The sequence below is a fragment of the Ruegeria sp. CK2 genome (assembly GCF_056536585.1).
The window spans coordinates 57393-115063 of record NZ_JBQFPW010000013.1 but is presented as its reverse complement, the minus strand read 5'-3'; the positions used below and the strand labels follow the sequence as shown (position 1 = coordinate 115063).

At 51.2% G+C, this 57671-nt stretch carries 54 protein-coding genes and 7 pseudogenes (1 of these 61 only partly in view); 39 read left to right on the top strand and 22 right to left on the bottom strand.

Features of this window, described 5'->3' with window-relative positions:
- The first annotated feature begins 796 nt into the window (after positions 1 to 796).
- The 6 genes from ACR0BU_RS18390 to ACR0BU_RS18365 all read left to right on the top strand — a co-directional run bounded on the left by ACR0BU_RS18390 (position 797) and on the right by ACR0BU_RS18365 (position 7280).
- Positions 797 to 1258: a helix-turn-helix domain-containing protein gene (locus ACR0BU_RS18390; protein ID WP_480738307.1), complete on the top strand. Its 462-nt coding sequence runs from the start codon at positions 797 to 799 to the stop codon at positions 1256 to 1258.
- Complete coding sequence (locus tag ACR0BU_RS18385) at positions 1255 to 1860, top strand: mobile mystery protein B (protein WP_299085934.1); 606 nt, start codon at positions 1255 to 1257, stop codon at positions 1858 to 1860. The genes ACR0BU_RS18390 and ACR0BU_RS18385 overlap by 4 nt, the downstream gene beginning before the upstream one ends.
- A 788-nt stretch (positions 1861 to 2648) precedes the next feature.
- A complete protein-coding gene (locus tag ACR0BU_RS18380; protein ID WP_480738308.1) occupies positions 2649 to 3779 on the top strand; it encodes a DUF262 domain-containing protein in 1131 nt (376 codons plus the stop codon).
- A gap of 17 nt (positions 3780 to 3796) precedes the next feature.
- Entirely contained in the window at positions 3797 to 4492 is a 696-nt protein-coding gene (locus ACR0BU_RS18375) for an MAE_28990/MAE_18760 family HEPN-like nuclease (protein ID WP_480738309.1), read from the top strand.
- A complete protein-coding gene (locus ACR0BU_RS18370) occupies positions 4489 to 5544 on the top strand; it encodes a DNA cytosine methyltransferase (protein WP_480738310.1) in 1056 nt (351 codons plus the stop codon). Before ACR0BU_RS18375 ends, ACR0BU_RS18370 begins: the two co-directional genes overlap by 4 nt.
- A 56-nt stretch (positions 5545 to 5600) precedes the next feature.
- On the top strand, positions 5601 to 7280 hold the full coding sequence (locus ACR0BU_RS18365; RefSeq protein ID WP_480738311.1) for an ATP-binding protein: 1680 nt from the start codon (positions 5601 to 5603) through the stop codon (positions 7278 to 7280).
- A gap of 84 nt (positions 7281 to 7364) precedes the next feature.
- On the opposite strand, the gene ACR0BU_RS18360 is transcribed toward ACR0BU_RS18365, so the two are convergent.
- On the bottom strand, positions 7365 to 7922 hold the full coding sequence (locus ACR0BU_RS18360; protein WP_480738312.1) for a hypothetical protein: 558 nt from the start codon (positions 7920 to 7922) through the stop codon (positions 7365 to 7367).
- Positions 7923 to 8337: 415 nt separating this feature from the next.
- On the opposite strand from ACR0BU_RS18360, the gene ACR0BU_RS18355 reads away from it, so the two are divergent.
- The 4 genes from ACR0BU_RS18355 to ACR0BU_RS18340 all read left to right on the top strand — a co-directional run bounded on the left by ACR0BU_RS18355 (position 8338) and on the right by ACR0BU_RS18340 (position 11692).
- Positions 8338 to 8847 carry a GrpB family protein gene (locus ACR0BU_RS18355; protein WP_480738313.1) on the top strand — a complete coding sequence of 170 codons (510 nt, stop codon included), beginning with the start codon at positions 8338 to 8340 and terminating at the stop codon, positions 8845 to 8847.
- Positions 8848 to 9281: 434 nt separating this feature from the next.
- Positions 9282 to 9977, top strand: coding sequence for a hypothetical protein (locus ACR0BU_RS18350; protein ID WP_480738314.1), 696 nt, complete (start codon positions 9282 to 9284; stop codon positions 9975 to 9977).
- A 374-nt stretch (positions 9978 to 10351) separates the two neighbouring features.
- On the top strand, positions 10352 to 10822 hold the full coding sequence (locus ACR0BU_RS18345) for a GNAT family N-acetyltransferase (RefSeq protein ID WP_480738315.1): 471 nt from the start codon (positions 10352 to 10354) through the stop codon (positions 10820 to 10822).
- Between the two features lie 291 nt (positions 10823 to 11113).
- A complete protein-coding gene (locus ACR0BU_RS18340) occupies positions 11114 to 11692 on the top strand; it encodes a 2OG-Fe(II) oxygenase (RefSeq protein ID WP_480738316.1) in 579 nt (192 codons plus the stop codon).
- A 286-nt stretch (positions 11693 to 11978) separates the two neighbouring features.
- Here the strand turns inward: ACR0BU_RS18340 and ACR0BU_RS18335 are convergent, their stop codons facing one another.
- Complete coding sequence (locus ACR0BU_RS18335; RefSeq protein ID WP_480738317.1) at positions 11979 to 12452, bottom strand: AAA family ATPase; 474 nt, start codon at positions 12450 to 12452, stop codon at positions 11979 to 11981.
- 218 nt (positions 12453 to 12670) lie between these two features.
- On the opposite strand from ACR0BU_RS18335, the gene ACR0BU_RS18330 reads away from it, so the two are divergent.
- The 4 genes from ACR0BU_RS18330 (at position 12671) to ACR0BU_RS18315 (ending at position 16724) form a co-directional block, all read left to right on the top strand.
- Positions 12671 to 13165: a hypothetical protein gene (locus tag ACR0BU_RS18330; RefSeq protein WP_480738318.1), complete on the top strand. Its 495-nt coding sequence runs from the start codon at positions 12671 to 12673 to the stop codon at positions 13163 to 13165.
- 1160 nt (positions 13166 to 14325) lie between these two features.
- Complete coding sequence (locus tag ACR0BU_RS18325) at positions 14326 to 15027, top strand: hypothetical protein (RefSeq protein WP_480738319.1); 702 nt, start codon at positions 14326 to 14328, stop codon at positions 15025 to 15027.
- Between the two features lie 797 nt (positions 15028 to 15824).
- Positions 15825 to 16355, top strand: coding sequence for a porin family protein (locus ACR0BU_RS18320; protein ID WP_480738320.1), 531 nt, complete (start codon positions 15825 to 15827; stop codon positions 16353 to 16355).
- Between the two features lie 120 nt (positions 16356 to 16475).
- Positions 16476 to 16724: a hypothetical protein gene (locus tag ACR0BU_RS18315; protein WP_480738321.1), complete on the top strand. Its 249-nt coding sequence runs from the start codon at positions 16476 to 16478 to the stop codon at positions 16722 to 16724.
- A gap of 593 nt (positions 16725 to 17317) precedes the next feature.
- Here ACR0BU_RS18315 and ACR0BU_RS18310 read toward each other — a convergent pair.
- The 3 genes from ACR0BU_RS18310 to ACR0BU_RS18300 all read right to left on the bottom strand — a co-directional run bounded on the left by ACR0BU_RS18310 (position 17318) and on the right by ACR0BU_RS18300 (position 18471).
- Positions 17318 to 17521, bottom strand: a complete 204-nt coding sequence (locus ACR0BU_RS18310) for a hypothetical protein (RefSeq protein WP_480738322.1) — start codon at positions 17519 to 17521, stop codon at positions 17318 to 17320.
- 44 nt (positions 17522 to 17565) lie between these two features.
- The gene (locus tag ACR0BU_RS18305) at positions 17566 to 17934 is read right to left on the bottom strand and encodes a VOC family protein (RefSeq protein ID WP_480738323.1); all 369 of its coding nucleotides are present in this window, start codon (positions 17932 to 17934) and stop codon (positions 17566 to 17568) included.
- 90 nt (positions 17935 to 18024) lie between these two features.
- Positions 18025 to 18471 carry an Lrp/AsnC family transcriptional regulator gene (locus ACR0BU_RS18300; protein WP_480738324.1) on the bottom strand — a complete coding sequence of 149 codons (447 nt, stop codon included), beginning with the start codon at positions 18469 to 18471 and terminating at the stop codon, positions 18025 to 18027.
- Positions 18472 to 18610: 139 nt separating this feature from the next.
- Here ACR0BU_RS18300 and ACR0BU_RS18295 point away from each other — a divergent pair, with 139 nt between their 5' ends.
- The 4 genes and pseudogenes from ACR0BU_RS18295 to ACR0BU_RS18280 all read left to right on the top strand — a co-directional run.
- Complete coding sequence (locus tag ACR0BU_RS18295; protein WP_480738325.1) at positions 18611 to 19231, top strand: LysE family translocator; 621 nt, start codon at positions 18611 to 18613, stop codon at positions 19229 to 19231.
- A gap of 13 nt (positions 19232 to 19244) precedes the next feature.
- On the top strand, positions 19245 to 20132 hold the full coding sequence (locus ACR0BU_RS18290) for an EamA family transporter (RefSeq protein WP_480738326.1): 888 nt from the start codon (positions 19245 to 19247) through the stop codon (positions 20130 to 20132).
- A gap of 355 nt (positions 20133 to 20487) precedes the next feature.
- Complete coding sequence (locus ACR0BU_RS18285; RefSeq protein ID WP_298937661.1) at positions 20488 to 20943, top strand: VOC family protein; 456 nt, start codon at positions 20488 to 20490, stop codon at positions 20941 to 20943.
- Positions 20944 to 21150: 207 nt separating this feature from the next.
- Positions 21151 to 21339, top strand: a pseudogene (locus ACR0BU_RS18280) (transposase); the annotation flags it as partial.
- Positions 21340 to 21608: 269 nt separating this feature from the next.
- On the opposite strand, the gene ACR0BU_RS18275 reads toward ACR0BU_RS18280, so the two are convergent.
- Positions 21609 to 22274, bottom strand: coding sequence for a hypothetical protein (locus ACR0BU_RS18275; protein ID WP_480738327.1), 666 nt, complete (start codon positions 22272 to 22274; stop codon positions 21609 to 21611).
- Between the two features lie 471 nt (positions 22275 to 22745).
- On the opposite strand from ACR0BU_RS18275, the gene ACR0BU_RS18270 reads away from it, so the two are divergent.
- From ACR0BU_RS18270 to ACR0BU_RS18260, 3 genes and pseudogenes are all read left to right on the top strand, one after another.
- Positions 22746 to 22883: a hypothetical protein gene (locus ACR0BU_RS18270; protein ID WP_298937663.1), complete on the top strand. Its 138-nt coding sequence runs from the start codon at positions 22746 to 22748 to the stop codon at positions 22881 to 22883.
- A 171-nt stretch (positions 22884 to 23054) separates the two neighbouring features.
- Positions 23055 to 23377 (top strand): annotated as a pseudogene (locus ACR0BU_RS18265) (transposase); the annotation flags it as partial.
- A gap of 121 nt (positions 23378 to 23498) precedes the next feature.
- Positions 23499 to 23636, top strand: a pseudogene (locus ACR0BU_RS18260) (transposase); the annotation flags it as partial.
- 2 nt (positions 23637 to 23638) lie between these two features.
- On the opposite strand, the pseudogene ACR0BU_RS18255 reads toward ACR0BU_RS18260, so the two are convergent.
- A pseudogene (locus ACR0BU_RS18255) lies at positions 23639 to 23776 on the bottom strand (tyrosine-type recombinase/integrase); the annotation flags it as partial.
- Between the two features lie 26 nt (positions 23777 to 23802).
- Here ACR0BU_RS18255 and ACR0BU_RS18250 point away from each other — a divergent pair.
- Entirely contained in the window at positions 23803 to 24159 is a 357-nt protein-coding gene (locus ACR0BU_RS18250) for a hypothetical protein (RefSeq protein WP_480738328.1), read from the top strand.
- A 148-nt stretch (positions 24160 to 24307) separates the two neighbouring features.
- On the opposite strand, the gene ACR0BU_RS18245 is transcribed toward ACR0BU_RS18250, so the two are convergent.
- Together ACR0BU_RS18245 and ACR0BU_RS18240 are read right to left on the bottom strand one after the other, a co-directional pair.
- A complete protein-coding gene (locus tag ACR0BU_RS18245) occupies positions 24308 to 25177 on the bottom strand; it encodes a LysR family transcriptional regulator (protein WP_480738329.1) in 870 nt (289 codons plus the stop codon).
- Positions 25178 to 25629: 452 nt separating this feature from the next.
- Positions 25630 to 26172: pseudogene (locus ACR0BU_RS18240) on the bottom strand (transposase); the annotation flags it as partial.
- A gap of 783 nt (positions 26173 to 26955) precedes the next feature.
- On the opposite strand from ACR0BU_RS18240, the gene ACR0BU_RS18235 reads away from it, so the two are divergent.
- The 15 genes from ACR0BU_RS18235 (at position 26956) to ACR0BU_RS18165 (ending at position 41448) form a co-directional block, all read left to right on the top strand.
- Complete coding sequence (locus tag ACR0BU_RS18235) at positions 26956 to 27846, top strand: LysR family transcriptional regulator (RefSeq protein ID WP_480738330.1); 891 nt, start codon at positions 26956 to 26958, stop codon at positions 27844 to 27846.
- Between the two features lie 233 nt (positions 27847 to 28079).
- Complete coding sequence (locus ACR0BU_RS18230) at positions 28080 to 28880, top strand: hypothetical protein (protein WP_480738331.1); 801 nt, start codon at positions 28080 to 28082, stop codon at positions 28878 to 28880.
- A gap of 487 nt (positions 28881 to 29367) precedes the next feature.
- Positions 29368 to 29883, top strand: a complete 516-nt coding sequence (locus tag ACR0BU_RS18225; RefSeq protein WP_480738332.1) for a DUF3015 family protein — start codon at positions 29368 to 29370, stop codon at positions 29881 to 29883.
- A gap of 72 nt (positions 29884 to 29955) precedes the next feature.
- The gene (locus ACR0BU_RS18220; protein ID WP_480738333.1) at positions 29956 to 31905 is read left to right on the top strand and encodes an Lnb N-terminal periplasmic domain-containing protein; all 1950 of its coding nucleotides are present in this window, start codon (positions 29956 to 29958) and stop codon (positions 31903 to 31905) included.
- A 671-nt stretch (positions 31906 to 32576) separates the two neighbouring features.
- Entirely contained in the window at positions 32577 to 33419 is an 843-nt protein-coding gene (locus tag ACR0BU_RS18215) for a LysM peptidoglycan-binding domain-containing protein (RefSeq protein WP_480738334.1), read from the top strand.
- Positions 33419 to 34132 (top strand): hypothetical protein, encoded by a 714-nt coding sequence (locus ACR0BU_RS18210; RefSeq protein WP_480738335.1) that lies wholly within the window; start codon positions 33419 to 33421, stop codon positions 34130 to 34132. The genes ACR0BU_RS18215 and ACR0BU_RS18210 overlap by 1 nt, the downstream gene beginning before the upstream one ends.
- Positions 34133 to 34233: 101 nt before the next feature.
- Positions 34234 to 34479: a hypothetical protein gene (locus tag ACR0BU_RS18205; RefSeq protein WP_480738336.1), complete on the top strand. Its 246-nt coding sequence runs from the start codon at positions 34234 to 34236 to the stop codon at positions 34477 to 34479.
- On the top strand, positions 34476 to 34841 hold the full coding sequence (locus ACR0BU_RS18200; protein WP_480738337.1) for an ATPase, T2SS/T4P/T4SS family: 366 nt from the start codon (positions 34476 to 34478) through the stop codon (positions 34839 to 34841). Before ACR0BU_RS18205 ends, ACR0BU_RS18200 begins: the two co-directional genes overlap by 4 nt.
- On the top strand, positions 34838 to 35086 hold the full coding sequence (locus ACR0BU_RS18195; protein WP_298937278.1) for a hypothetical protein: 249 nt from the start codon (positions 34838 to 34840) through the stop codon (positions 35084 to 35086). The genes ACR0BU_RS18200 and ACR0BU_RS18195 overlap by 4 nt, the downstream gene beginning before the upstream one ends.
- Positions 35087 to 35516: 430 nt before the next feature.
- Positions 35517 to 36197, top strand: a complete 681-nt coding sequence (locus tag ACR0BU_RS18190; protein WP_480738338.1) for a hypothetical protein — start codon at positions 35517 to 35519, stop codon at positions 36195 to 36197.
- Positions 36198 to 37107: 910 nt separating this feature from the next.
- A complete protein-coding gene (locus ACR0BU_RS18185; RefSeq protein WP_480738339.1) occupies positions 37108 to 37626 on the top strand; it encodes a TrbG/VirB9 family P-type conjugative transfer protein in 519 nt (172 codons plus the stop codon).
- 21 nt (positions 37627 to 37647) lie between these two features.
- On the top strand, positions 37648 to 38253 hold the full coding sequence (locus tag ACR0BU_RS18180; RefSeq protein ID WP_480738340.1) for a hypothetical protein: 606 nt from the start codon (positions 37648 to 37650) through the stop codon (positions 38251 to 38253).
- A gap of 600 nt (positions 38254 to 38853) precedes the next feature.
- Positions 38854 to 39147, top strand: a complete 294-nt coding sequence (locus ACR0BU_RS18175) for a DUF1173 family protein (RefSeq protein WP_480755753.1) — start codon at positions 38854 to 38856, stop codon at positions 39145 to 39147.
- A 1490-nt stretch (positions 39148 to 40637) separates the two neighbouring features.
- Positions 40638 to 40901: a hypothetical protein gene (locus tag ACR0BU_RS18170; RefSeq protein WP_480738341.1), complete on the top strand. Its 264-nt coding sequence runs from the start codon at positions 40638 to 40640 to the stop codon at positions 40899 to 40901.
- Positions 40902 to 41226: 325 nt separating this feature from the next.
- Positions 41227 to 41448 (top strand): hypothetical protein, encoded by a 222-nt coding sequence (locus tag ACR0BU_RS18165; RefSeq protein WP_480738342.1) that lies wholly within the window; start codon positions 41227 to 41229, stop codon positions 41446 to 41448.
- A gap of 248 nt (positions 41449 to 41696) precedes the next feature.
- On the opposite strand, the pseudogene ACR0BU_RS18160 reads toward ACR0BU_RS18165, so the two are convergent.
- Positions 41697 to 41858, bottom strand: a pseudogene (locus ACR0BU_RS18160) (IS6 family transposase); the annotation flags it as partial.
- Between the two features lie 195 nt (positions 41859 to 42053).
- Here ACR0BU_RS18160 and ACR0BU_RS18155 point away from each other — a divergent pair.
- Together ACR0BU_RS18155 and ACR0BU_RS18150 are read left to right on the top strand one after the other, a co-directional pair.
- Positions 42054 to 42452 carry a DUF2177 family protein gene (locus ACR0BU_RS18155; RefSeq protein WP_480738343.1) on the top strand — a complete coding sequence of 133 codons (399 nt, stop codon included), beginning with the start codon at positions 42054 to 42056 and terminating at the stop codon, positions 42450 to 42452.
- 396 nt (positions 42453 to 42848) lie between these two features.
- Positions 42849 to 43640, top strand: a complete 792-nt coding sequence (locus tag ACR0BU_RS18150; protein ID WP_480738344.1) for a terpene synthase family protein — start codon at positions 42849 to 42851, stop codon at positions 43638 to 43640.
- A 555-nt stretch (positions 43641 to 44195) separates the two neighbouring features.
- On the opposite strand, the gene mvaD is transcribed toward ACR0BU_RS18150, so the two are convergent.
- From mvaD to ACR0BU_RS18090, 12 genes and pseudogenes are all read right to left on the bottom strand, one after another.
- Positions 44196 to 45221 (bottom strand): diphosphomevalonate decarboxylase, encoded by a 1026-nt coding sequence (mvaD, locus tag ACR0BU_RS18145; RefSeq protein ID WP_480738345.1) that lies wholly within the window; start codon positions 45219 to 45221, stop codon positions 44196 to 44198.
- Positions 45214 to 46164, bottom strand: a complete 951-nt coding sequence (locus ACR0BU_RS18140; RefSeq protein ID WP_480738346.1) for a mevalonate kinase family protein — start codon at positions 46162 to 46164, stop codon at positions 45214 to 45216. The genes mvaD and ACR0BU_RS18140 overlap by 8 nt, the downstream gene beginning before the upstream one ends.
- The gene (locus ACR0BU_RS18135) at positions 46161 to 47177 is read right to left on the bottom strand and encodes a mevalonate kinase family protein (protein WP_480738347.1); all 1017 of its coding nucleotides are present in this window, start codon (positions 47175 to 47177) and stop codon (positions 46161 to 46163) included. The genes ACR0BU_RS18140 and ACR0BU_RS18135 overlap by 4 nt, the downstream gene beginning before the upstream one ends.
- Before the next feature lie 52 nt (positions 47178 to 47229).
- A complete protein-coding gene (locus ACR0BU_RS18130; protein ID WP_298937264.1) occupies positions 47230 to 48411 on the bottom strand; it encodes a hydroxymethylglutaryl-CoA synthase in 1182 nt (393 codons plus the stop codon).
- On the bottom strand, positions 48408 to 49457 hold the full coding sequence (gene fni, locus ACR0BU_RS18125) for a type 2 isopentenyl-diphosphate Delta-isomerase (protein WP_299082881.1): 1050 nt from the start codon (positions 49455 to 49457) through the stop codon (positions 48408 to 48410). The genes ACR0BU_RS18130 and fni overlap by 4 nt, the downstream gene beginning before the upstream one ends.
- A complete protein-coding gene (locus ACR0BU_RS18120) occupies positions 49454 to 50539 on the bottom strand; it encodes a hydroxymethylglutaryl-CoA reductase (protein WP_299082883.1) in 1086 nt (361 codons plus the stop codon). The genes fni and ACR0BU_RS18120 overlap by 4 nt, the downstream gene beginning before the upstream one ends.
- Before the next feature lie 234 nt (positions 50540 to 50773).
- Positions 50774 to 51679, bottom strand: coding sequence for a polyprenyl synthetase family protein (locus ACR0BU_RS18115; protein WP_299082885.1), 906 nt, complete (start codon positions 51677 to 51679; stop codon positions 50774 to 50776).
- Between the two features lie 750 nt (positions 51680 to 52429).
- Positions 52430 to 53187: pseudogene (locus ACR0BU_RS18110) on the bottom strand (IS5 family transposase).
- 130 nt (positions 53188 to 53317) lie between these two features.
- A complete protein-coding gene (locus ACR0BU_RS18105) occupies positions 53318 to 53953 on the bottom strand; it encodes a DUF1826 domain-containing protein (protein WP_480738348.1) in 636 nt (211 codons plus the stop codon).
- 305 nt (positions 53954 to 54258) lie between these two features.
- Complete coding sequence (locus tag ACR0BU_RS18100) at positions 54259 to 54765, bottom strand: ClbS/DfsB family four-helix bundle protein (protein WP_299082889.1); 507 nt, start codon at positions 54763 to 54765, stop codon at positions 54259 to 54261.
- 719 nt (positions 54766 to 55484) lie between these two features.
- A complete protein-coding gene (locus ACR0BU_RS18095) occupies positions 55485 to 57173 on the bottom strand; it encodes an ABC transporter ATP-binding protein (RefSeq protein WP_299082891.1) in 1689 nt (562 codons plus the stop codon).
- Positions 57170 to 57671 carry the 3' portion of an ABC transporter permease gene (locus ACR0BU_RS18090; protein ID WP_299082893.1) on the bottom strand. The gene runs 413 nt beyond the window's last position, so only the last 502 of its 915 coding nucleotides appear in the window; the start codon falls outside the window, past its right edge; it ends in the stop codon at positions 57170 to 57172. The genes ACR0BU_RS18095 and ACR0BU_RS18090 overlap by 4 nt, the downstream gene beginning before the upstream one ends.

Below are 57671 nucleotides of genomic sequence, written 5' to 3'. Positions count from 1 at the left end.
GATTCAATTGGTGCATTTGGGGTCGATTGCCCACGCGCCGTTCATCCTTGCAACTAAGCGCGAACTTGTAGGAGTCGATTACGGCTCAGTGCAGAAAAGCACTCTAAGGTTTTTTATCAATTAACATCAAAGCCTTAGAATTCAGAATATTTCGAGCATTACGTAAACCGGTCGCAGAATATACCGTTACTATTCAATAACTTATTTTCTTAGCCTACAATTTAGCACTGAGCCGTAATCAACCCCGAGTTGACTGGAGTGGCTGGAACAGGAACAGCAAGAGAGTCTAAAGCGGCTGGAATATTTGAAAAAAACTCGGACACCGGCGCCGAAATGGATCGGATCGCAAGCGTTGCGGATGAGCCGTAATCGACCCCAATAAGGTCAGCCGGCAGCAAATCGACCTGCCGATGGCGAAAGATCCGGCGAGTGATAGCGGTGGTTTGGCGGCATAGGGGTCGTTTACAGCTGAGGGCAGAATAGTACGGTAAGGAGTTTTGTACCTATATATTTCAAACACTTACACGCCCCGAATTGTAAGCGCTTTTCTTCAAATGCTGCGCCGGGAAAGCCTTGATGTTTCAGTGATTTATTTTTCTTACAGTACTATCCTGCCCCCTCCGGCATCAGACCCGAATGAGTTGAGTGGTTCCGATTTTTGATGTGTTTGGTAGATTTGCAATACTATAGCATGGCAGATAAACATAGTAGTCATGCTATAGTTTTGCAAACTATACAAATATGACATACTATGATATTACATAGAAGAGAAATATGCAAAACTATAGGTTGGCAGATGTCCGTTTCAAGCGCAAAACAGCGGCAAGCCGAAGGCAAAATAAATCAGGTCAGACAAGTGGCTCAGACCTTCGCCAAGCCAATTGGAGGTTGGATCGCGACCTTCCAGGAAGCCATTGGCATGAGCGCGCCAGCGCTAGCCGAACGGCTCGGCGTGTCCAGGAATAGCGTCTACAGCTCTATCCAAAAGGAAAAGGCTGGAACAATCTCCGTTAACCAGCTGGACAAGATGGCTGAGGCGATGGGCGGTAAACTGATCTACGCGATCATTCCGCGCAAAGGAGCAGTCGAGGAGATCGTTATGGCTCAAGCCCGCAAGAAGGCCAAACGCATCATACAACGCACCCGCACACACATGGCCTTGGAGGAGCAGATCGAAGGCCTGCGCAGCCAGGAAGAGATGATTGAGGAACTTGCGAAGGAAATCGCACGTGAGATGCCGAGGGATTTCTGGAAGTGACCTTGGAACTGCACGAACCCAACGGCGCAACACCCCTGACACCGGACGAGTTTCTTGGCCTAAGGGCCAAGCACATCACCACGCGCGGAGAGTTGAATGAGCTGGAGGGAGAGAACATCATTGAGGGGCTGACCTGGCTAGGTCGGCGACGCAAGTCCTACGACATCCTTACCGACGATACCGTCCGCGAAGTTCACAAGCGATTGTTCGGCCAGGTCTGGAATTGGGCTGGCGTCTACCGCCTGACCGAGAAGAACATCGGCGTGCAAGTCTGGCACATTTCGACCGAGATGCGCACCTGCCTCGACGATGCCCGATACTGGCGCGAGAACGGCACCTACGAGCCGCTCGAAGCCATTGCACGCTTCCACCACAAGCTGGTCTGGATACATCCCTTTGCAAATGGCAACGGACGCTGGGCAAGGATCATGGCAGATGCCTACCTGGCTACAATCGATCCGGATGTCTTTCTCGACTGGTCAGGCGGCGGAACGCTCAATTCCAACAGCGACCACCGGGCGCGGTATATCGCGGCGCTTCGGGCAGCGGATGGGTTTGAATTTGAGCCGTTGATCGAGTTCGCTCGGGTGATTTCCGAGTAACGCGGCGGGAAGCAAATAGTTATCTCGCCGCAGACGCCGGTCAGAGATCAGGTGGCTTCAGCTTCAAAATCAACCTCGGAATTCTGGAACTTCTTGAGCTCCTCAGAGTAGGAGTTCCTGTCGAAAATGAACAGAAGTTCAGAGGGCCTCACTACCTTGCCATCGACGTAGATTAGCGCCACCCACCTACGAGCATATCGGACGCATCCCGGTTCGCTGCTGTGGAACGTCGCGGATGATTGACTCGATGCAGGGAATTTTCTGAATCTAAACAGCGCGGCTCGTCAGGCATTGTTGGCCCAAACGTCAAGCATTTCTGACCCAGACCGTCCGTTCGCTGCGCCGGGCCTGAACTGGCAAGATGCGGACATTCCCGACCTTCTCTGCATAATGCTTGATCAGGCTGGAAGGCCACCAAGCTGCCGTTCGCTGCATACGCGAAAGTTGTGCTGCGCACGCAAAACGATCTTTCGGGAGGGCGGTATCCGGTCATTCGCTGCGGGTGCGAACCATCCGGATCTTGAGCTTGGAAGCTGACCTTCACTTGGCCTGTTCATTGCTTGCGCACTAGGCTCGGGTTCGGCGAAGGGGGGTTCCAAGCTAAACTCTGGTTGGGTCTAGCGGATTTCTGCATATGCAATGTGGCAAGCGGTAGTGCGCCAACTCGTTCGTGCAGAACAGCTCTGATACTGCCACAAATTTGTAAAAAAAGGGGCGAACACGCGTGGAAATTGGATGGACGATATGGGGCAGTTTGTGGTCTAAGGGCACTATATGTGGGGTTACCAATGGCTCGAAAGACAACGAGAAAGCTTCCCGACCCGGCAAGGATTGACGAGGCGGAGAAGCAGATTAGGGAGTATTCCCGCACCGTGAAGTTTACGGTGACGGAGTACTCCTTTGAATTTATTGTACAAAAGCTGAAAGCAGACAGGTATTACGTGCCTGGTTATCAGCGTGAACTCGTTTGGACGCCAGCAAAGCAATCGAAGTTTATCGAATCTGTGTTCATGGGGTTGCCGATTCCGTTCGTCTTCTTCTGGCAGGATGAAGATGGCCGCATGGAGATCGTGGACGGGTCACAACGCATCCGTACCATTCGAGATTTCATGGACGACAAGATTACACTCCGCGCCCTTGAGACCCTGCCAGCAGCAAACGGTCTACGGTTTTCCAATTTCCCGAACTCTCGTCGTCTGATGTTTTCCGAGAAATCGCTGCGAGTCATCATTCTCGATAACTCTACAGATGCGGTCACTCGAACGGAGATGTTCGCTCGGATCAACACCGGTGGGACGACAGCAAACGATGCTGAGGTCCGGCGTGGGAGTCTGCCCGGACTATTCATGGATTTGGTGATCGAATTGGCTGGATCTCAGGAGTTTGTTGACCTGACGCCGATAAGCAAGCCTTTGGTAGATAAGCGTGAGCGTGAGGAACTGGTGACACGCTTTTTTGCTTATCTCGAGAGCTTCGATCCGACGATTGTCGCCTCAGATGGCGGCAATGGCGATATTCCGAACTACAAGGAAGAACCAAGACGGTTCTATTTTGCGTTCGTTAAGGAAACAAATGAGCGCATCGCTGCAGAGATTGAACAACATGGCACTTCTGTTACTGCGGACTCCCTACGCGAGGAGTTCTTTCGGACGCTGCAGTTCGTGAACGCTACTTCGCCGAACGGTTTCACAAAATCCGTCACAGGAAATCAGGTGCCCCGAGTGAGATTTGAGTCTATAGCGGTTGGTTCGGCCCTGGCTTTACGAGCTAATCCTGGCTTGTTGCAAGAGGCCCCCGACATCACGCCTCTACTGGAGTCGGCTCCTTTCAAGGATGCCACGAAGTCTGACGCGGCAAACGTTAAAAGCCGCCTGTTAGGACGTATCAGGCTCGTTCGAGATTGGTTGGCGGACCAATGATAGACGTATTAAACTATATGGATGAGCGCGAAGAGGAGTTCGGTCGCCACCTCGCTATTGCACGGATGCTAGAAGCCAGAGTGGATGAACTGGTGGATGAAGGTGATATCCATGTTGAGGTCCGGCACATCAACACTTTGAAATCCGGCTTGCTCATTCACCTATATAATATCGTTGAGGCCATCACGACCCGCACCCTGGCAACCGTAGGACAGACTGTGGTTGCCGACGTCCCGCGAAAATGGACGGAATCTGTGTTGAAAGAATGGGTTCGTGCAGAAGTCTGGGGCGGTGAGGAGCGTATCGGTGATGGAGCATTAAGGCGACTTACTCAAGTCAGCGGAGCTTTGGCGTCTGGGAATAGCCCTGCAGGATTCATGGTCAAAGGCGAGCCGGGAAGCTGGGACGACAAGGCAATCAAGAAGGTTGCCGAACGTCTTGGCTGCGAGATTGTCCTGTCACGTAGGATCAAGCGCGCGGCATATGAAAAAGCTTTTCGGGACGATACGACTGCGCTGGAGTTCCTTGCGAAACGCAGGAACGCGATCGCTCATGGCTCAAGTACTTTCGAGGAAGGGGCCAACGAGCTCACATTGAACGATTTAGAAGGTCTTGCGAACAGGATCTTGCCTTATTTGAGGGCGGTATCTGAGTCATACCGTGATTTCCTGGATGGCAAGAAGTATTTGAATGAAGCAGAGGTCGAGGCATGAACGAAGCACCTCAAATTGCTGCAGTGGACCTATTCTGTGGTGTTGGCGGACTAACCCATGGACTCACAAGAGCTGGTGTCGATGTGCGCTTGGGTGTAGACCTTGATCCTGCTTGCAAATTTCCTTTGGAAGCCAATAATCAAGCAAAATTCCTAGAAGCTGACGTCGCTGAGCTTCAACCTTCCGAAATACATTCGGCTTTCAAGAATTCAGAAATAACCCTGTTGGCCGGCTGTGCGCCCTGCCAGCCGTTCTCTTCCTACTCCCAGAGCGCTAGACGAAATGGTCCGCATGAGGATTGGGAACTGCTATCTTCGTTCTCGGAGTTGGTTCTCTCAGTAAAGCCTACACTGGTGACTATGGAGAATGTTCCGCCACTTCAGAAGCAGCCAATTTTTCGAGACTTCGTTGTAGCTTTGGAAAACGCTGGTTACCATGTTGACTTTACGGTAATCGACGGCCGCGACATTGGGCTGCCGCAGCGCAGGCAGAGACTGGTTTTGGTGGCGTCTCTTTTGGGACCACTCGTTATTCCGGACGCGGCGAGGCAGGTAGTTACCGTACGAGACACCATCGCAAGCCTACCACCCATTCAAGCCGGTGAATCGCACCCGGATGATCCTCTTCACGCGTCAGCATCATTGAGTGATCTAAACCTAGCCAGGATTCGCCATTCTAAACCGGGTGGCACCTGGAGGGACTGGCCAGAGGAGTACGTGGCAGCGTGTCACAAACGAAGTACTGGTTCGACTTACCCGTCTGTCTACGGGCGAATGCGGTGGGATCAGCCTTCACCGACGATGACGACCCAATGCTACGGTTTTGGGAATGGTAGATTTGGTCACCCGGAACAGGACAGGGCGATAAGTCTTAGGGAAGCAGCCATGCTCCAGAGCTTCCCAAAGGACTATCATCTCGTCGAACAAAGCCAAAAAATCAATTTTAGCGTTTTGGGGCGTATGATTGGCAACGCTGTGCCGGTACTTCTTGGAGAGTACATCGGTGAAGTTCTTGTTGAGCATGTAAAGTCATTCGACAAAGAGCTTGGCTAGCTATCCGGAAAAGTGCTTGTTTGTGCCAATAGCTTTAATCAGATGGGTGTTGGTTGATGAATGAAAAAGTTATTCCCGAGCAATTCCAATTCGAGCTGTCTTTGAGTGTTCTGAACCATCTGGGTCGGAACCTATATCGGAACTTCGTGACTGTATTGGGTGAGGCGATCTCAAACTCATGGGATGCAGATGCTAGGAATGTCTGGATTGCAATTGACCGCGAAAAAGCCTCATTCTCAATCAAAGACGATGGCGTTGGGATGACGTCTGATGATTTCCAAAATAAGTTCTTGAAAATCGGATACTCGAAGCGGAAAGAGGGGATCACCCGTTCCGCCGGAAAACGACCATTTATAGGAGCAAAGGGTATCGGTAAATTGGCGCTGTTGTCCTGCGCGGAACGCATCTCCATTTACACCAAAACGGCGGAAACAGACTATGTCGGAGGTCTAATCGACAACGACGACCTAGATCGGGCGATAACCGAAGATCTCACACCTCAACAGTATCAGTTGGAAGCTTTAGATTCTGACGCAGCCGAAGCCCTGCTGGTGGATCATTCTCATGGGACGATCATCCTGTTTCAGAACATGAAGGAACAGATGAAAAATTCCGAAGCGTTCATCAGGAAGATTATCGCCATGAGCTTCCGGTTCTCCTTGTTCGATCCGGATTTCAACATCTACGTAAACGGTGTGCGGGTAACCATCGACGACCTAAGCGACCTGTCTGGGAACACAGAGTTCGTTTGGATCGTCAACAAGTTCCATGACGACTATGTTTCGGCGATGAGTAATCTCAAGGCAGAGCCACAGGGTGTCGTCACCGATCTGCGAATTGGAGGTTTCCTCGCGACGGTCGTTAAACCTCGGGATGCCAAGATAAGTAATACGGAAGAGAGGGCTTCCGTTGATCTTTTCGTGAATGGGCGCCTTCGCGAAAAGAACATACTGCGCCATATTCCTACGCAGAGGATCCTCGAGAGCTACCTGTACGGGCAGATTCACTACGACAGTATGGATCGAATCGGTAGAGACCCATTCACAAGCAGCCGCGAGGGGATCGTTGAAGACGACGCTTACTTCACAGAGCTTCTCGATTATCTCAAAAAAGACCTGATACCGCGAATATTGGACGAATGGGACGCACTGCGCCTCTCAAGGGGTGAGGAGGGCGACGACGAAAATGAGAGAGTTTCAAAGAAACAGCGAAAAGCAAAGGCATTAGTCGCTGAGAGCGAGAAGGAGTATGCGCCTCCTCCTGACACACCCCAAGGAGAAGAGGTGGAAACATGGTTGAAGAAACTGCGGCCCGACGCTGAATTCAACATCTCTGCCTATGTGGACTGTTTTTTGTCCGAGAATCTAATTCGGCAATTCATCTATAACCAATCTGTACCTCTAACCCAACCTGTACTGGACGAGATCAAGAAGTGGAAGGATCGTGAAGGGGAAAACCTGGTAGCTGCGAATATCAGCTACGAAATAACACGCTCGACCGATGACTTAGGCTACCTTGGCATGAAAGAACTGAGCATTCTGTCTGAGGGCGGGAAGAATGACTCGAGTGGAAGGCCAACACCTCTTTATCGTGATCAGACAACTTACACGCCAATCAGAAACGCAGTGGGGCATACCAATCTACTGACACCCAATGCAAAAACACAACTGGGAATGACGTTGGAGAACATCAAAGCGCGGTTAGCGCGATTGTTGCAGAGCGTGAAAACTAGGTGACGCAAAGCCTTGCGCCAATGTCCAATGAACGGTGGAAAGTCCCAGCACGCAATGGGCCGGATACCAAGGCAAATGCCAGAAGAACTATGAGGTTTGATACCCTTTCTTCAATTGATAGAGGAAGTCAGCAAATTCGATTAAGTTATCCACGTTCTCCGCATACAGCTCGGCGTAGGGCCCGTTGTTAATCAGTCCGCAATGTGCTGCCTCGGCGGCTGCCAGGATATCAGGGACGATTGCAGGCTCGCATGAGAACAGTACGTGCGCGACATCGGAGGCGTGCCCTCGGGAAAAGTCACCACCGTTGCAGCTTGAGATTGGAACCGCACCCAAGGCGGACAAGACCTCAACAGCGCTACCGACGCCCATGTCGACGGATAGGCCCATGGCGAGCTCCGTTTCGGCCAACCAATCCTCCATTTCCGGTGAGTCGAAGGCAAATGCGGTGCTCTCTCGAAGGAATTGGCGTTCGAGAGTGATCGTCTCCGCCACGTCCTCAAATTTTGCTCCGCGCAGATCTACGTAGAAATGGTTGAGCATCATCCCGTCTTCAGACGACGCTTCATCTTCACCTATGGGCACGAGCATTGATGTGCTTAGCGTGCGTACCACTTTCAAGTCGAGATCCTTTCGTCCATCCACTCCTGACGATCCCTTTCTTACGTCAATCAGTTTACTGCCAAGCAGCCTAATGAAGTATGCGTTGGCAGCAATGATACAATGTCAATCGAGCTGCGTATTCCGCCGTTGGTCTGAGCTAAACATTGAAAATCCGACTTGTGCTTATCGGTTCTCAAAGCGAATTTTCGCGTTCGCAGCGAAAGTCAGGTCTAGCAGGCCGCACTGCAGCGATGAAGACCGGAACTCAAAGGCAACTTTGGGCCGACCATTGTGCTGCGTTTGAAATCGCAGCGAGAAGGCGGACGGCGGCTTGGGGCTCATTCGATCTGTTGGGGCATGTCGCAGAGAACGGCAGCAGCGAGCCCAATCTGCATTTCTTCTGCATCGTAGCGAATGGTGGCTTTCGCGAAGGTCAGCACAGCCCTAAAAGGGCAGAATGAAGCTTACGAGTTCAATCACTGACTATGACCAGAGTTGGCCACGTCTCTTTTCGGAAGAGGCAGGACGATTGCGGTCGGTATTTGGCAGTGCGTGTATCGACATCCATCATGTCGGCAGCACTGCGGTTATGGGTTTGGCTGCAAAACCTGAAATCGATATTCTTGTGGTGGTTTCCGACGCCAGCGGTTTGGATGATTGGCAGGCTGGGCTGACTGGCCTGGGCTATAGGCGTGGTGGAGACTTGATGGAGGGCCATCACTTCTTCAAACGCGATGTTGGTGGGATCAGGACCCACAAGCTTCACGTCTGCGTTTCGGGTCACTCACAGGTTAGTAGAATGCTTGGAATACGCGACCACTTACGTAGCAACTCTGCTGATCGCCGGGCCTATGCGGAACTCAAATTGCGTCTTGAAAAGGAAAACACAACAGGGATTGTAGAGTATCTAACAGGCAAGGCCCCATTCCTAGAAGAACTACACCGGAAGAACCAAACAAAGGCATAGCCGACATTGGCGCAATCGCAGCGAAATGCTGCTTTGTCCGCATAGCGATCACTGATGCACTGCGCAGCGAACGACTGCGTCGAGCCCGCTTATCAGCCATCCGACGCCGGGCTGTGAATGTCCGGAATGTGCCGTTTGCGGTCCGCTGCATGTGCGAAAGGCGGAAATGGGATCAAGGGCAGCTTCGGGCTCATCTTACCATTACGGGCTTGTCGCAGAGAATGGCGGGATCGAGCCCAAAGTCTCTGATGCTGCGCTGTGCACGAGTGTCAGCTTGCCCGTAAATGACCAGAAACATAACGAGTTCAGAGTTCGCTTTGACAAGTTGAAAATCGTACACGCATCAAGCGGTTGTTGACCCTTGAGCAAGATGGCATGCTAGTCGAATGCTACGGTTAATTGTCAATTCTACTGTCATCCTGTTTCTAACCATTTTGACCCAGATAGGCGGGATTGCGTGGCTGATAGCGCTCTTCTTCAGGCGCAAAATAGCCGCGTTCCTGCTTGCCTATGCGGCTTTGACGGCGGCGGTTGTCTGGATCGCACCGAACTTTGGTCGGGTAGCGTTGAACTGCTTCGATACCGGTCCGCTTCAGGTTCAAAGCTGGATGTACTGCGTACTAAACCGCAACTATGTGACCCCAGAACTACGGGACGTTCTCATTGACACCGCCGAAGAGATGGATCGCCAGTACCCTGGCACGAAAACCCTAGTGCTCGACGCGAACTTCCCGTTTTTAGATGGTTTTCCCTTGCTGCCACATCTTTCTCACGATGATGGTGAGAAGGCCGATCTCGCATTTTTCTACAGTGATGAGACAGGTTATCTGCCGGGTGCAACACGATCACCGATAGGGTATTTCGCTTTCGAGCCCGGTCCGACTGATTGCACGCCGAGATGGCCAACTCTTAGGTGGGACTTTGATATTATTCAGCCGTTTTGGCGCGAATATGAGTTGGACGAAGTACGTATGGCAGCGGTAATGAGAATCCTCTCAAACGATGATCGCGTGGGGAAAACTTTCATTGAACCGCATCTCGTTCAATCACTACAGGTTGCCCATTCGCGTATTCGCTTCCAAGGGTGCAGGGCAGCGCGGCACGACGATCATATTCACTTTCAGCTATGATGGCAGATTAGAGTTCTTGCCGTTGCGTCATTTCGGGTAGTTCCCAATTTTGACGAATACCGGTTTCTAAAGCCGACATTTGCGCACACGCAGCGAAAGCTCATTTTGTCCGCCATTCTGCCATCTGACACTGGGATTTGAACGTCCGGAATGTGCGACTTGCGACTTGCTGCACGAGCGAAGCCTCAAAGTGCGATGAAGGTCTGGTAAGGGCTCTTTAGATCAATTGGGGACGTCGCAGAGAATGGCCGCATCGAGCCCGATCAAGACATTCAAATCGATGTCTCGTCGGCGTCTGATACGCCATTTTCTGTTGTTCAGAGAGCAGCAGGCTCATATTTACGGGCAAACAAGCCCGGACGAATACCCAACCGATGCACGAGATTAATTTCACCAGGTTGCCCGAGATCGATCCATCCGAGATCGTCGCGCACATGTCCGATCCGCGTGTGGCGGAACACATGCCTTTGCTGAATTTCGAATGGGATGAGGCCGCTGTCGCCAAGTTTGTCGCGACCAAAGAGGCGTGCTGGAACCGCGATGGGCTTGGCCATTGGGCTATATTGTCTAACGACAAGTATGTTGGTTGGGGTGGTTTTCAGAAAGAGGGGGACGAGTGGGATTTCGGGTTGGTTCTCAAGCCGCGCTCATTCGGACTTGGTGCGCGCATTTCAAGAAAAGCGATCGACTTCGCCATTGCCGACAAGCGCATTCCATTCGTGACGTTTCTGCTGCCTCCGTCGCGCAAGAATCTTAGTGCGCTCGACCGACTTGGCGCGGTTTTTGTTGGTGAGCAGGAGTATGATGGGGAGACCTTCCTCAAGTTTCACCTGGAAACCGAATGACGGCTAAGTCCGCGTCTTACCAGTTCAAGCGACGCGCAGCGAAGATTGATCCATCCCAGACCGGCCCTTGACGCAGATCGCGGCGAAATCTGACTGTGAGCCCAAAGTGATCGATGCTGCATGTGCAAACTGGTTGAAAAAATTCGCGTCTTCTGCCAAGAGGCTCCTATGGAATTGTCAATCGTTAGCCTCCAGTGGCCCTGCCACTCAGCTCTTCTTAGGGGGTGTCATCGTTGATCGCATAGCGATTGAACGAGCACCTCTTTTTTGACTGACACATGGAGATGGACAATGACCATTCCCAACGGGTTGCAGCACCTCGTTTTCGAAGCGCCAAATTTTGCCACCACGGAATTCTGTACTCAAATGATTCGTCGAGCCGACGAGATTGGCTTTGAAGCGGCAACGATCACGACCGAACACGGCACAAGCGTCACGCAGGATATACGGAACAATGATCGCGTAGTTTTTGATGATCCGAACCTAGCGAAAGCACTGTGGATAAAGGCGCGTTCTTTCTTCTCGATCCCATTCAAACGGCACCGAGCGGTCGGCTTGAATGAGAGGTTTCGCGTGTATCGCTATGGCCCCGATCAGTTCTTCGATTGGCACCAAGACGGCGAGTTTTGTGCTTCATCAGGTCTCCGCAGCATGTTCACCATGATGATATACCTCAGTGAACGCTGCGAAGGTGGAGGAACATCCTTTGCGGATGTGTTCTCACCACATGTTTTCGATGATTTTACAATCGCACCGGAGACAGGGAAGGCGCTTTTCTTTAACCATCCGCTTTCTCATCGTGGTGACCCGATCATCAGCGGTGAGAAGCTTGTCCTACGCACTGACGTGATGTTTGAGAAAATAACCTAAGTCCGCTTCGTCACGCATTCAGGAATTCGCAAGGCTTAGATTTGAAGGACCGGTTTGGGGCTGAGACCGGGCACTCAACCAAATTCGCAGGTTGTCGGTAGCGAGCCTAATTGAGGGGATGCTGCGGGAGGCATGTGTGTCCCCATCCGTGCAGCTATGAGATATCATCCTAAATCGGCGATCGTAGCGAGAACTGCCGAACAATGGGCCGCGATCCTCTCCGCAGCGGCCTCGGGTTTCAACGCAGTTACATCTAATCGAAGGGTGTAAGGTAGGTCGCTGCCGATTAGTGGCTTTGATGAAGCGTGGTTGCGTTGCGCAACCTCTGCACCCTGCAGCTTTCCTTTGCCTTTCCGCTCAGGCGATTGACGCGCTTTATATTCTCTTCGAGGCCGCAGACGATATGAACCATCACAAGGGGCGGCCGTTGGTCGCTTCGATCCAGGAACCTTTGCCACTCTTCCATAGCCCATCCCGTCTCGCCCGTCAGGACAGTGGTGAAAATGACAGGGATATCGGAGGGCAAGGCCGCAATGAGCTCGTCCGCGATTTCTTCGACACGCCGCACGGTTTCCCTAAATTCGGGAGTGCGAAACTCGGTCAGGGCGAATGCGAGATTGTAGAGTGTGTGAATATCGACAAGACGCGCCTTCAAGAGCTCTGCGAGTTCTCGCCCGATTGTCAGTTTACCGACGCCAGGATAGCCGTTCAGCACAATAATCATTTTATCAGAATACTGCTTGCCCCAGGCTTTGACCAACTACAAAAGCAGGCAATGGCGCAGGCTCAGCGAAAACTCGTCTTGCCCACTGACCGGCCAGCGGGTTCCCAAGTCTAATGTCCAGTTTGGACTGCCGACTGACCTCGGCACCGTATACAGTCAAGGTCTGGTTTGACCTCTTATTGTCACGATAACTGGCGGTAGGAGGTCATGTCTAAGCATTGAAGCTGCGCGTCAAACGACATACTGATACTTGAATGAACGACGGCACGAAACCAGCGGAATTCAAAAGTACACTTTGGAGCAAATTCTGGAGTTCTATGGGTGTACTATTTTTAACGGTGGGCTTGGTCTCTGGAAGCTCTACGCTCTATTTCTTGGCAACGTCAATTGCTACTGACGTGACCGTCGCCAATGTAATACATCACCAGAAATCATCTACCAGATCCAGTTACCGTTATGTTTTTGAAGCAGAAAATCCTAGCGGAGTTGTTCTCTCCCATCAAGCAAAGATTCGAGTTGGTCGGCCATTGCATAGGGAAGGCCAGATTGTAGCGGGTCGTATTTCAGAATCATCAGGTAGAGTATTGAGTAACGAAATTCTGACAAGTTTCAAACGGGTTGCAATAGTCACCTTCCTTGTTGGATTATACTTGGGAAGGCGAGTAGTCTTCGGCCCAATTGCCTATTGGTTTGGTCGTCTTATAGGGTCAATTGCTGCGCTTTTCACGCGGTCCAAGGCATTCTTTTGAGTGTCGCTAAGTCCCTCCCACCAGCTATTTGCCACCTTGCGCTGAACGTCCGGAATCTACGGTTCGCGACTTGCCGCACACGCAAAGGGCTGAAGCTTGCTCGAAGGCGGCTTTGGGCTCATTCGACCAATTGGGGACGTCGCAGAAAATGGCCGCATTGAGCCCACTTTGACCGCTGCTGCGCGATACCCCAATTACAGCAATGTACAGATAGAGAACTTTGCAAAGTCTATCGACGGCCTGTGGACTGGTTCAAGAAAGCACTGGCTGCTGGAAAGTCACCGGAGTCGTTGGAGGCCTGATCTGTAGCTGATTGGTCAAATGTTGAGGCCCTGATGAAATGTCGGGACCTTTCCTACGTGGACTTCAGTCAGGCGAAGCGGTTCATGCTGCGATTGCGCAATCCGCCCTTGGATGGCATCAGGTAAACTCACGCGCTCTGCTTCTTCTGCCGGAAGCCCGCCAACAAGGCCAGAGTCCATATGGTCACTCCAACCCAAACTGCGAAAACATGGTAAAATAGTATGCGGCCCCTTAATCGCTCAAGTCGGTAAAAATCGTCGCAATACTCTTGGCCATTCGGACAGACCGTAAAGTCAGAAAGCCCGGTTTGTTTGAGGTATATTTCGCCGATGATGAACGGCAGAGATACCACTGCTATCTGTATAGCCACCACAGACGCAAAACGCCAAAGACCTAAGCCGGATGCCGTGACTTGACGCACGACGCACCAAATCGCTAAAGCGACCCAGATCAGAGGTGCGAGCACGAGCAAAAAGACCAACGTCAAGAAGCTCACCTTTCAGCACGAGATTTTCTTTGGAAGGAAGCGATGTCACTCAAGCGTCTGAAGACGTAGCACTGTATTTGTTTGTCCAAGGTCCGGTCCCTAAATTAGTCTAGCCCGACGACCCCAGCTAATGCGAACATATCCGTCTTTCGGTAGCACATCAGACTCCGAGTAGACTTTTGCCGTTGGCCAGCGTGGTGAGTCAAAGCTTGCGGGCTTTGCCGGTCTGGTGTCAATGGTTGGCCGCGAAAATGAGACGGTCAAACAGGGGAGTGTGGGTGGACCGTTCTACATTCGAATTGCTAGCACAAGGGTGTAAGTCTAAACTCTATATGTGCGACCATCGGTTTGGAACTGTTAGGAACTCGACATGTTTGAGCCAGTGGTGGACGTATTACGATTTCTGTTGAACAACCCAATCATCGCGGTGGTGATCATCAGTGTTGTGGTGATTTCAAATTGGTTACAGGCACATTTTCTGCATCGTGCCGCTGAAAAGAACGCGGAAGCAAAAAGATCGGGCTGGACCACCCCTGCTGGTAGGTCTGAGCGGCGACATGATACGGGGATAGGTACCCAAGCCATACTCGTCATGCGCCGACCCCGCCGCTACACATATATCGCCGTCTGGACGCTGATCCTTTTCGGAGGTTTTGCGGCATACTATTGGCAAGTCGTGTTAGCCGAACCAAGTGGGCAGACCACGAAGAATTGGTTCACTTTCGTTATCGGCCTGGTCTTCTCTACTTTGGCTGTAGCTCTGTTTGCCGCCGCATGCACAAGTGTTCATGTCTCAGTTGATGACATTGTTCTGCGGCGTCTTTTTCGTCGTCCTGAGCGATTTTCATTGAAAGAGATTTCACGTGTTGAACCAGTCGACAAAGGCCCCGCAACGGGAGTGAGGCTCATCCTCTTTGACGGAAGGTCTGTCAAATTGCTGGCGGGTTTTGAAGGCTATTCGCAAGTCCTGAAGAAAATTCATAATGCTCATCCAGACTTACTTAGGCTGCTTACGATTGGACAAATTACCGACGCTGTGGCCGAGCGGCGAAAGCGCCATCTGTCAAAGTAACCATTCAACCAAATCTGCATTCAATGCGGTCTTTGCAAATGAAGGCATTAGGGAATAAGCGGGGCGCCATCTGCTGGGTTAATTCAATAGACGGGCACAAGGTCGGAAACATAAATAACCGTTTGTTACCACCCCGGATTTTAAGAAGCGGACATTCGCGCAGCCGCAGCGAATTCACACTTTGTCCCGCAGGGCGGTCATCTGAGGCGTGATCGCCAATGTCCGCTTTGCGGACGCTCACCATGCAGCGCATGGGTTTTTTGCAGATCGGACGCCTGTACGGTGATGACCCTAAGGTTATCGAGTGCTGGATTTGATGTTTGGTGTCTTGAACGGGATCTACACGTAGCGCGCCCTGCGCAGGTGGTCCCTAGTCTGATGAAGAAGCCTTCTGGAGTTTTTTCGCAAGAAGTTTCACCGTGAAGAACCTGAACAGACCGTGTTGACAAAACGAAAGTCTGACAGGCGCAAGCTCCACCATAGTTCGTATCTATCTAAACATAGAATTTCAGTATTTTTGAATCTGGCGAGCTGGCTCTAATGTTGGATACCATACGAATTGATTGGGCGCATTTGCGGGCAGTGAAGCAACAAAACAGCAAAGCCTCGAAGCGCCGACTGGGAAAACATCATCAAGTTTCCACCCATCGCTGGCGCGTCCGGGATGCGCGCAAGATCAACTTCGTTCGCTCACCAGTTTGAATTGGATGTCCCAGTAGCGCAATCGCAGACGATTCATCTTCGTGAGAAAGAAACACCAGCGTCACTTAACCCTTCGCGCTCCGGAAGACTGATCAATGACTTGTCACGTAAAAACTGCTTTGTTGGCCCTTGCAACCGCCTTGCCAACGCATGCGCTTGCCGATTGGAACGGTCCATATGTTGGCTTTTCGCTTGGCGCCAACACTACAAATGAATTGTCTGATGACTTTGTGGAATTAGAGGCTGAATCGAGTACTGCTTTTGGCGTTTTCGGCGGTTACGCCGTACAGAATAATGACTTCGTTTTTGGCGGTGAAGTTGCTTTCCTACGGGCCCCTGATCTCGAATTCGATGAAGTAGAGCTAACTTTAGACTATGATATCTTCGATTTGAAAGGTCGTGCTGGTTACGTGGTCAACAACATCTTGTTGTATGGTTTAGCAGGCTTCTCGCGCATCACAGATGGTCACGACGATGCAACCGGATTTAACTTTGGCGTTGGTGCTGATTACGACCCCGGAAACAGCTTCGTCATCGGGGTAGAGTACCTCGTCCGGCGTACAGACTTTGAAGGTCTTGACGTCAACCTTGACACACTAGCTCTCAGGGCGGCTTACAGATTCTGATTGAGACTTGGTAACGTTACAAAGCAAGCCGTGCGTCTTGGCGCGGCTTTTTTGTGTGTCATGGCGTGGTTTAGACACCGCGAGAGTAGTTCGCCGAGGCCAGCATAGGAGCGTTTGGAAGTGGTGCTGGTGGTCTATTGCGGCGCGAAATCCCTTGTTGAAGGGGCGGCATCGGACTGGCGCGAACTTTTTTACGAGCTCGCGGCACGGAAGAGTTACATCTTCGGCCAGCGATCGCTTCCAAGCCCAGATATCGAGGTCTTATCCGAAAACGGGATCAAAACGCTTGTTGTTCGCGAGGCTGGCCACTCAATGGGTTTAGAAAACCCCGAAGGTCTTGCAGCAGCCATTGCGGAGGCTCTTATTTGATCCAATCTCTGTCTGGCGTCGATCAACATAACCGTTGGAACCCGACGTTCAAAAATTTTCGCAAACTTCCGCTCTGTCCGCTTACTTGCAACTGATAGATCTTCGTTGAATGTCCGGTTTGCACCGTTCACGACGTGCTGCACGAGCGAAGCCTCAAAATGCGGTTAAGGTCTGGTAAGGGCTCAAACTGCTATCCTTGGTGTGACGATTGCATCGAGTTTCTCTCGGGTGCTCAGTCTCAACAAGATTTGCTGCACAGTTCGAATTGGGGTTGATCTAGCCCTCTACCACCCGTTCCACTCCACTTTCAGTTTTTACATCTCGCTACGATCGCCGATTTAGGATGATATCTCATAGCTGCACAGATGGGGACACACATGCCTCCCGCAGCATCCCCTCAATTAGGCTCGCTACCGACAACCTGCGAATTTGGTTGAGTGCCCGGTCTTAGCCCCAAACCGGTCCTTCAAGTCTAAGCCTTGCGAATTCGTGAATGCGGGACATTGCCGCCGTTCGTCGTTAGATAACAGATGTCGGCTTTGGTAAATGATCAACATAACCTGCTGCCACTAAAGTGCGGAAAGCAGCACGAGTTACTTCTGGTATTTCGACTTCGATTTGAAAGCCTGCGCTTCGCCCTTGGGAAACAACTCTGACGTCCAGTTGCCAGACGAACCGGTGAAGATCACCCGGTTGGCCAAACCATCGTGAAACGGCTTGGCGCAATGTGTAGCAACACGAATGTCATATGATCCAAGACCAACAATCACATCCGAGTTTGCAAGCCCGTCATACACACAATGGAAGTCCTAAAGGACCCGAGCGGCTTCAGAGACCTGCATCACTGCGGTTCCCCGAGTTCGACTATATGTCTGTCCGGATCAAAAAACCGAAAAACCCGCTGACCCCAAGGCTCTTCTCTGATTTCGTGAATGAGCTCTATTTGTCGGGAAATACGCAAATAGGTTTGGTCTAGATCGGCGTCTTCGAAGTACAAGACGAGGTTCCCTCGACCGAAACAATTGTGGTTTGCGTTATCGACGCCAAACACAGTCTTGAAGAGTGACGCGCCATCGTGAATGGCGAACCCGCTTTCGAACATTACGAAGTTTCCGTGATCTTCCAAGATTCTCAGGCCCAGGATGTCAGTGTAAAACCGCTTGGAAGTGTCGACGTCTCTCACAAACGGAAGCGGGTTTACAAACTTCAAAGTTCTATCCGATCAATCGCTAGTTCTTGGCGGAACACCGTTTCTTCGGTCCGGACTTTCGCCGTTATGCAGAAGTGATGCAAGTTGGGCTCAATCAAGCGGTGGGAGCCGCATGCGTACCGGGCTAGATTTGACGACAGCCGTTTGCGTTGACGCATGAGTTGAAAAGTCTTCCAATATCGCGTCCAGCTCGGAAATGTCCTTGAGCAGCATTCTTGCCACAAACGCGTCCTCTCCTGTCACCTTGTCACACTGTACGATGCGATCAGATGCGACGATTTTTGCCGCGAGCAGATGAACTTTTCCAGGAAAGGGTTTGAATCTTACAATCGCTTCGAGCGTGAAGCCAAGCGCCCTGCATGAGAGCTGCACCTCAAAGCCAGTGATGACACCCGTGTCTTCAAGTCTCTTAATCCTGTCCCGAACCGTCGGAGCCGATACGCCGGTGAGAGCAGCAAGCTCCCGCCAGCTAAGCCTTGCGTCTTTGCCAAGTTCTTTAAGCAGCGCGCGATCCAACGAGTCGAGAGTGTTTTCCATAGAGAAGCCATTTGATCTGTGAGCCTTCGATTTGAACAGCTTATCCTCAATCAGCTTCCGTTCTGCAAAGGATTCCCTCCCGCCGACAGTCTAGTTTCGTACTTGGCGCGTACGAAGCGTGCGAAATGGAGTTTGAGACATGGCATGGGCCATATGGCTGTCCTACGCGTCGATATCCGCCGCCAACATCGTCACCCCAGGACCTGCGAACCTGAATACGCTCAGGCGTGCGTTGCAACTTGGCTTTGTGCCAGTGCTACCAACAATCTTTGGAAACGCCCTTGGCCTTGCGGTTGGTGGTGTCCTTTGCGCGGGAGGCGTGGCGACATTTGTCGTGACCTCGGACGTGATCTGGGCGCTGTTTCACTGGCTGGGTATCGCCTATTTGGCCGGGCTAGGCCTGAAGCTAATTTTCAAGCGTGAGCCCATTATTTTGGGTAAAGACACGGTGCGATCCGTGCCACCATGGCTGCTGTTTCGAGAAGCCTTTTTGCTTGCTGTAACAAATCCGAAAGCGTTGCTTTTTTATCTCGCACTTTTCCCGCAGGTTCTCGATCCCAACAATGCGCTCTGGCTCCAATCAACAGTGCTGGTTCTGACCTATTGCGCGTTATCTGTCTTGTCGCTTAGCACCTATGCTCTCGCCGCTGAAAAGGTCCGTACCCGCTTCCTCACACAGAAACGCTACGACCGTTTCCGTATGTGTTCGGGCATCATTCTTTTGGGGTTCGCAGCAAAACTAGCCCTCAACGTGGATTGAACGAGGCCCTGGTATGCTTTCATTATCGTATCTAGCGGCCTTTGCCGCATCGACTGGATGGGCGACTGGTACGGTTCTCGCGGAAAGACCCGCACGTGCTCTTGGCTCTTTTACGTTCATCCGAATCCAGGTGATCGCCTGTGCCGCAATCCAGGCCAGCCTGTGTTCGATCTTTTCGCTCTGGTCGACAGTGTCCACCGCCCATTGGCCTGCGTATGCCGTGTCGACAGCGGCCATGCTAATGGGGTTGCTTTCCTTCACAACCTGCCTGAGCATCGGGGGGCCTCGGCGGGCCGAAGTTGTCTTCTCGCTGCGCGCCCTCCTCGTGGCGGCAATGGCTTATGTCTGGCTTGGAGAAACGCTTAGACCTATTGACGCGATTGGCGGTCTCATTTGTCTATCTGGCGTCTTGCTTGCAATCCTTTCGAAGCACGCAGATGGAGAAGATACGCCTTATGATGTGAAAAATGCTGCTCTCTTCATCGGGTTTGGACTGATGGGCGTCACATGCCAAAGCCTTTCTTACCTTGCCATAAAACCAGCTTTGGAGAGTGGGACGAACCCACTCGCGGTTTCAGCTATCCAACTTGGCGGCGCCTCCGCCATTGTCACGCTGGTCGCATTCTTGCCGGTCCGTTCTTTGCGGGCACAGACGCAATTGACACCATACTTGATGGGTAGAACCATATTGCCCGGTGTCATTGGATACGTGTTCGCATCCTCTGCTCTTCTGTATGCTTTCGCGACACTGGATGCAGGCATCGCTGCGGTCTTGGGTTCGCTTGCGCCTGTCCTTGTTATCCCAATTCAAGCGGTTAGAGACGGTAAGTTACTTAGGGCAAAAACAGTCATAGGGGCTGTAGTTGCTGTGATTGGTGCCGCAGTGATAGTGCTGAACTAGACGAAACCCAACACACAACAAACGGACGGCACGCTCGGCCAGAAAGTAGCTAGTACTGATTAAGTGGACATTCGTACAAGGCACAGCATCCGTATTTCTGGGCTCTGAGCCGACATTTTCTGCAGCGCGTCATCGTGCGGATCTGCAGCTTGTTGCCAATTTCATTGCAAAAGTAGTTTTCGGCTTGGTGCGCCATCTGATGTTGAGCGCTCGCCCTGTCCTGGTCGCACTATGACGGTTGGGTCAGATTCGTATGACGTTCAACAACACGGCGCCGCGGATTCAACAAGAGAGCCCATGTTGCAAATTTTCTGTTGCGCGGTGAAGGTCGGCTTAGCATCTTTAGGAGAAACTGATGGACGCAAAAACCGGCTTGGGCGCAATTCGAAGCATGGATTACGTGATCCTGCTCTGCGACGATATTGAACGAATGAAGCTGTTCTACCGCGATGTTCTTGGCTTCGAGATTGAAGATGAAGCGACAGGAACGTGGGTCGGGTTTCGTGTCGGAACGCTCTACCTCGGTCTCAGGCCTCGGGGACGTTCTTATGATGGCGAACGTATTCCTGACAAGTCAGCCGGAGTACAGATCAGCTTCCGTGTGCCACCTGCTGACGTTGATGTAGCCTATGAGGAACTGTCAGCGATGGGTGTTAAAGTCATCGAAGGCCCGACAAACCAAGACTGGACCCACCGGACACTGTTCCTGCACGATCCAGAGTTCAATATCATCGAGATTTACGCCGACATATATCCTCATGAGACGCTAAAGCACCCAAGCGGTGTGCACCTGTTGGTTCAAGACCAGTAGTTGAGGCGTGCTTAAAGCAGCCGTTCACCGGCATCATCTGAACGTCAGCAAAGTCCGTTCACCTGGGGGTCAATTACGCGGGCAGCTTTGATCCCAGCAACCGTTGTGCGGGAGGCGCACAGATGGGGTTATGACGAACACTAGGGTCAGGACCCATTGATTTCAGTGGCAGGTCGTGATTTGCGGTTCGAAAAACGAGCGGTGACCATGTCTGATCTCTTCTGGCTGACGGATGCGCAAATGGCGCGTCTCGAGCCGTTTTTCCCGAAGTCCCACGGCAAGCCACGCGTCGATGATCGGCGTGTCTTGAGCGGGATTATCTTCATAAATCGCAATGGCTTACGGTGGCGCGATGCCCCGGCCGCCTATGGCCCGCACAAGACGCTGAATAAACGCAAACATGCGGCGCCCCTCGCGGCTACCGCGGAGAGAACCTCAGAGGCCGCACGCAGGAAAACGCAAAAGAAGATCAGCGTTTGACCAAGGCGATTAGAGAACGTGCTCGGACGCTAACTTACTGACGGGTTTCTCCCAGGTTTTTGAGAGAACAATTTGTTCATCGTTTGTACCATCGGCGCGCAATTTAAGCGACGAATTGAGCAGCAATATTTGAATTAGATTATCAGGCTTAAAGCAGTGTATGTTTTTGGAGGCTTCCTTAAAAATTATTTCTTGCGCATTGCGGTATTTACCAAGTCATCATTCATGTTGACGCCGTAAACACTTCCGTTGAACTCAACTGTTGGATATTTATAGTAAGAGCTATTAAAGTAGTTTCGGATAGACTGCTTTTCCGCGCTGGATAGCTCCTCAGGCCCATATGAGTGAATTATTTTATTTATATTATCATAATGCCCTCGAGTTCGAAACTCTGGTGAAAGCTCATCTATTATCCTAATTACGTCTCTAATCAATTTTTCCTCAATTACCACTTGAGTTTTTGTGTCCGACACGTCCACACCTAGTGCAGCTAAATCCGAACTGATTTTAGCTCTTTGGCGATCAATATCTTCGTCGAGGTGAAGCGCTTCATGAATGAGATTCGTGATTTGTTTGTCTAACCGCGCTCGGTAGGTGAAACCTCTCATTCGGTCTGGGAACGTCCAAACAGTACCAACCCCGCTCAATCCGGTGCTGTTCATGTGAGCGTAACCGCGTGCATCGGATGAAACTAGGTTTGGATCACCAAGTTGAACTATAATCACAGACAGGGTCGCTGCACTATTGCCGATCGCAGATATCACATCAAAATTGATTGTTCCATTGTTCAAAAAGTCTGCCGCCCTTTCAACAATCGTACCATTTAGTTCATCTGAAACACGGAAATCCATCATTTTTCTCCAATAAAAATGATCTCACCCGACTGCGACCTACTCGCAGCAACCCTTTCGACTTAGAAAGAGGGCAGAATTTCTAAGCGAAATTCCATTTTTTAAAATCACTCCCCTAAAATCGATCTATGATTTAGATTTACTGTATTCACCAGCGCATTCACTGGCGATGCAAACAGAACAACTTGATAGCCTCAGAAGTTTGACGTAAGCGCCAAAATATCCAAAACTGAGCGATGCCAAAGATTAGAAATATACGTCTCCACGTTCTTAGTGGAGGTTCTAGATTTTCGCCGATCGCTTCCATTGATTTCATCCAGCCGATTTATTTTTTTTCTATTATTAGAGTTTGATCGCTTAAATGAAAAATATTGTAATTCTATATTTCCATAGGCATGAGCAATGGTGTGATCTGCGCCTATTAGACTTTCATTTTGCCCACACAGTTTAGTCTTTTCATACGAGGATTGGATGGTGCGATCCATTCAATGGGATGGCATGAGCGCTGCCGAAATAGTGAGGGAGTTGTGGGATGAGGACGTCGATATCGACGCGTTCGACAAAGAAATGGACGATCTATTCGCATCCGCTCTGGCGGAGGGTGGGTAAAGGCGCCTGCAGGAAGCTCGTAAGGCGGTCGACCTTCATTACGAACGTCAGAAGGGGAAATAGCAGCGAGAGTCCCAAGACGAGCGTCGCGCGCAGATCGCCGCGATTGTGGCTAGGTGTTTGATCACAGGGTTTGATGGTGTGATCTGTTCGATGGAGGAAGAAAGCATTATGGGCCAAGTTCGTCATGGGAGCGCCACGACCACGCACGCTGTCAGAGCAGCAATACAGCGATCGGAAGCTTCGATCGCGGAGTTGAGCAGGGAACTGGGGATCAACCCCAAGACCGTTGCGAAGTGGCGAAAGCGTGAGATGGTCGAGGACATGAAGACCGGTCCGAAAGAGCCGCGCTCCACTGTACTTAGCGAAGAAGAGGAGGCTATATCATTGTTTTCAGGCGGCACACGCTCCTGCCGCTGGATGACTGCCTTTATGCTCTACAGCCAAAGATCCTGCATCTGACGCGCTCTTTCGTCGGGGAAACGCTCCTCAGGAGCCTTTCCTGATCCTCCTCAATGCATCGTTGCTTGCAATGATGAGCCATGTCGCGCCATTGGTCCGAGCGACAATGGCGAATGGATATCTCGATTACCGGACGTCGCGGGTGACAAGCCAAAGCGGCGATACAAACGACGCAACCGGATCGAGATCATGCTCGGAAGGCTCAAGGACTGACGTCGTGTCGCAACACGATATGACCGCTGCCCGAAAGTCTTCCTCTCAGCCATCGCACTCGCTGCTCTCGTAGTCTATCCGATACCGAGCGCTGCGCGGTACTTGAGGCCCGGACCCGGGGCTGCGGACAAGATCGCCGAGACCTCCTCGAAGCTCAGTACAATCGGCAGCTTCCGCGGTTCGGTACGGAACTGCATGTACTTCTTCAAGTCCTCGCGGTTGGCTAACAGATTTGGGCGTTAGGTTGGATCGCGGTGAGTACCTGGCCTTACATAATTCCGGCATACGAACTGCCGAAGAACTTGAGGCATTTCCAGACGCAGAGCTGGAAGGATTGGTGGGAGCGCGCCAGGCGAAAGAAATCCGACTATCGCTGCAGACGGTCAACGAAAATAGGCTATCTGTTTACTGCGGACGCAGTCGGCAGGTCGCAGCACAAAGCGGACATCGTCGTGGAGCAAAGAGGCTGGTTCTGAGTTTTGTTGCTGTCGCAAAGTGTTATCGGCGGAGCATCAAATACCAGATGACCATCGTGATCGAAACTAATCAAGTGAAATACATCTTTGCTAATGTCGATATCGACGGACATCAGGGCGGGTAGAAAGAAAGGCAAAACCACTACGGCGGATCAATTGTCTTGTGCAATACTTGACCGGGGTGGCCCCGTTACCGAAGTTCTGAGTATAAGTCGTGGGTTTTAAAAGAAGTTTTGGCGGCATTCGTTCGTTTGATCCCTCAAACGTCTCGCTTCATGAGACCTTCATCAACTCTCGAACTAGGTCATGCGCTTCGGGACGTGAAGGTTGAAAGCGGCAGCGTAGTGCAGCCACTTGGCGATGAATTTGGACATCTTCAATTGAAAGTTTGACAAGCCCTTCCTCGTTCGGGATGGCGGTTTCTGGTAAAACCAAAAACCCCGTTCCGTTCCTTGCGAGTTCAAGCAGCCAATCGACACGGTTTGAACGATAAGCGGCATAAAGCTTACAACCGCGCTCCGCGCTGGTGGTGCGCATGAATTCACGCATTTCACAATTGAGTCGATCCAGCATATCATTACCGGCTAACATATTCAGAGCTACTGTTTCATGTTGGCTAAGAGGATGTTCGGTTGAAACGACGGCGCAGTAACGTTCTTCATAAAGTGAATCAATCTGAAAAATCTCTTCAGAAGCTTGCGCAACCGTCACTGCGATATCGAAGCGACCCTCCCGAAGCCCTTCGAGCAACGCCGTATGGCTATCAACAATCAGTTCGATGTCCGCCTTCGGGTTGCGATTCCGATAACGTTCAATCGCCTCCGATATTTTAGACTGCCCAATCGTTTCACCAACACCAATACCAATTGGAACGCGCTTCAAGCGCACATGGCGCGCTGCTTCTACCTGAGCCTGATGTGTTTGCTGCAACGCCTCCTGCAACCTTGGGTGTACAATTGCTCCGAGTGGGGTCAGACGGCATCCCGCTCGATCCCGCAAGAGAAGCGGTCCACCAAGTTCATTTTCCAGTTTTTTGATTGCTGTCGTAAGTGAAGGTTGAGACACATTCATAACTTGCGACGCATGGGTGAAATTACCGTGTTCGCAAACAGCCAGAAAGTAACGAATTTGATTCATTTCCATGAAGTGACTGACCGCTGTTGGTACGTACTGCCACTAATGATACAACTACAAGCTGAACGGTCAACAGCTATTACACGAGTATCACATAGTGTTCGAATTCGACCACCGATGTATGAAGAATGGACACATAGACAATCGAACGCGGGATCTCGGCGCGCAATCAAATTGATTGTCAAGCTCAGGAGATTTAACCCAAGGAGATCGACATGGTTACCACGTCAAAGAAAACTCTCGGGGTTTTGGCAGTCGCCACCGTACCGTGGCTGGCAAATGCTCAATGGGGCGTCGCAATGGTCAGTGAAGCAAGCTAGATTGAACTGATGGCGGTTGAAAATCTGGGGTCACAACCCTTGGCATTCTTGGCCTGGCGGACTGTGTACAGAACGAAGCAGTAGTTCTGCGTTTATGGGCCTGAGAGCTAAGAGAGGAACTGGCTCATCTGGTTGGTTGGACTATGCGGCTGACTTGTGATGAAGCAAGCGTCGCGTTTCAAGTGTCTTTCTTTTGATCCTCTCCCTTTGTTTCAGAATGGCTTGTCCACACCCGAAGTAAACGTCAGCGGGCGTAAGGTTCTGAAGGCTCTCATGGTAGCGTTTGTGGTTGTAGTGCTCGACAACGACATTGATCTGCAGTTGAAAATCACCTGGTAGATAGTAGTTTCCTAACAGGATGCAGTTTTTGAGGGCCTGGTGCCAGCGTTCGACCTTACCTTGGGTTTGCGGATGATAAGGCGCTCCCCGCACATGACCCATCTGTTGATCTTCCAGCCATTCTGCCAGCTCACCTGAGACGTAACTGGAGTAGTTATCACTTGGCAACCGCGGACTGTGCCTGATCACAACCCGAAGCTTGCAGTATCAAATCCAGCGATCCGTCACATCTGTTGCCTTCATCGTTGTGCAGAGTTTTCAAACAATGATGTAGCGGCTGTAGTCGTCCAGGATCGTGCTGAGATCGAACTAGCCCCAGCCAATGACCTTCAGGTAGGTGAAGTCGCCGCACGTGCCGCCGTCACCCGCATGCGGTTCTTACTTGCTTCAAGGAACTCCTTGGAACAGCTGAGATACAGGCTTTGGACGATACCTTCTCCGCGACACAGCTCGGCAATGCTGTCTTCACCCTTTAGGCCGTCCAGTACGATCTTGATCTTCTCTTCCGTCGAATGTCCTTGACGACTTTCTGACCGTGGCTCTTACGTGTTCTGGATTTCTCTCTCATCTTCACTCCTTAGCGGTTACGATGAGCCAGAAATCCTCTCTTATCAAATTGTTCTAAATCATCCCATTGCGCTGAAGTCAGACAAGCTGATGTGGAGGCTGCGCCGACGAGCAGGTAATATTTTCAATCTCATCCGTGGTGTTTGAGAGTGTCTACAACCGGAGCCATTTTTGTCACTTCTGGATTGGTTCCGATGATAGCAAGAATACGATCATTCGAATTCACTTCTTAGTCTTTATTTCCATCCGTAAAGATTGTCGCCCGAGCTAGAGTCTAGCCTTTAATTCTTGGCTTATTGGCTTGGCGTCACTCCAGTAGAATTCCCAGTGGGGACCTGGGATTAGAAATCTCGGAGTTGCGTGACGCGGCTAGAATCAGAACCCACTCACGTCGCCGCGTCACGCCACTGCCCGAGGGGGTCTCGACAAAACATCGACCATATCGAGCTCGAAAGCCAATACTGGTGTGCTATCATAATATAGCCAATAACTATCGTTAATGTAGCTATCTCTTGTGCGAATGATTCACTGGCATCGCCAAAGAGAGAGCGCATACAATTCATGGAAATGAATCAAATTCGATATTTTTTGGCAGTTGTTGAATATCGAAACTTCACTCACGCAGCGCGGGCTATGAATGTTTCTCAACCTTCGCTTACAACAGCCATCAGGAAGCTGGAGGATAGGTTGGGTGGTAGACTGTTTCTGCGCGATCGTGCCGGATGCAGCTTGACTCCGCTAGGCGCCGTCGTTCTCCCGTACTTAAAAGAGGTGTTGCAGCAGACTCAAAAAGCGATGGTAGACGCCAAACGTTACGTGCGTCTCGAAGGTATTCCCATCAGTGTCGGAGTTAGTGAAGGCATCGGGCAATTCAAGATAGCAAACGCGATAGCGCGGTATCAGGCTCGCGCACCGGAGATTAATTTCGAGATCATTATCGACAAACAAAATGCGCTGCTGAACGGCCTTCGGGAAGGCCGTTTTGATATCGCTATTACAAATGCCGATGCTGCATCTGAACTTTATCAGGCAGAGCCACTATACAGTGAAACCTACCGAGTTGTCGTTTCCAGCACACACCCGATTAGTCAAAGGAAAACCGTGAACTTGGATGTGTTAGCGGGTAACGAGGCGCTGGCCAGAGTTGACTGCGACATGCGAGAAGTCTTGTTTAGCTTTTGCGCAGATCGCGGAAATACAATGAACTTCACCCATCGTTCCAACCGTGTTGATTGGCTTTTGGAGCTGGTGCGGTTGGGGAGGGGGTTTGTGATCTTACCCGAGACGGCAGTTCCAAGGAGCAAGGAATTTGTCTCACTGACCATTGAGGATGCTGATTTCGAACGTCACGTGGTTGCGCTTCGGTATGCCCACCAACCTGTGCGCCCCGAAATTCGGGTTTTCACTCAAGAACTGTCGAGACACATTTCAGCAGATGAGTGCATCGTGTGATGTCTTTCGGCAATTGCTCGTAGAGTGCAATTGAAGGTTGCTGGCTGGGTCCACACCCTCAAACCATAGTCAAAATCTATCGTTAAATAGAAACTGGGAATTGGCACTTCCGCCCGATGTCGTGGGATATTTGCAATATCGAATTCTAGATGAGGCATGCGGCGTCATGGAGGAAAAATCTTCAATTAAAGCGGTGTGTTTGTGCGCCAAGCTAATGAAGGTGTGTGGTAAAAATGGCCTACGTTAGAAAGTGGGAAGAGGGTTCCCTGTCTGCCTCATTCTCTAAGCAAGAGCGGGATTTGCCTTTGCTGCCGACAATTCTGGCTGGCGTCCTTACTGGTGTTGCTGGGGCTTGCTTAGCGTTTTCTGCGGGGTACGGGATTATTGCAGCAATGGTCTGCTACGTTATTGGTGGTGCTGTAGTTTCGCTCCTTCTGCCCTTGGCTTTCCATAAGTTGATCACCCTTAGAGCAGATTCAGATCGTAAGGAGACTCCGGAGTTTCTGTCAGAAGGCGGTGTGAGCGGTGAACTGGACGAATTGGATCAACATTTTCTGGGTGAATTGGAATGGCTTGTTCATAGAGGTCAGGGTAATACCACTCTTGGATTGTACCAGGGATCTCAGGTCATGTTTGTCGCGGGCGGAACAAAAGAGGCGTGCGACATCAGAAACTCATTCACTGAGGCGGGCTTTAAAATCAGTGACAGCCAAAGCCTCAAAGACGCGATGCTGATCATTCTTGATGCTCCGGAGCGTTGGGGGCTGCTTTGCATAGATTTTGACGCATTCGGCGGTGTGACGGGTTTCGATACTGTTGTTGAGCAGCTTGTTTCATTTCGTAATGCTGCTTCCTGCGTGCCAGTTATGCTTATCTCGCGTTCCTTCTCGATAGATAATTTTTATTTAGTTCACAGGCCGTCTATTGCCGATGGCTGTTTGCGTGTTCCTGCCGCAGATTCAAGCGTTGTGAGAGCGCTAAAAGACGTCTGTGTAAACAATCTTATTTGGCAGTATTGTCGTGATCGAGCCTAGATGTTCAATCACGCCAATTGATGCCTTGTTCCACGAGTGCATAACAAATGTTCATTTGCTATGCTCAGGAGAGCGATCGTGACAAGATGCAGCAATTTTCTAACAATTGCTTCTATGTCCCTTCTTTACGCCTGGAATGTCGCTACTCAAGCAGCTTGAAACTTGAACATCAGCATTCCTCGGCAGGGTAGAAGTAATATGGCTACACTCACGATAGCTATCGGCTATTCAGCAATAGCACATCGGTATTGGCTTTCGAACTCAATATCGCCGAAATCTAACGAACCACCTCGGATACAGCGTGGCGCGGTGTGGATAGGAGTTTTTATCTAGTCGCGTCACGCAACGTCAGAATTTCCAAACCCAGATTCGCGCAGGAACCCTTTCTGAGTAACACCAAATCATTAACCCAAAAACTAGGGGGATACATGCACGCCCGACTAAAATGAAGACGAAATAGCAATAACACCTACGAACGGAGAGTACTTTGAATAGACTAAATGCAATGACAATGTGTGCCATCGTAGCCTTCGCTCCTTATACTTCGCTAGCGAATGCACAAGGTATGGGCGATGCAAATGTCAATCCGTGGCAAGAGTGTGGTATCGGCGCCATGGTTTTCCCTGATAATGGCGCTGCATCTGCAATCTCGAATATTATTTGGGACTTGGGAACAACAGCGGTGAGTTCCGCCCTGTCTAGTCCCGAAGAGTGCCAAGGTTCGACGGTTCAAGTCGCAGCCTTTGTAGCGCGCGGATATGATCACATTTCACGCGAAACAGTTGTCGGCGATGGTGAATATTTGCAAACACTGATGGACGGGATCAACTGTGATCCAGCCATTCAACCAGCGCTTCTCGCTGATGTTCGTGACAGATTCGCTGCACGGCTAACGGATGCTGAATACGCAGCTAAAGACGACAGCGCAAAAGCGGAAGCATACTTCCTTAGTTTGCGTGACGTTGTGCGAGTAAACTATTCAGGTAGTTGCGAAACCTTCTGATCAAGCAGTAACCCCATGATTGATCAAGATCAGGCGGCTGCGGCCGCCTGATTACGTTTGGAGGAGTAGTTCTTGCGTTCAATCAAATTGCCGGTGTTTTTTCTGGTATCTTGCCTAGCATTTGCCTGGCAAGCTGGTAATGCATCTCCCCGTTCACTGAAGGATACCACCCAACTTAATGGCAATGCCAATGACCCTCTGTGGCTCAGTCTTCTACAATACGACGTTTCACGCACATCGCCCCGCAGCGATATTCATTCTGACGGCTTCTTTCTGACCGCCCGCGGACACCAGGACCCAGAAGCGGAGCTCCTGGCTCTCATAGATGCAGTTTATGAGCCAGTGCCAGATGATCAAAATGCACATGCCGTCTGCCGCTTCCCCGCACGCGTCTTATACTTACAAAGGGTCTTAAATGTGGATGATTTGCCAGACCTGTCGTGTCCCGATTACGAAGAATGGTCAGGATATGGTAGGATTACCGGTGCAACGCTCATCTTTGCTTCTGGAAGTTTGGGTGATCCAGCAACATTTTATGGTCATATCCTGCTTAAATTCACTACCAACGCTACATTTAGTGGAAATACGCCGCGCCAGACAGGCCGCAACAGCTTGTTGGATAGATCACTCAACTATGGTGCAGTTTTCCCCAAAAACGAAAATGCTGCAGTTTATGTCGTCAAAGGGCTGTTTGGCGGTTATTCATCTACATACACAAACGTTGAGTATTATGCACAGCTTGGTAACTATGTGCAAAATCAGGATCGAGACCTGTGGGAATATGAGCTGAACCTGACGCAAGATCAGTTAGAACTGTTGATTGCGAGTAGTTGGGAGCTCTACCAGCAGGAGAACACCTACTATTTTCTTTCAGAAAACTGTGCATACCGCTTTGCCGAGCTAATTGCATTGGTCACTGAACAGGATATCAATTTTCAGGGAAAGCCATGGGCGCTACCTCTCGACGTTTTCGTCGATCTCGATACGATGCAAGGCTCCAATGGGTTACCGCTGATCGCCAACATCGAGAGGATACACGCTCCGACCACTAGATTCCTGAGTGCATATGAAGCCTTAGACGGTGAGCAACAGCTGGCATTGGAGTTATCCGTTCGCTCTGCGTTAAATACCGATCAACCCTACGTGCCTGCGCCATACTTTGGACGTTCCAATATATCAGACAAAGATCGTGCCGAGGTTGTCGAAGCCGGTCTACTCTACATTGCAATGATACGTTCGCGGGATGAAAATGGTGATGCAATTGAAGACGTTGTATCCCTTGACAGGGCGTTCCTTTTGCAACGGATAAGACTGCCAGCAGGAGATACCGGCATTGGATTGAGCGCTGATACCCGCCCGCCACATGAAGGACATCGCACCTCAACGGCGCAGATCACTTATCTCAACAACAACCGCCTAGGTGGTGGTGTTGAATTGCGTCTACGACCGGTTCTAACCGATTTTCTTTCACTCTCGGCGGGTGAGGCGCCATTCTCCGAACTTTCTATGGGAGATGTGAGTTTCATCTTGCGGGGTGGAACAGTGCGACTCCGGAGGTTTGACGCACTGCAGATCACCGCGATTTCGACGCGCAAGAGTCGGCTCCCTTACGAATACAAACCATCTTGGAGGCTGCGGTTTGGAACCGAAAGCCGGAGTCTCGCCAAAGATGGAAATTTAGTTGCACTAGCTGAGTTCGGCTACGGACACGCCTTTGCGCCGACACCAAACACAGCGCTATATGGAATGGTTGAAGGTCGACTAGATACTGGACAACATACCGTCAGGGCAGGCTTCAGTATTGGCGCGATAGCGCGAATAGATGACCGTGTGCAAATGATGTTGTCGGCACGTAGTCTCTCTCCAATCCGAAATTATGAAAGGACAACGCTCCAATCTGACTTCGCGCTTCGGATCGGGGATCAACGCGACAGCGACTTTAGGTTGATTTCGCGCTACGAAAATGATGACATTTCAGGTCAGACAATGGAATTCGGGCTGAGTTACTCACGGCATTTCTAACCTGTCAACTTAGGGCGCAAGTCGTATTTGAATTACTTTGAAATACCAAAGCCCGTCGTCAGGTATTTTGAGTAACCGTCCAACTAGCCGATCTGTAACAGGCAATCAGGGCATCAACTCTCCGAACACGGACCCAAGCTAGAGTTGACTGGTCATTTTTCCAATCGAGCGGAGCCTAATCGGGCTGCGGTATCGACTTCTACGCCGAGCACAACAGTGCAAGGCTTTTCAAGCTCCTTCATCGTGGGCCTTCGGCGAGTGCCTTGCGAAGTTTGCGCCGGCGAACGTGAAGGGCCTTTAAACAAGGGCAAGACGGCTATGGCGGACCAATTGGTCTTGCCTAAAACTGCTTGACCTCAGAGGCACCGTTGCGGAAGGCCTGAACCTAAGGGAATCGACCCCTATATTCGGCGTGTTTTTGGCAGGTAGCGCTCACCATAGGCTGCATCAATCAAAGCATAGAAACCTAATATTTTCCCAGTACAGTCAACTGGTTCTAAGGTTGGGTACACGGGCTTCGATAGGGTGCATTCCTACGCGATCAATTACAGAGACCTAGAAGTCTCGGTCGGGGGGCAAGGCAAAGCCCAGCCACAACCCGAGTTGGCAATAAGGCCTTTGCTCAAAGACTCGCGAGTTTCTACTCGATGAGTGAATAATTAAACAGTGAAGTGAAAACACCAGTGTTCAAGAGACTTCAGTTCATTTTATTCACCTTGCCTCAGACACTTGCTGCAGGTCAGGTTTTGTCTGCCCCGCTGATTCAATGTCCAGGCTGGCAGCAATATGCTGTCGAGGGGACAGGGGTGCCGCTGAGGTCTTCTTCGCCAATACAGTTGTTTGAGGTTGCTGTTGCCAATGGCAAAGCAGTCCAGGCGAAGGCAAAACCCCACAAGAGGGTCGCTTTCGATCTCGCTCAAAACGAACGCACCAATCCATACCTCTCTGCCGAAAGGTTTTTTGGAGCAAAGCCGCCTGCCAGACCAGCGACTTTTGTTAAGACACCAGTTCCAGATGGCAAAATCGCTGTCTCTCCGCAATGTCGCTATGTTGTCGTAGAGGGTGACACACTTATCAACATTGCGGCCAAAATACTGGGGTCAGCAAAGCGCTGGAAAGAAATTGCGCGGGCAAATGAGCTATCGGGTTCCTCTCCCTTGAACCCGGGGCAAGTCCTCCAATTGCCTTGCGCAACCGCCGGGAAGGGGTCTATGCGGGCAGTAACGCCCCTTCCCTTATGGACGGCACGTTCCGGCGAATATGTCACCAATGTCATCAAGAGATGGTCAAAATCGGCCGATTACACCTATCAACAGGTTGGCATCGATGAATCGGAGGTAACCGTTCCTATCTACGTCCGTGGTTCTTTCAAGGATGCCCTCAAAGAGTTGATCGGTGGATTTGAAGGCAGCGGACGCCCGCTCCCGATCAGTATTTATTCCAACAGCGTTGTGCGCATTGGGATGCCCAATCTGAATACCTCGGGTGGTGGTGTTCAGGGCGGCGAAAACTGATGCGAGCCTCCCGCCTGCAATATCCGGCCCTGGCCGCATTTCTGGTGTCCGCCTGTCTCGGCTCCAGCCTCCGGGCTGAGTCAGAGGGGTCTGGGAACGAGATGTTTCAACTCAGACCCACGCTCGCCGCGCTACTTGCTTTTGGTGACACCACGTCGGCCCTGACAGAGAACGAGGTGTCCAAACGCATTGACTACAAGCGTGGCGAGATGTTCCAGAATATCGCAGCCGAACAAGCGCGCCCGTTGCTGGCCAATGCACCCCGGGTGACCACCTGGTGGGACGGGCAATATATGGAGAAGGACGGGTATGCAGCGGTCGCCTGGCATGGCGCTGATGGGAAAGAGCATGCTTATATCACCGATAGCAGTACGAGAGAAACCAATGGTCAGGGAATACGGGCCTATTCCGGCTATGTGTTTGACTTCAAGATGCGCTATCCACTTAAGCGATTTGTCGACACGAGAGGGGACACCGCATACCAACTTCTGCGCTATGGCGGCCAAACCGGGGAACTGACCACCTATCTCGCTGGTAAGCGCCGCTGGTGGGAAAACGGCATCGATCATCTGCGGGCCCACCTTCCGGCCTCTGTCTGGGACATTCTTCCGAGCTCCCCCTCGGCCGAAAGCTCCGACGTACAGGTCAACACCAAACAAACCTTCCGGTTCTATGGGAAATTGCTGCAACACGACCCGAGCGAGGGCAACTAATGCGAGGTTTCCACCTTCAATATCCTGCTCTGGCTGCCATAGTAGTGCCCGCTTGTCTCGGTTCCGCCCTCCGGGCCGGGCCAGAGGAGACCGGGAGCATTATGGCCCGTCTGCGTGAGAGTACCGGCAAGATGATAGAATTGCTGGACGGGAGTCGTTTTATGATCGGTCTTCCGCTGGAACAGATCTTGCAGGTCAATGCAATCGGGTTTGTTGCGGCTGCGGCAGATGTGGAGGCGGAACCCGGCTCAAATAGCCTGACGACGCTCTACTGGGACGACGGTGAGATCAATAAACTGGATACGCTGAGATCGAAGGCCTGGCGTTCCTTAAGGAAACCCCTGTGATTATCACGAAGATACCCGACGGAGTGCTTGGCCGGGAGGCCCTGCAATTCATTCTGTCTGGGCATCAGCTTTATACAACACTGCACGTGGATTGCGCCCACCGGATTCTGCGCCGGATGCCAACCATGGGTGTGCCGGCGGAAGAACTGGCCGAACCCGGACTGATCCGGCTGCTGATCAAGCAGACGCTGGGGCCATTGCTCTGCAAGCGCTTGATACGCGATGGTCAGCTGTCAGCGAAAGATCAGACGATCGTCGCACCTTTGAACGATGACGGGGATGCGGTGCGCAAGCATGGCGACCTGTCCCAGCGCATGAGCGCGGTTCAGAAAGCGGATCTTAAATGGGGAGACGCAAAATGAACGACACCGATGACAACCACGATATACTTTCGCTTGAAGGTCACGACCCGGCCTCTCGTCGCCTCAGGCGTTTGAATTTTATTCTGACTGTGGTCGTCGCGATCGTGGTGGCCGTCAGCTTTACGATCGTAATACAAACCGTCAGTTCGGCGATCCGAACCGTGGACAGTTACCAGGACAGGCTCGACAGGTGTTGGGCATCCCGGAAAAGCCTGATGCAGCAAACCCCGGAATTAGATCCATGACAGACGATCTAGATCTGATCTGGCCGCGATTTTGGTTCGCCGTTGCAGAACCCGCTGGAGACGGCCGCCGAGGTGGCCCGGGAACAGGGGCGGGGACTGGACTCCGGACGAAAAGCGAGACGCTGATTAGCAGCTACTGCGACGGGGAATGAAGGCTGTCACAGCAGGTTTTCGAAACAAGTTATGTAACGGAAGAAGGAGAAAAGGACCCAAAAACAGGAGCTACATAAACCGAACCGTCCCACTGAGATCGCAATCTATCGGACGATAATTGAGTTCAGGACCGCGTTCCTGAATCCTTTTCAACACCAAGCATACCCTAAAGCTCCTGACTTGCGAGTCAGAAGCGTGGAAAGGTTTTTCCGAAGAAAAGAGATCATATGCAAATGAAGTCGAAGTGCCCCGAAGAAGGCACAAACGAAAACCCCGATTGCGCGCCGGTCTTTTTGTCGGCATCTCCCGGCTTGCTGACGGTGCAGTTCAGTGGCGGCTCGGTGTGATGATCCTGTTTGTCGCAGCGCTTAGCCTGTTCACACTTATTCTGATCGTCGAAGATGTCCGTTGGTTCGAGATCAGCTATAGGGCATTGGGCGCTGTAACGCTGAATGGAATATGCCTGAACGTCCTGCTGGATGTGTCCGTCATCGATATGTTGTGCGGTGCGTTCATCTGGCTCATTGCCTCGGTATTTGTTCGCTTTGCGTGCAGCGCAAATGCGTTGGGGCAGGGGAACAACTGGCTGATGGGCGCCATTGGTTTGCTCGCCGGGGTAAACGGCGCGTTGGCTGCCCTGGGAGTTTATGGCATCCTGATGATTGCCACGCACCTGAGCTACACACGAGCCAGATTACGGCCCAAGGGAAAACGGATCATCAGCCTCTTCCCTACGGCACTGTCCGGTGGTTTAACAATTCTGTTGGTGTTTTGCTGCAGGATAGCTGGCTTCGACATCAGCTTTGGTACGGCAGAAGAAATCAGTACTGACTTCGACTTGTTGCTCCTCGGAGGGGTTGTGATCTTCGGCGGCCCCATCGCAGTTGTCAGCGTCACACTTGGTGTCACCTGGATAATTTTCGACCACCACACTCTACAGAGAGGGTGTTCGCGATGAAATCAATAATAACCACACCTGACACGGACGCCCTTGTCGAGATCATGATCGGAGCCACGCGCGGATGCCCTACGGTAACCGGCCCGAATATCTACAGTCGCAGCTTTCGATATCGGTACGGTGATTTAGAATACCTAATAGGTGGTCCGGCGCACAAAACAGCAAACTATCGTGATCATGACCATCTCAAGTCTGCACACCAATGCTTTGAAGAATACCTCAGTCTTTTCCCTGAGATCAGGCCTTTTTTCCGCGAGGTGCAAGATGACTGATCCGATATCATCGAAACGACTTTGGCAATCAGTTGTGATGATAGCCATTCGGGATCTCTGCAACGACCATCCCTGCAAGCAACTCAATCGCAAGGGTGCCGAGAACTGGGTCGGGCCATACCCGGACGCTGACTTTCGGGAAGTCTGTCATCTCGCAGGGTTCGAGGTACGCCGCGTACACACTGTCCTGTCCCGTCTGTGCGAGCTTGCCCCGGCAGATCGCAGGGAACTGCTCAATACATTTACTCCATTACCCCGCAACAAGAGGGCGGCATGATGATGGCGCATCAGTTTGAGGTCTGCTGCAAAAACGCGGGCCGGAACAAGAGTTCGCGTCTCGGCAGCCTGCGGTCCCGTGTCAGCTGCAGCATTCGTTTCCACATGATCCGGAAATACACAGGGTTACTTACAGCGACGGCCCAAATACTTCATCTACCCCAGAAAACCAACAATTCCAACCAGCACGCCGGAGGGCGTCACTCCGAACCCAACCTGTACAATGATCGCGGACAACATCAGCGCAATGATGACCGGAACGTGCTCGGCACCTTCCCACAGAGTACCGCAAGTGCAGGAACATCTCCTGAACTCATCAGAAACTGAAGTCGGAACGCAGCCAAGCAACAGAAAGTAAACTTATGAGTACCAATCCTGATCTTCGCCTCACCTCCAGTTCTTGCAAACTGACACAGGCCACGATGGTCGCAGCTTGTGTCGCCGGAACCACTCCGATGATGGCCCAGGAGAACAGAGAAACAGATCCGGCGAGCTCCTTTGACCTTCGCCAGTTGGAACACCGGGTCGAAGCCTACGACGGGACAGTTAAAACGCTTGCTTGCAACCCATCAACGATCTGTCTGGTCAAGCTCGAATGTGATGAGCACATCATCAACACCGGGCTATCGAGCGCGGCTTACTGGAGGATGTTGTCCCCCATAGATCATTATCTGGTTCCGCATTCGCACGTCGGATTCAAACCCAGATCAAACACCAGGCCGGCCAATGCCATCATATTTACCGACAAGCGTATTTATGAGCTTAGCCTCGTCATCGACAATGCGGAGAGCACATCTGTTCTGAGCTTTACCTATCCGGGCTCGGACGCTGGCAGAGCCGCAACTGATTGTACCGGCACCGGTGCAACGTCGGATCAATAGGTTTCAGGGTCAAGAGTTGTAATGCTGTTTCCGGACGCTCTGAATTGTCTAGGGTTTGCGCCTGTCGCAAAGAACCTCTTTCACGTTTTGAACTGGTCGAGCATGCTCGCGGCAGATGTGCTGGGGTGCAAAGACGGCAGTTTTTTTTGTGCATGGGCTGTATTCGGGCTGGACACAGAAAGCCTGGAGCCAGCGGCGTTCGAGGCTCATCTGGATAGTCTGGCCATCGATTTTGGCGGGTTCGGGAACGGCAACTGTTTCTGGGTGGTGCTCGACAGAAAACCCTCTGCGGGTCTGCAGCAGGTCGGGCTGACATTTGAGGATGTCGAATCTGAGGCCCAGTTACTCGATCAGATCTCCGGCGGATTCTCCGGGATGGATGGCAACTTGAAGCCGTTGCAGGTCTCCAATGAGTTCTCTTCTTCGGTTGCCTGGCAGCTGGTCGAACTGCGCACCCTGACGGTGATACAGGCACAGCAGAACACGGCCGCATCGTCCCGGGTCCTAGTGTATCTCGATCGCAAGGAAAGCGTCCAGCAGGATACGGATGTCGAGATCCAAGAAAGCATTGAAGCCTATGATGGTAGCAGCGAGCACAGATCAGTCAACGAGATACTGGGGGCGTGACAATGAACCGTGTTCGCCTCTATGATCCAGTAAGCCATAAATATCTACACGTATCCGGTGAACACCCCACCGATGACAAAGCTTGGGCTTGGGCTGGTTCGCCGTTACAAACCGGTGTCTTACGTCGGCGGGCGTTGAACGCGCGTAAACCATGGCCTTACGTTGTTGTTCCCGTAGTTCAATCTGTGAAGTCAGATACCTCCGATGCTAATTCAGATTCTGAGGCCATGACGTGACCGGTTATCGTCAACTAATTCCCGACAGCCGTCGCACAAAAACGCGGGTCGTGCAGACGGCCAGGGGGCCAACGATGCCTGATCGTACTGTCCCAATCCATTCAACAACATCGCCGTGCCTGGCGTAGGCCGGCGTGGCGGATCCGAATTGGTCGCCGTGGGCGGATTACTATCTTCTGCAATCTGGAAGATCAGGTAAGTCATTCAAGATTATTGCAGGTGAACTTGTTCGTTTCTGGATAGCAATCGCAGATCGTTATCAGCTGCTCTGCTCAATTCCGGGTATTGAAGCCATCCTTGTAGCGTATGGGTTTTCTGAACCCTGCTACTGGATTGAAGACTGCGATCCCTCTACAGGAACGGGATGTTCCGCAGAGGAACCGAGCCTCCACAAAAGGAGGCCAAGCCCTTGAGTCTCCATCTGTGGAATGAACCGCTTAAGATCGACACGCGCCTGAGGTCAAGCCGCCCTTGCGAGCGCCCATTGCCGGGGAGCGCGCGTCGAGGCCGTTGCCTATCCCCTTATCCGGCGATGGAAGGGAAGCGGTATTGGGGTATCATCCATTCCACACTTCGCCGAACAGCGGCGGGCAAGGTTGTTAAGGGACAGGGTCTTGCCCGCATCTTCTATGTTCCCGAGCAGTTCAAACTTAGTTGAAAGGGAAGTCTCGGTCGTTTTCCTGCTCATGGCAGAGCAATCTTGTAAGTTGTACTAAGCAAAAAATGTTTTTATCAGAGTTTTTTCACAAGCGTTCTTGTGAGTGGTTTGGGCGAGTCACGGTTTTGTGCCTTTCAGCTGAAGTCCGGGTCTTCCGAATGTTGATCTACCGTATTTAGATTACATGGTTTCGCGACCCTGCTTCGCGACAGCGCACCGTCTTGTTATAGCTCTCGGAACACCACCTGGATTCTTGATTGGTGTCTGGGGATACAACGAGTTCGGATGGTATCCGCATCTACGCCTGTTTTCTTTGTGGATATAGAGATGTAAGGGTGCAGCGTTGTTTCACTGAAGAAGTAAGAAACCAGTCAAATCGTGCCCGTCAGCCCAGTGTTTTTTCCTTCGTCGGTGTTATCTGTTAATCTGGGCAATACCAAACCGTCGGATTGTGGTCAATCAATCTGGTGAATTGATGCTGTTAGCGACAGGGAAGCATATCAGAATATCGATGCACTAAGTTGTTTCGTATCGCGCGAAATCGTGCAATGCACCTGGCTTCGTCAGATGCTACCCAAGGCTAGCCCGCTTCTTTAATGAAACGTTTAAACACACTTACCGTTGCTGTGCAGGCGCCGTCCGCACAAGATAATTGCGACGGGCCTGTTCATAGTTTTTACCTATTAATATATAGATATATAGTATTATATCAATGAATTAACATAGTGCTAAGATGCAAGCATCAGCAGCGCCGGGGCGGTAGACCTCTAAAACCTCGTTGCCGCCAACTGGCGAAGCTCGTGAGCGCCGATTGAGGGCCCTCCGATGCAGCCAAGGATGAACGACCTTGGCTGCATCGACAAGATGTGAAGTGATGCACAGCCTATCAGTTTACTATTATCACAAAAAGTAAAATTATACCTCGCCCAAAATATATATTAGACCTATCTGTCAGATTGCCACATGTACGACATAATGGAAACAGTACACTTCATATCGCCCTTGCATCTTAGTAGTGACTCTCCAACAAGAGGGGAGTCCACAATCCATGAGAAGGCGCAATCTTCCAGTTTACATGGAATACGAATTCAAAGAGGCGCTGGAAAACGGTGGAATCCTAGAGATCGAGTGCATCTCATCTGCCAACCGTACCTCAGAAGAAGTAAGGGGCGAGTGGTGGATTTTCGTTCGGGAGACCTTGAGTGGTCAGGTCGTTCGAAGTGTACTCTGCTCACGTCGGAGTACGGGACCAAGACTTCTCAAGACATCAAGGGGTGTAGTCGGCTTGGCTGCGAAGCTCGGGGCAACGCTCATTTCAGTTCCATTGTTGGAAGGCGGAATTGGTGTCTGTGAGGTTAACTTCCCAGAAACCTCTGCAGATGAGGCTAACTCATAGCAAGAGGCTAGCCGTAACGCGCTTTACCGGTCGCTATTGTCGTTGCATCCATCCGACCGTCGCTCAACTAAAACGACACGTACCGGATCTTCAGATGATCATCCTCGAACTTCCGGTTCTGCGTGAAGCCTCTGTGTTTACCGCAAAAGCTGCATTGATTTTGAAAGCTCTTGAGGGCCAGGACGCCTATGAAGGCTTTGCAAACGCGATGGTGGTGCAAAGCGACACCGTATATCCGGCGAGTGTCCGGGGCACGGTTTCTACCGATGATCTAAGTCAATTGCTTCGGCTTCTTCTCCTGATTCCGAAAGAAATGACGACAAGGACAAGTCGTGATGTGATTGGCGGGAGGGTGTGAGGCCATTTTTCGGACTGAAAAATCTGTCCAGCGCACAAATGCGCGAACTTCTCCCGCCATGGGTAATTCGCCGAGAGATCACCTCACTGTCAACGAAAATACGAGTACAGAAAGCAATCCAGAGATGAAACCAATGACAACACGGGGCACCGTTCAGCACCTCGTGACTTTTCTTCAAAACCCAATTTCCGTCCTAGTATTTGGGCGTCCCCGGAGTGGCGGCACGGCGCTTCTTCAAGCGTTGAATAACACTCGATTGCACTCCCAAACGGGGCATCAACTGACCTCAATGTACTTTCGGCAGTCACTTGATCGGGAGACTGCGTTGTCATCCATAAAAGAAGACGTCGATGTTCATCTGATTGATGAATTTGAGATTGGTGCTATCAGTTTTGTCAATCACGGCGTTACGAGATTGGTCGCCTTCACAGGCCATAACTGGCTGGATCTAGCCGTAGAGGGTTTTCAGGCCGTATTTCGCCGTGGGCCTGATCTGATCCTGCAAATTGAGGAACACGATACGATTGTGCCGCGTGACGAGTTCTAAACCCTTTCACCTTCAATAACGACCTGAGAGGGCTTTGGCGCAAACTTTGGAGTGGTTCGAAGGGTATTGCCAAGTTGTTGACGGCCGATTGTAAAGCAATAGAAAAGGTAGGGTTATTTCACCAGTTAGGCAGTGTAACTGACCCAGAGGTTGAACGCGTTGTTGCAAAGGTGGCGGTATGAGGTTTTGGTGAGTTGATAGCGGCGGGGGCGAAGTATCAGGTTGAATCGGTCATGCGCGGACGAAAACCTCTGAGCTTGCCGGCTCACGATGACGTCCCGTTCCGCTAGGAGGTCTTCGACATCCGCAGTGTTCAAGGCAAACCGGTGGTATGCACAAACCGCGCGGGCAATGACTTCAAGAGGGTAGCGAGAGCCCTTCAGGCGCGGCATACTGGATGGAATGTTCACGCATTGCCATTAGTCGTCTTCGTAAAACCAGACAACTTGGCAATACCCTGATCTTTGGTCACAAACTATATCCAATTCCACCCTGCTGCACGCAGAGAAAACAAACTGCACAATGACACAAGGATTCATTGCTGCATAAGAGTTTGAATATCTCCATCTTCTAATTACTGGAGAAAACAGCTCTTAGGTGTCATTATGAAGAAAATCACCTTATATATAACGGTCTTTCTATCATATTCTCTTGCCAATATGGCTTTTCGTAAAGCCGTTTCCAGCTGGCACGAAGCACAACTATTGAATATGCGTCACAACCCACTAAGAGGCTGGATTTCTATTTTACTTAAGATCTACTTTTTTTCTTTGAGCCTTTTCGCGGTCTTTCCGGCAGCCCGGGCGGAGTTAATTCGTTCCGGTGCCATACTCGGTTTAGCTACATACGGGATGTTTGATTTCGTACTCTATAGCCACTTTGAAGGGATATCCCTCCATTTTGTAGCCATAAACCTCACTTGGGAAACACTCACTTCCGCAGTGTACGTGGTAACAGCTGTATACGTCGGGCTCGCACTGCACCCGAAGGCGTATCCCGTTTGAACGAAGATAAAGGCGCAATCGCGCATTTGGTGCGGCGTTGAGGGCTAATGCGCAGGTACGAAGCTAGGCAGGCTTAGGACTACAATGTCAGTTGCCCAAATTTTCACGCGTTAAAAGGTGTAGCCAAACTCTCTGACCTCGCTCTGCTAATAGTTGCCTGCCCTCAACAGATCTCAGTCACTAGGCGCCAACACAATTCAATCGAACACCTAAACATGAAAAGTGAGTGGAGAAATGTTAGTAAGCTGCCCGGTCTTAGCGAGCCCTTATCCCTCAAATTTAAACCCTTTCGAAAAGCCAGCTCAAGATGGCACGATAGACTGGCTGGTTCGTTACGGCATTGTTTGTAGTAAGGTCGAGGAGGATCGGGTTAGGAGGCAAGGGTGGACCCGCTGCATGGCGCGCTGCTACCCAAATGCTTCTCTTGTTGATTTGCAATGGATTTCTGATTGGGTCAGTTGGATATTCTTATTTGACGATCAGAACGATGAAGCAGAACAGGGACGCGAAACAGAACGTCTAACTGAATGTCGCTCCCTTCTTTTGAACATCATGAGAGGTGGCGCGGCACAGGATAATAATCAGATGCTTCAAGCTTGGCATGATCTATGGGCACGCATCCGACCAAAAGTGAATCCTGACTGGTTAGAGCGGTTGACGCAGCAACATGACGATTACTTCTTGGCATGCATTTGGGAGGCATCCAATCGCAAAGCCGGTATAGTTCCGGACACTAATACTTACCTGCTTAAGCGGCTTGATTCAGGCGCTGTATACCCCTGCTTGTCTATTATTGAGTTTGTTGGGCAACTGAACCTACCAGAGAACGTACTTTGTCACCCGGTCGTTAGTAACCTAAGTCTAAGCACAAACAATCTTGTTTGTTGGAGCAACGATATTGTGTCTCTAGAAAAAGAAGTAAAGAACGGTGACATGCATAACTTAGTTATTGCTCTGAGCAATGAGCGCCAAATCAGCCTGCAACAAGCAACCGACAAAGCAGTCGTCATGCACGACACTGAAATGGAGCGTTTTGCAGCTTTGATAGATCAGGTGCCACAGTTTTCCACACAGATTGATATTGATCTGCAGTCCTATATCGAAGGCTTGAAGTTTTGGATACAGGGAAATCTTGATTGGTCTTTTGAAAGCCAAAGGTACGGCGCAACGCCGACTCATCGCAGATAGTAGTCCGATGGTCTGAAGGTTTTATTCGAAATCAAGTTTCAGATGCAATAAACTGCACTGACTGCACTGACTGCACAAAAGGGCGAATTCTATTGATGGGCAATTGCTTCGATATCCAGTCAGAATGACGGTGTCCGTCCGTTGAACCCGCCCTGTTACGCTGCTTAAGCAGCGTAACGCCAGGGAAGGAGCTCGTCGAGGCGTGCGTTTTAGGTAAAGACCCAAGTGAGCCAAGCTTGGGGGTCAACGTCGTTCGTTTTGGGGTTTCGATGAGAGTGAATGCGATCGCCATGGCATTGCCCCGTAGGATTTTTATCTACGCTCGCGACATCAAGTTGAATTGTGTACGCGACCCACATTATTGAAAACAATTAAGCGCATCTACCAAAAGATCCTGAAGAGCTTCTTTCAGACCTACACAACACCATCAAACCTTGGAATCAAACACCAGACTTGCACTGGTTACTCCGGACGAGATCGCCGGATTAGTGTTTCTAGTAATTCGTCAATACCGGCCGTTCCGCATGGTTGTGACACACTCGGATCTTAATGTAGTTACTTGGTCAAACAGCTTTCTTGGGATTGCTCGACAAAAGGATTGATAACCAATCCCTGTGGGAACAGTGTCTCGATATGTGTTCTGGTCGATTCCAGAAAAATTACCTTAATATTAGCCCCGGCATCCATTGTGGCATAAGACTCAATTCCTTCTCTCCGGGCATTCCAGATAGTTTCCAGGAACGCCCAACTCGTTGGTTTTAAGTAATTCAGGACCGGCCTGGACGCTAGCATCGTTGCATGCATTGCTAGTGCGTTTGCTTCCACGGTCTCACCAAGCGTTGTAAAGTCACGGGTAGCAATAGCCTTGTACACTCGAGTACAATCAGCTTCGGCACGTTTCGGCCAAGCCTCGAAGAGGGGGGATGTTGCCATAGTGTGTCGCATCCCATCGCTTGATGGCATCATTTTGATCGACGTATCGACAGGTATGATCGCTATTCGGAACTCTGGCCAATCGTACTGTAATCGACGAGCAAGACAGTCGGTCCCGTCAGCTCTAATTCCCCGATCCCAACGTACAAAACCATGCCACATGGACCGAGTTGCACTACCGCTACCAAAACGGGAAATCATGCTGAGTTGCGTATCGGGGATATCAAGCTTGAATGCCCCGCAGATTGCTCGAGTCAAGGCAGCGAACCCAGATGCCGATGATGCCAGTCCTGCTGCAGTCGGGATAGTATTTTTGGTGACAATGTGTAACGGTAAATCCTGACCGCGGCGAAACAGATCTACAAATTTTAATGCTTTCCTCGCAAAACTGCTTTGATTGGAAAGTTTCTCACCATCGAGCCAAACACCGTCGGCACCATCAGCCGCTGCAGACACTCGGGTCGTGCTCCCCAGGTTCCCAAGAGAAATAGATAGTGAACTGTTTAGCGGCAGATTCAAAATCTGGTCTCGTTTGCCCCAGTACTTTGATAGGGCAATGTTGCTGGGTGCATAGGCTTCACAAGGTTCTGGATGTGGCAAACTACTTGGTAGCAAACCGTTAAAAACCACTTGAACCGGATCAATCATCAATGCGCAGTCCCTCCGACGTTGCGGTTACTTGAAAAAAACCGATAGGAACGGCACCTACCGCTAGGACACAATCACCAAGTCCGGAACCAGATATCTTTGCGCCGATGGTTGCTGGGCAAGCGAGTGCATCACCCACTATCTTTCCAAGGGTTGGGTCTGAAACATCAAGTTCTTCCATCATGCCTTGATATTCTGAAATGGCAGCGCCAAAGGCTAACCAATCTTGTTTTTTTGCGAAAACGATTGCGTCATCGGCAGCTTGGCCCATCCGCTGGTAAAGAACTTCAAACGCTGTCTCTCTCCCAACCATAGATCGCGCAACCTTGGCAAGCACGACCGGTGTTGGAGTTTTATAGCCACTATGACACAGGCTTAGAATCGGAGGTGTAGGTAGTTGGGTTATCTCCGCCGATATTTCTCCCGCCGGAACTTTGTCTAACAATTCAGTTGGAAGCTTATAGGCAAGCATGCCGCCAAAGATGCTCGCCGCTAAATCTGCACCACTCCCGCGTCCTTCGTTTCGTCTAACAATAGTTAGTGCCTTGGTGTACAGTGATTGCCCCAAATCGTCGCCTACCATTGTAGCCAGAGCCCCTAAGCTAGCGATCGTCACGGCAGCCGAAGATCCCAAACCCAAGGAAGGGTCGATCTTAGATGAGATGGTTAGACGCACCCCATGTTTTAAACGGTTACTAAAAAACTCAACGGCACTGAGAATGAAACGATATCTGCCACCCTTAGAAACAAACTCAAGTGGCAACGTCATGGGTGGAGCTATGTCTGAAACGATTTCCACTCGTCTTTCGGTCAAAGGTAACGCCTCGACGGTGATCCTTTGGTCTATTGCACAAACGATAGAAGGGTATCCGTAAACGACGGCATGTTCACCTGTGATCATGATCGAACCAGGGGCAGAAACCCGGATGGTGGTGTAGCTCATGGAGCTGCGCCATGCGCTGCCCCTAAAGCGCAAACCCTTAGCGGCGCCCAACAGAGGTTTCCATGATCAGTCATAAGCGCGTTCATGGCATCTTCATCCTCCATGTAGACTAAAACCATCCCCCCTTTCTCTCCTTTTATTGATCCGGCACCGCAAACCTTTGCGGCGCCCCCAGTTCTTTCCACAGCATTCACAAAGTTTTGCGTCGCAGATGGTACCACTCCTATTCGAACCAAAAGACGGTGATTGTGACGCAATGTCCTTATCGGGCTCACGCTTGCTTCAAGATTTGACTGCAGGGTGTTGGTGCAATCGTTGAACTCTTGCCACAATGCCACGTCTTTTTCGTGAAAGCGGCGCACCGCCTCTACGCATTCTCCCGTGGCGCTCGCAGGTGTTCCATGGAAAACCCAGTACCAGCCATCACCTGTCCACAATGCGTGGTGCTGCGGAATGTTCGGGCGACTCACCCGATCGCCATCCACCCTAATCACCCCGCCGTAAACGACGGTGGCGGCATCAACAGCGCTACCGTGTCCATGTTGCAGCCGCTCACAAAAACGAATTCGCTCAACGCGCTCTTGGGGCGATACAATTTCATTGAACAGGCTTTCGTAAAGGGCGAATATTGCCGCGATTATCGCCGCCGACGAACCCATCCCCGCCCCCAATGGCAATGATGAGCGGCTTCTCAGTGTTCCCGAAATAGGTATTTGATGGTTTTTACGAACTTTGGGCTTCGACAATTGTTGCAGGATCAATGTCACAGCATACATTGCCAATTCGTCGGGTCGCTGTAGAATGTTTTGAACCGGCAACTCGCCGGCCACAAACTGCTCAAACCGGCGATCAAGTCTCTGTTTGAATTCATCCAGCATTGCAAATGGATAAAACTCACCAGATGAAACTTGCTTGAAAGCAGTGAACAGTCCACTACAATCGCGGATTGGGTTCAACCACACTTCAGTGTAGCGAGCAATCGATACCGCGAGTACCGGAGCTCCGAACACCACCGAGTGGTCTCCTGACAAGATTACTTTGCCAGGAGCATGTGCTCGGGGAGTGTTAATTGAAAGCATTGACGTAATGACGTTTGTGTTCATCAATCTTCGCCAATCTATACTGACCCTTGGCCAACCGGGGCATTTCAACACTGCTCCCATCTTGTGGGTCGGGCACTTCTCTAAGAGCAAGATAGGTATCATAGCTGACTGCGGTACGCTCCGCTAAGAGTGCCTTATGTCGGGCCGTCAATAGATGATCCGCGTAACCGGGCTGTACCTCGCCGGCGAAGAATTCCGCAACTGCACCCGAGCCATAACTGTAAAGACCGATTGGTCTACCCGTCAGATCAATTTCTGTGTTTTCCAAGGCTGATGCCAACCCCATATAGAGCGACGCAGCATAACAATTCCCGACTTCGCGATTATAGACCATGCCAGCCTTGCATCGGTCTAGATTTGGATCGCCATTAGCCAATTTGGCAAGATGGCGGTGGCCTTTTTCACCCATTCGCGAAAATGGTAGATGGTAACAGAATTGGACAAACTCCTCGTAAGCTCTACCCCCGTTGTCTTGGTAATCGTTCCAACACTGTTTAAGTGCGTTGAGATAGCGAAGAGTTGAAAACTTACCATCGACCAAAGGTGTCTTACGATAGTTTGGCCTCCAGAAGTCCATTATATCTTCTGTAAAACAACCAGCTATCGGGTCGATTGCTAGAAGTTTTGGGTCAGCAGATACGAGCATGGCCACCGCACCACACCCCTGGGTTGCTTCTGCTGAACTGTTCAAATCATAGCGCGATACATCAGAGGCAACCACCAATACTTTTTTTTCGGGCTGCCTCGTCACATACGCACACGCCATTTGAAGTCCCGCCGTTGCCGAATAGCATGCTTGTTTGAGCTCAACAGTTCTGCAATTTGGAGGTAAATTCAATAGTCTATGAACGTAAATCCCTGCAGATTTTGACTGATCAATTCCAGTTTCGGTTGCAAAGAGAAGTGTGTCGATCCCGTCGACGCCTTCGGCATCAAGTATTGGACGGGCTGCTTCAGCCGCCAGAGTAACAACGTCCTCATCGAAGCCTGTCAAGGCTATCTTTTTTTGCCCAAGACCAACTTTAAACTTATCAGGATGGATTCCATGACGTTCGGCCAACGTTTCTAGTCCAAGATAGGACCCAGGCACAAAAAAACTCAGAGCAGCTATTCCCACCTTCACATTTGTTGCTTGGCTGGTCATTTTAGAAACCTCCCGTTTTTCTTTAAGTCAGCACAATCCGCACAACCAAGTAAAAACATCGCAGTACGAAATTCGCGTTTTAGTTGCTCGATCTTATCAATCACTGCATCGCGCGATATCTGAGCGGCTGAAAGAAATGGTGCCGCGAGACCGCACAAATCAGCCCCTAAAATGATAGATTTTGCTATGTCGATGCCTGAGCGAATTCCACCACTGGCTATCAGCGTTGTTTTCTGCTGACTGCTCTTCAGGATTGGCCGTGCGGCACGTAGAGCCTCAATCGTTGTTAAACCCCAATCTTGAAATACCAAGCCGAGGTCGTCTGATTCCGATGCCCTGCGATGGTACTCAATCCTGCTCCAGGAAGTTCCTCCTCGCCCGGCGACGTCAAAATGACGAATACCAGCGTCAAGTCCCAACCTGATATCGGGGGCAGAAAGGCCAGAACCAACCTCTTTTAGCAATACAGGTACCGGCAAGTCTGGAACCAGTTCAGCGATTGCCGCTCCAAGACCAGAAAAATCCCTGTCGCCTTCGGGTTGCACCGCTTCTTGTAAGGGGTTCAAGTGAAGATAAAGCCCGTCTGCACCTAAGACCTCAACCGCTTCGGTACACTCTTCAAGGCCAATACCGGTATTCAGTTGAACGGCACCCATATTTGAAATCAGAACAGTTTTGGGTGCAAACTCGCGTAGTTCAAAACTTGATCGAGCATGATTGTTGGTAAACATTACGCGCTGAGAGCCGACTGCCATCGCTACCTCTGTAGCTTCTGCTGCTTCAGCTAGGTTCTTGTTAATTGTTCTTAAATTTTCCCCCTCCCCTCCAGTCATCGAAGAAATGAGAAGCGGAAAGCTAAGCCTCTTACCGAGGAACCCCACCTGCGTTTGGATGTCATCCAGATTAAGTTCAGGCATTGCTCGATGACATAAACGCAAGCTGCTAAAGTCGCCTGTATGGCGCTCGACACCCGTATCTTTAGCAATAATACTTAAATGGTCGTGCTTACGGCCAGAGACACTACGATCTGGGAGATGATCAGTCATGCGCGCTCCATCTTGATGTGTGCTCGCATTAACTCGCCAGGGTTGGTTTGGGCTGCCATCAGCGATAGTTCGCCACAAAGAACGGTTGCAGCGCAAACACAGGCAAGCCTGCGAGCATTGTCACCGGGTATTCTTTCTTCGCGGCAACCGATACGTTTTAGGTGAGCTTCGACTTGTGGGTTGCTTTTGCCATTGCCTACAGATCCAACGATCAGATTGGGCAGTGTGCAAGAAAAGTAGAGCGCTTCATTTCGAGCCTCGCAATGAACAATCCCCTGGCTACCCTCGACGATATTTGCCGCGTCCTGACCGGTTGCCAGGTAGAAAGCCAAAAGCATGTTTGCAAAATGAGCGTTGGCACTGCGCAACGATCCTGCAACGGTCCCTCCAATCAGGTTCTTTTCTACATTGAGCCGAACCATCTTTTCAGGTGTTGTACGCAACATACGAACGACGATTTCTCGAGGAATTTCGATCTCGGAAATTACGTATTTTCCGCGGCCAAGAATACCGTTCACGGCAGAGTTTTTCTTGTCGCAACAGTAGTTTCCAGAAATACTTGCATAGTCGAGCTCTGGGTATTGTTGTAGAATCCATTCAATTGCTGCATCGGCTGCTTTCGTAACCATGTTGTGGCCGGAAGCATCTCCGGTAATACACTCCATTCGAATATAGATGAGGTTCCCTATTATCTGGCGGTTCATTGAAAGCAGCTGAACAAAACGTCCAGTTTTTTTGATAACTTCTGAAATCTCTTCCTTACGCTCAGAAAGTGCCTGCCAAGTTAATTGAGCAGCTGCTCCGTTTTGGGCCCTCAGCATGATCGATCGCGACATCCGTTCGTCGACCAATGTGCAACGAATTCCACCCGAACGCTGCGAAACTCGAGCTCCGCGTGCCGTAGAGGGCCAAAGCGGTGCTTCAAAGGTCGCGAGAGGAACACTGATCTGCCCTTCGACATGCTCCCCGGTAATTTCAATCGGACCGACCCATTGAGTCGGGATCGGTGTGAAGGGTTTTGGTTCAGTCGTCCGGTTTTTAGCCATTGTCATATCGCCGTCGCACGTCTCAAAATTCGTCAAAACCTTCTCCCTTGCGTATGATGCCGTTGGTATGTCGGTAAGTATGAAAACACATTTAGGTTCATGATGTTGATCAGATTTACTCACCTCCAATTTTCGATTTTCTTCTATAAATGTTCAGATCGTGAGTTACGCTTTTCCCAACTAGAACCTACGGAGCCGCCAAAGGTCACATTCGTGTTTGGGCTCGTTTGCTATGTACGATCTCATTAAAACCAGCGGCTGGCACTTCTGTCAGCATGATCGATTGGTAATGTAACTCGCGATAGCGTTGAGTGTTTCTGCTCTAGCTCCAAACGGCGCCAGAAGGCCTTCGGCGTCAACCAAAAGTCGATTGAGTTCTCTGCGAGACCTTTTGATCCCCCAAAGTCCAACAAGTGTTGCCTTTCCCGCTTTCTTGTCCTTGCCTGTCGCCTTGCCCAACTCTTTCGGACTTGCAACGATATCCAGAAGATCATCTACTATCTGAAACGCTATTCCGATTGTCTCTCCGAACTGGGTCAATCGACTAATATCGTCATCTGTTGCGTTCGCCAAAATAGCACCAGTTCGACAGGCGTATCGCAGCAGCGAACCGGTCTTCATAGCTTGAAACTCGCGAATCTCGACTTCCGTCTTATCGCTATACTCTGCTTGAAGGTCGAGCATCTGCCCACCCACCATACCATTGCTACCAGCCGCTTTTGAAAGCTCCCGAGAAACACGTAGACGTACGGCGGCATCCGGATGAACAGCTTCGTCAGCGATAATATCAAACGCGAGCGTCAGGAGCGCATCACCTGCTAAGATTGCAGTTGCCTCATCGTAAACTCTGTGAACGGTCGGCCGTCCTCTGCGCAAATCATCATCGTCCATCGCCGGTAGATCGTCATGCACAAGGGAATAACAATGAATGAGCTCCAGTGCGCAAGCTGCGTCCAGTACGCCTTTATCCACGCGGCCCAAAAGTGCTGTACACTCCAAGATCAATAAAGGCCTTAGTCTCTTACCACCATTCAGGACGCCGTATCGCATCGCGGCCAATAGTCTCGGTGGGCGTTTTATCCAATTAGTAAGATCAGATCCTCTCAGAAGGTCATCTAGTCTCACTTCAATGCGCTCGGTTTGCATCGCTAAATGTGTTTTAAGATCAAGTGTCATGCCTCACCCCGGAACACTTAGGTCAATGTGTGACATTCAGTGTTTTACCAAAACAGGTATTCTAAACGTCACAGATCGAAACTTAAGCATGCTAATTTGTTTCCTTTATCGATCTGTCGATTACTTCATCTGGTTTATTGCTTCGATAGAGAAACAAGAAGAGAGTTCCCTGCTACCAAAATCAGTGTTGGGTCTTGGCTCTGTGAACATCCCATATATCGACCAGCCATTATCCTCCAAACGGCTACCCATTAGCTTCAAAAAGTCCTTACGATCGATAACACCTAAATTCTTCATCGCGATAACCCTCAACGCTCACTCAGGTGTAAATAGAGTGAAGCCAGCCCGTGATGGAAGCTTTTTAGATCCACCGTTTTATAAAAGAGATACTCACTATACATTCGCTGACTTCTCTTGATTCAGCATCAAAAGCCAAGTCATACATCGTACTTATTTATTGACTTACACAGTTTAAAAAACAAATGTCTAGCCTTCAGAAAGATTCAAATCTTATTGATGCACGTAAGGACTATTATTTGCACAAATAGTAATGTTCGCGTTGAAGGTTGAGTCGGGGTCGATCCCCGCTGAGTGCAGAATTGGAGAGGTAAGACGAGTTTGTGATTTTGGCGGATTCTGCAGGGCTACCCAATCAGCGATCTAGTTTTCGTTTAGCCAACGATGGGTATAGACATTGCATGAAAGTGTCTGCCAGAGGGCTCTTCAGGTTTTGGAGACTAGGGTCAGGAATCATAACCAGTAGATGACGGTTGCCGCGAGTGCGATGGCTGAGAGGAAGACTTTGGGACAACGGTCATAGCGTGTCGCCACACGCCTCCAATCCTTGAGTCTGCCAAACATGATCTTGATGTGGTTTCTCCGCTTGTATCTGCGCTTGTCGTACTTGACCGGCGTCTTGCGTTGCTTTCGCCCGGGGATGCAGGCACGTATCCCTTTGTCTTTCAGCGCGCCTCGGAACTAATCGGCGTCATAACCGCGATCACCGAGCAGCCAGTCTACCTTTGGGATACTACTGAGCAAAGCCCGAGCTCCGATGTAATTACTGACTTGCCCGGCGGTAACGAACAGGTTGAGCGGGCGCCCTTGGCTATCATAGATGGCATGCAGCTTTGTATTCATGCCACCTTTGGTTCTACCGATCAGGCGGTCACGCCCCCTTTCTTAGCGGCCATACTGGTCGCAGTGCGGTGTGCTTTTATATAGGTCGCGTCAATCAAAACTGTCTTCTCTTCGCCGTGCTCGGCGGCCAGACCAGCCATGATCCGTGCGAAGATGCCTTTCTTGCTCCAACGCTTCCATCGGCGGTAAAGCGTCTTGTGAGACCCGTAGTCGCCAGGGGTATCTCACCAGCGCAAGCCATTGCGATTGATGAGGATAATCCCACTCAACGCCCATTTGTAATCAACCCGGGACTTGCTGTGCGACTTCGGAAAAAATGGGACGAGCTTGGCCATCTGCTCGTCGGTTAGCCAATAAAGATCGCTCATGTCATCGCTCCGTTTTGGGAGCCGTGAATTATTTAGCGCACCGAGATTCAATGCATCCTGACCCTAGATGCCGCAATCATGTCGATAGCGTTCAGTCTCCTGCCCAAACGTCTTTCCCCGGAGTTTCAGTTTATGCTTCTTGATCCGGTTCCCGCACGGGGTCCAAGATGAGGACAAGGCGGGTTTCTCCACTGCCTTCGATAGGTGGCGAGCGATGTAGCAGTCCAGACGGTGGTTGTCCGGCCCAAAGCGTTCCGCGAAGTAGAAATGGTGACCCGGTTGGCACAGTGAAGACGCGTTTAGGTTCCCTCCCATCCGTAGAGATACCGTATTGCGTCCCGATGCCCCGATAGGTGCACACGAGCTGCGCAGTTGTGGCGTCGATGTGGAATTCGCGGCAGGCATCGGTTTTCACAGTTTCCAACCGTAACCGAAGGTGTTTGGCGGACATCAGACCCGAAAAAGTGCCGGCCAAAAGGGCGATGTCATCCTGCAACCACTCCCTTTCCTTGCCGTCAGGCAAACCAGATGCATCACAGATATGTCTGATAGTTTTCGCCACTGCATTTTGAGGCAAATTAACCTGAGCACGTGGCAAAGCATCCGGGTCAAGAAGATCAAGCCAGCTTTGTACACTTGGCGGGGTTTGTCTGCGCCAGATAGCTGCAGCACATCCCGGTTTCAACAAAACGCTCAGGTTGGTGGGATTGTCGGCAACACCTACACCTACCGCCGCGTTTCTTACGGTCTTTCGAATGTATTCCATGCCGCCACGCCCGTCGGTTAAGGTTGCAAATGAACCCGATTGCAATGTTAACACACTCGACGCGTCCGTTGCACTAACTTCAATAAGCGAAAGCTGCGGGTACAAATGTCCGGAAGGTCCTCATCTGACGCTCAAATCTAACGGCAGCTTTGGGCTGGACCTGCCGATTGCACACGCAGCATCCAGATGGCTCGGCGATGGCGGTTATGGGCTCAAACTGCCAGTTGAGTCATGTCGCAGAAAATGACGAGGGCGAGCACACGTTTGTTTTGCAGTCTCGATAATAAGCTGTGTGAACGGTAGAACTAGCCTCTGCTGGCGGTGCGCAGCACCTTACGAATGTAAGAGTTTGCAGACCGAAAATGTGATGGACCAGACGCCTCGGCAAACCGACCAAGAGACCATTTACCGGTCCATGGGTGCACACCACTGGAGTAAAGCGTGACATCGTCTTGAGCCTCGATAAATCGACGCAGTTTATCGCAGGCGGACTCGAATTCCGAGAGCAGGCCCGCCCAAGGTGTCTCGTTGCCTCTCGCATACAGTGACGCGTTGTATTCTTTGAGTTGGTTCCATTTGTAGCCCCTGGCTGGCACATGAACCTCGCGTCCCGCAACGCCGTCTTCGTACCAAACGTGGAACATGCCCATCCAATGGGTGCGGTGAGCGATGACACCTTTGATCGTGGTTTGGTCTTCAGGGGTCGACAAACAGGAACGCGCTTCATCGACGCCATCGAGCGTTTTGCGTAGCTTTGCCAAGTCCTTATCGAAGGCGGCAAGCAAATCAGTCTTGTTCGTTGCTGCGGGCATTGCTTAGCACTACACTATTCAACGGGTGGGTTTCTTGATTTGGGTCAATGGCACTTGGTTTTGCCTAACGAAGCGGCAGTGACCCTTTGGGTGGATGCCGCGAGAGTCCGCTCTCCCGTCATTTGCCACCTCGTTTGAATGTCTGGAATGTGCGGTTCGCGACGTACTGCACCTGCAAAGGACCGAAGCCTTGTCGATGGCAACTCAGGGCTCAAACTCCCAATTGGGCTGATAATAAAGAACGGCTGCAGTGAGCCCATGACCCCCGGATTCTGCGCGATACACAAACAAGGGCAAAGCGCTGAAAGCCGAAATCCAATGCAGCTCTTAGCTGGCTTGCGGTATTCGGTCTATACTCTGCATTCGTAGCCTGCATAGCGGTCATTCGCGGAGACAGCAGAAGAAAGGGTTGCTACGTTGGGGTTCGGTAGGTTGAGTGCGAAAGCCCTGGCTTCAGAAGTGGCCACGTCGGGCGGTATTGAGTTTGCGAACATGAATCCCGAAGGTCAACTCACGCGCAGAGTCCGTCGGTTTCGCCAGTATACCCCAATTTTGTAATCGGAACCTGAGACAGTCTTAGGTTTACAGGATCAACCCGATGCTTAGCGACGGAACCGTATCAGGAAAGTGTCTGTGTTTTAACTACCGTTGATTGCTTACGACTTCACCTCTCAAATGATTTCTTCTGAAAAAACCGATGCAAGACTAAGTCGGTAAGATTACGCCAACTGCTTTAACCGGGGCATCAAATCCAAAAGTTCCCTTGTGTACGGATGCTCTGGAGTTGCGAACAACGAGGCCGTTTCCTGCACCTCAACCAGCTTTCCCTGGCGCATCACGCCGACCCGGTCACACATCTGACGTACGACCGGAAGATCGTGACTGATGAAGAGCATTGTCAAGCCGAGGTGATCCTGCAGATCTTTGAGGATGTTCAGGATTTGCGCCTGAATCGAGACGTCCAGCGCACTTGTTGGTTCGTCGCAGATCAAAAACCGCGGCTGCGTTGCAAGTGCGCGGGCGATGCATATACGTTGGCGCTGCCCCCCAGAGAACTCATGGGGGTATTTGCGCCACGCGTCCTTTGCCAAACCAACCCAGTCCAATAACTCGCGTACGCGCGGGCCGATTTGGGCCTTTGGAAGAATTTGGTGGTGATGGATCGGCTCGGCTACAAGATCCCCGACCCTCATACGGGGATTGAGGCTTGAAAACGGATCCTGAAAGATCATTTGAATCTGCCGGCGATAGGCTTGCAGAGCATCCGTGCCCATCGCCGTAACGTCCTCGCCATCAAAGATCACGCGACCACTATCCAACGGGTAGAGCGTGCCGATCATCCGCGCGACAGTGGATTTCCCGGACCCGCTTTCGCCGACTAGGCCAAAAACCTCGCCGTCGCGAATATCGAAACTCACCTGATCGACGGCTGTGAAATACTGACGTTGCGACGGCAGCAGCCCGCCTTTCTGCAAGAAGGTCTTGGTGATGTTCTCGACTTCCAGCAGCTTGCCAGTTTTGGACAAATCGGTCTTGTCCCAATGCGCCGCTAGATCGTCGATCTTGAAGGTTCTTTCACGTTCACCATAGCTGACCATTGGGAAGCGTTCGACCTTGGTATGCGGGCGCGGCACGGCGGCGATCAGGGATTTGGTATAGTCATGCGTGGGCGCACCGAGGATTTGATCGGTGGTTCCGCTTTCGACGACGTGGCCGGAATACATCACGGTGACCGTATCAGTGGTGTCGGCAATTACGCCCATGTCATGCGTCACAAGGATGACGCCGACCTGGCGCTCTTTGGCAAGCTCTTTGATCAGATCCAGCACCTGCGCCTGAACGGATACGTCCAGCGCCGTGGTGGGCTCATCTGCAATCAGCACACTGGGTTCGGTACACAGGGCCAACGCGATCACGACCCTTTGGCGCATCCCGCCGGAAAACTGGTGGGGGTACTGATTGAACCGATCTGCCGGGTCCGGAATCGATACCCGGTCCAACAGCGCAATGGCGCGTTTCTTCGCCTCTGACGCAGCCAGGCCAAGGTGCAACTGGATCGTCTCGACCAACTGCTCACCGACAGTAAACAGCGGGTTCAGTGAGGTCAGCGGGTCCTGAAAGATCATCCCGATCTCTTTGCCACGAATCCTGCGCTTGTCCTCGGCGTCCAGTTCGTCGATGCGGCGGCCGTTCAGCCAAACCTCCCCCTCGGACACATGGGCCGGGGGGTCCAGCAGGCCGATCACGGCATTGCCGGTCATAGACTTACCCGCGCCGCTTTCCCCAACAACCCCCCGGATTTCACCGGGGTGCAGGTCATAGGTCACATGTTCCACTGGCTTGAAGATGCCGTGGCGGGTGGGGATTTCTACCGTCAGATTGCGGATCGACAAAACGGGATCGGTCATTTCAGCCTCGGGTTCAGAACATCGCGCAGCCAGTCGCCCAGCAGGTTCACACTCAGCGCCAGCGCCAGCAGGGTGCAGGCTGGGAAGAACAGAATCCACCATTCGCCCGAGAACAGGAAGCCCTGACCGATGCGGATGAGTGTCCCCAGCGAGGGCTGTGTCGGCGGCGCGCCAACACCCAGAAAGCTAAGCGTCGCCTCAGCAATGATCGCTAGCGCCAGCGAGATGGTGGCAATCACCAGCACCGGCGACAGCACATTGGGCAGGATGTGGCGCAGCATGATGGTCAGCGGGCTTTGCCCGATAATGCGCGCGGCGGCGACGTAATCCTTGTTCTTCTCGACCAGCGTTGCACCCCGGACAACCCGGGCGAACTGCACCCAGTCAGACAGACCGATGGCAAGGATCAGCACCCAGATCGCCATCTGGTCACGGTACTCAATGGGCGTGATACCCTTGGCAATGCCAAAGATCAGCATCGCCAGAAGGATCGACGGG

Bases quoted from the DNA above. Each gene is read 5' to 3' on its own strand.
- ACR0BU_RS18390 (WP_480738307.1), top strand. From the start codon at position 797: ATGTCCGTTTCAAGCGCAAAACAGCGGCAAGCCGAAGGCAAAATAAAT.
- ACR0BU_RS18380 (WP_480738308.1), top strand. From the start codon at position 2,649: ATGGCTCGAAAGACAACGAGAAAGCTTCCCGACCCGGCAAGGATTGAC.
- ACR0BU_RS18375 (WP_480738309.1), top strand. From the start codon at position 3,797: ATGGATGAGCGCGAAGAGGAGTTCGGTCGCCACCTCGCTATTGCACGG.
- ACR0BU_RS18370 (WP_480738310.1), top strand. From the start codon at position 4,489: ATGAACGAAGCACCTCAAATTGCTGCAGTGGACCTATTCTGTGGTGTT.
- ACR0BU_RS18365 (WP_480738311.1), top strand. From the start codon at position 5,601: ATGAATGAAAAAGTTATTCCCGAGCAATTCCAATTCGAGCTGTCTTTG.
- ACR0BU_RS18355 (WP_480738313.1), top strand. From the start codon at position 8,338: ATGAAGCTTACGAGTTCAATCACTGACTATGACCAGAGTTGGCCACGT.
- ACR0BU_RS18345 (WP_480738315.1), top strand. From the start codon at position 10,352: ATGCACGAGATTAATTTCACCAGGTTGCCCGAGATCGATCCATCCGAG.
- ACR0BU_RS18340 (WP_480738316.1), top strand. From the start codon at position 11,114: ATGACCATTCCCAACGGGTTGCAGCACCTCGTTTTCGAAGCGCCAAAT.
- ACR0BU_RS18330 (WP_480738318.1), top strand. From the start codon at position 12,671: ATGAACGACGGCACGAAACCAGCGGAATTCAAAAGTACACTTTGGAGC.
- ACR0BU_RS18325 (WP_480738319.1), top strand. From the start codon at position 14,326: ATGTTTGAGCCAGTGGTGGACGTATTACGATTTCTGTTGAACAACCCA.
- ACR0BU_RS18320 (WP_480738320.1), top strand. From the start codon at position 15,825: ATGACTTGTCACGTAAAAACTGCTTTGTTGGCCCTTGCAACCGCCTTG.
- ACR0BU_RS18300 (WP_480738324.1), bottom strand. From the start codon at position 18,471: ATGGAAAACACTCTCGACTCGTTGGATCGCGCGCTGCTTAAAGAACTT.
- ACR0BU_RS18295 (WP_480738325.1), top strand. From the start codon at position 18,611: ATGGCATGGGCCATATGGCTGTCCTACGCGTCGATATCCGCCGCCAAC.
- ACR0BU_RS18290 (WP_480738326.1), top strand. From the start codon at position 19,245: ATGCTTTCATTATCGTATCTAGCGGCCTTTGCCGCATCGACTGGATGG.
- ACR0BU_RS18285 (WP_298937661.1), top strand. From the start codon at position 20,488: ATGGACGCAAAAACCGGCTTGGGCGCAATTCGAAGCATGGATTACGTG.
- ACR0BU_RS18275 (WP_480738327.1), bottom strand. From the start codon at position 22,274: ATGGATTTCCGTGTTTCAGATGAACTAAATGGTACGATTGTTGAAAGG.
- ACR0BU_RS18270 (WP_298937663.1), top strand. From the start codon at position 22,746: ATGGTGCGATCCATTCAATGGGATGGCATGAGCGCTGCCGAAATAGTG.
- ACR0BU_RS18245 (WP_480738329.1), bottom strand. From the start codon at position 25,177: ATGGAAATGAATCAAATTCGTTACTTTCTGGCTGTTTGCGAACACGGT.
- ACR0BU_RS18235 (WP_480738330.1), top strand. From the start codon at position 26,956: ATGGAAATGAATCAAATTCGATATTTTTTGGCAGTTGTTGAATATCGA.
- ACR0BU_RS18230 (WP_480738331.1), top strand. From the start codon at position 28,080: ATGGCCTACGTTAGAAAGTGGGAAGAGGGTTCCCTGTCTGCCTCATTC.
- ACR0BU_RS18210 (WP_480738335.1), top strand. From the start codon at position 33,419: ATGCGAGCCTCCCGCCTGCAATATCCGGCCCTGGCCGCATTTCTGGTG.
- ACR0BU_RS18205 (WP_480738336.1), top strand. From the start codon at position 34,234: ATGGCCCGTCTGCGTGAGAGTACCGGCAAGATGATAGAATTGCTGGAC.
- ACR0BU_RS18195 (WP_298937278.1), top strand. From the start codon at position 34,838: ATGAACGACACCGATGACAACCACGATATACTTTCGCTTGAAGGTCAC.
- ACR0BU_RS18185 (WP_480738339.1), top strand. From the start codon at position 37,108: ATGAGTACCAATCCTGATCTTCGCCTCACCTCCAGTTCTTGCAAACTG.
- ACR0BU_RS18180 (WP_480738340.1), top strand. From the start codon at position 37,648: ATGCTGTTTCCGGACGCTCTGAATTGTCTAGGGTTTGCGCCTGTCGCA.
- ACR0BU_RS18175 (WP_480755753.1), top strand. From the start codon at position 38,854: ATGTTCCGCAGAGGAACCGAGCCTCCACAAAAGGAGGCCAAGCCCTTG.
- ACR0BU_RS18170 (WP_480738341.1), top strand. From the start codon at position 40,638: ATGATCATCCTCGAACTTCCGGTTCTGCGTGAAGCCTCTGTGTTTACC.
- ACR0BU_RS18155 (WP_480738343.1), top strand. From the start codon at position 42,054: ATGAAGAAAATCACCTTATATATAACGGTCTTTCTATCATATTCTCTT.
- ACR0BU_RS18150 (WP_480738344.1), top strand. From the start codon at position 42,849: ATGGCGCGCTGCTACCCAAATGCTTCTCTTGTTGATTTGCAATGGATT.
- mvaD (WP_480738345.1), bottom strand. From the start codon at position 45,221: ATGATTGATCCGGTTCAAGTGGTTTTTAACGGTTTGCTACCAAGTAGT.
- ACR0BU_RS18140 (WP_480738346.1), bottom strand. From the start codon at position 46,164: ATGAGCTACACCACCATCCGGGTTTCTGCCCCTGGTTCGATCATGATC.
- ACR0BU_RS18130 (WP_298937264.1), bottom strand. From the start codon at position 48,411: ATGACCAGCCAAGCAACAAATGTGAAGGTGGGAATAGCTGCTCTGAGT.
- fni (WP_299082881.1), bottom strand. From the start codon at position 49,457: ATGACTGATCATCTCCCAGATCGTAGTGTCTCTGGCCGTAAGCACGAC.
- ACR0BU_RS18115 (WP_299082885.1), bottom strand. From the start codon at position 51,679: ATGACACTTGATCTTAAAACACATTTAGCGATGCAAACCGAGCGCATT.
- ACR0BU_RS18105 (WP_480738348.1), bottom strand. From the start codon at position 53,953: ATGGAATACATTCGAAAGACCGTAAGAAACGCGGCGGTAGGTGTAGGT.
- ACR0BU_RS18100 (WP_299082889.1), bottom strand. From the start codon at position 54,765: ATGCCCGCAGCAACGAACAAGACTGATTTGCTTGCCGCCTTCGATAAG.
- ACR0BU_RS18095 (WP_299082891.1), bottom strand. From the start codon at position 57,173: ATGACCGATCCCGTTTTGTCGATCCGCAATCTGACGGTAGAAATCCCC.